Source organism: Moraxella sp. CTOTU47579, from assembly GCF_032004885.1.
GTDB classification, from domain to species: domain Bacteria; phylum Pseudomonadota; class Gammaproteobacteria; order Pseudomonadales; family Moraxellaceae; genus Faucicola; species Faucicola tetraodonis.
Window position 1 is genome coordinate 1 of sequence record NZ_DALZOJ010000007.1, and the last position, 56,200, is coordinate 56,200.

Below are 56,200 nucleotides of genomic sequence, written 5' to 3' on the forward strand. Positions count from 1 at the left end.
CTATTCTATCTTATTTGCTACGATTTTTTGGTCTAGTTTTCTGGGAGTATTATAATCCTTCCTTGTCCTTCATCATCCCTCATTGCACCCATTAAAATCTGGCAAAACCTTGCACAATGACTGATAAAAAATAGTTAAGGATATTCAAAAGATTTCAAATGTGAGTTTATAGTAATTTACTTTTCTGTGTTGTGACAATAGATTTACAAAAAATATTTTTTTCATCATCGACAATTTTTTTACCATTTTTTTGCTATTTTGTATTTTATCCCCATTTATAGCTCAATAAATTGATTAAAACTCACTTAACATAGGTTATTTATGACAACAGCGACTCAAGCACTTCACGATTTTGATATGCGCCAACGTTTTTATTTTGAGCAAAGCCCTGTACGCGGTGACGTGGTACGAATCAACGACAGCCTACAGACGATATTGCAGCAAAAAGATTACCCAGTTGCCCTGCAAAAACTACTTGGGGAAATGTTGGTCGCGGCAAGCTTGCTGATTGGCACCTTAAAAATTGAAGGTCGTCTATCCATTCAATTGCAAAATTCAGGCGCAGCCACTGACCCTGAACAGGACAGCTTAACTTGGGCGATGGCAGAGTGCGACCACCAAGGTCACATTCGCGGTCTTGCAGAGTGGACAGGCGAATGGCAATCCGCACAAACGGCAAATGATGCCTTTGCCAAACTTGGTAAAGTCGGTGAAGGGGTGTTATTTATTAATATCCAACCTGATGCCACGTATGGCACACAAGCAGAAGGTTATCAAGGCATTGTTGAGCGTGTGGCAGATAACTTGGCGGATTGTTTGGCACATTACCAACAGCAATCCGTGCAGATTCCTACCTTAATCAACTTGGCTTGTGATGGTGAGCAAGCGGGCGGTATCGTGCTACAGTTGCTACCACGTACCACAGAAGAAGAGCATGAGACGGTGGATAATGACTTGTTCCCGCGCTTAAAAATCTTAACCAAAACGCTAAAAGCTGAAGAATTAACCACCTTACCAGCCGATGAGATTTTATATCGATTGTATCATGAAGAAGACGTGGTGACGGCTGAGCCTATGCCGTTGACCTTTGCTTGTACTTGCTCACAGCAGAAAAGTGAATCGGCAATTTTTCAGTTGGGCAAACCAGCTGCATTAGAAATCGCTAATGAGCATGGGGGCGCGGTGGCGTTAGATTGTGGTTTCTGCGGACATGTTTACCGTTTTGATCACAAAGATATTGAAATGATTTTTGCTTAATTTAATGGATTGCATAGCTACTTTTACATCATTTAAAATAGCGCAATATTGGTTACGCTTCTAGTTGATGTGATAGCCAAAACTAATACTAAAGTTACAAGTTAACTTTGGTATTTTTTTGCATATTTGATAAGTTATAAGCATCAAGTTTGCGATAACTTAAGTTAAACTTGATAAGTTTTAGATTAAAAATTAATTAGGAAAATAATATAATAGAAAATAAGGATATCGTTATGTCAGTGGCAAAAAATATTGAAATTAGTAGCAGCTCAACGGTAAGTTTTGAAGATGCGATCAAAAAAGGCATTACACAAGTCAACAAAACGGTTAATAACGTGGAAGGTGCTTGGATTAAAGAGCAAAAAGTACGCATTAGTGATGGTAATATCACTAGCTATAACGTGATGATGATTGTTAGCTTTGTAATTGAAGATGACAGCACTGATTTAAAATAAAGATTTTATTTATCCATAAAAAACCCTAGCATAGGCTAGGGTTTTTTGTTGGTTGCCATTACTCTTCCACCCATTTGCCTTTTCGATAAACCAAGGCAAATTTAGTCGCTTTTCCATCTTTTTCTGAGCCGATATATTGCTCTGCATTTTTACGACTCCAACGCAAAATCGTAGGATTGCCCTCATTGTCGGTATCTGGCGCGGTAAATAAATACTGGAATTTATCTTCCAACTGATCTTGTATCGCGCGTAATTCTGACAGTTTTGGTGGGCGCGTCTCTCGCACTTTGGGAAATTTTGAGGCTGCCAAGAATAATCCTGCTGCTCCTTCACGCAAAATATAATGGTCATCAAATTTTTGCGACTTGAGTTCTGGCATAGGGATTGCGGTCATGCGTGGTGGCGCTGCATCGCCATTTTTTAGCACTTTACGGGTATTATCACACTGCTGACAGGCAAAATAGGCGCCGAAACGTCCAGTTTTGAGCACCATTTGCCCATCGCATTTATCACAAGGTATGGTAGGCACATCATCATTGCCTGCGGTTTCAAAGACGCCTTTTTCTAATAGATAGCCATCACAGTCAGGATTGTTACCACAGACATGGAGTTTTAACCCGCCATCGACGATATACCCATCCATCGCGGTATGGCATTTCGGGCAGCGTTTTTTCTCAAGTAGCGCTTGTATCTCGTCGTTGTTGTCCGCGTCGTCCTCACCGAGATTTTGGCTCTCTTTACTGGTTTGGCTATGAAAGGCTTCCACAGGCATCAAATTTTTGGTGCCTTTACAACGCTCTTTGGGGGGTAAATTATAGCCGGTACAACCCAAAAACACCCCTGTAGAGCCTGTACGGATCTGCATTGGGCGCTGACATAAGTCACAATGAATATCTGGGACATCGGTTGGGTCATTAGGCTTCATGCCGTCTTCGTCTTTGGCACGCTCTAACTTGCCTTTAAAATCGCCATAAAAATCATCCAGCACTTTTTTCCAGTTTTGCTGACCTTCAGCGACTTCATCTAGGTTTTCTTCAAGCCCAGCGGTAAAAGTATAGTCCATCAAATGCGGAAAGCTGTTAACCAATCTGTCAGTGACAATATCACCCATTTTTTCGGCGAATAAACGTTTGTTTTCTACCTTGACATAACCACGTTCTTGAATGGTTGAGATGATAGCGGCATACGTGGACGGACGACCAATCCCACGTTTTTCCAGTTCTTTGACTAGGCTTGCTTCAGTATAGCGTGCCGGTGGCTTGGTAAAATGTTGGGTAGGCTCGATACTATCGACCACCAATTTTTCCCCAATTTTTACATCAGGTAATAGATTGTCTTCATTTTTGGCCGGGGGCTGTACTTTGGTGTACCCATCAAAGGTCATCACCCGACCTTTGGCTCTAAGCTCAACCTCACCAGCATTGACAATCAACGTCATGGATTGGTACTGCGCAGGTGGCATCTGACACGCCACAAACTGGCGCCAAATCAGCTCATATAAACGCTGGGCATCGCGCTCCATGTCTTTTAGCGAGGCAGATTGTACAAGTACGTCTGAGGGGCGAATCGCTTCGTGCGCTTCTTGGGCGTTTTGCTTGTTGCCATACACATTGGGCGATTTTGGGACATATTTTGTGCCGTATTGTTTGTCGATAAAGCCGCGCACACTGGTGAGTGCATCCGCTGACAAAAAAGTACTGTCGGTTCGCATATAGGTGATATGACCTGCTTCATACAGGCGCTGAGCTAGCATCATGGTTTTTTTGACAGGGAAACCAAGGCGGGTACTGGCGGCTTGTTGCAGTGTCGAGGTGATAAAGGGTGCAGACGGTTTTGATTGGGTGGGTTTTTCTTCCCGATCCGCCACGATAAAATCGGATGTTTCAAGCAATGCAACAACGGCATGGGTCTGTGCTTCGTTTTCTAGCGACAGGGGTTTGCCTGCTTTTTTTACCGCTTCTAGGCGAATGGTCTCATGTTTGGCTTGCTGGCTGTGAGTATTGCTGTGGATTTCCCAATATTCCACTGGAGTAAAAGCGCGAATTTCACGTTCACGCTCCACCACTAGACGCGTGGCGACAGATTGTACTCGCCCTGCCGACAGTCCGCGCGCTACTTTTTGCCATAGCAATGGCGATACCATGAAACCAACGACACGGTCTAAAAATCGTCTAGCTTGCTGCGCGTTGACACGGTCATAGTTTAGCTTGGTGGGGCTTTTAAAGGCATTTTGAATCGCGTTTTTGGTGATTTCGTTAAATACCACACGGCTGTATTTGTCATCACTGCCACCGATAACTTCTTTAAGATGCCAGGCAATCGCTTCCCCTTCTCTATCCAAGTCGGTTGCAAGATAAATTTCTTTGGCATCTTTGGCAAGGGATTTTAATTCTTTAATCACTTTAACTTTGCTGGGTAGAATTTCATAATGTGCCACCCAGTCGTGCTCGGGGTCAATCCCCATGCGCCGTACCAAGGCTTGCTGCGCTTTTTGCTCTTTGGTGAGCTTGGTATCCGACTTCTCATCGGTTTTTGCTGCGCCAGAACCCGACACAGGTAAATCACGCACGTGCCCCACACTAGAGCGGACGATAAAATCATCTCCCAGATACTTATTGATGGTTTTGGCTTTGGCAGGGGATTCAACAATCACCAAGGCTTTGCCTTGCCCCGACGTTTTAGGCGTTGTTTTTGATGCTTTTGATACGGCTGTTGATTTGGGCGCGGCGGCTTTGGTTGCGGCTTTTTGGGCGGCTTTCGTGTCTGCTTTTGTATCAGCCGTATCCGTGGTTTTGGTTGATTTTCTCGCTGTCGGTGTTTTACTCATGTTGGGTTCACAAAATCATTAAAAAGGGTAAGTTAAAATACGAAAAGTTAGTTATTCTGCACCAATTTGGCATAATCATGCAATTTACTTTTTAACATGATTAGGTCTTTTTCGGTGGTTTCAAGTTCTGATTTCATGCCCAGTTGGCTATTTTCTTGCCAATAAATACACACAAAATTGGCTTTACAGCTTAAACCTTTAACAGTTGTTGCGATGGATGCCGGTAAATCCACCTCCCGATTATCAAGCGCAAAATTAGCGGGATAATGCCCGGTAAAGGGTCGCCATTTGCCCTCAATCACCTGATAATCACAGGGGCGCATCTTCGCGTCCTCAATCACCACGCCGTACTGCGCCATCATGCCTTTACCGCGTTCGCCTGTATCGCCGATAATCCAATCGGGGCATGCGACCAGTTTTGGCTGCACGCCTACGCGTCTGGCTGCCATGCGTAGATTATCACGCATGGTCTCGCGAGCAGAGGGTTTTAACCCCATGATACTACCGACAATAAACACCCCGATGGCGATGGCTATCCATATTCCCATTGATTATATTACTCGTACCAGCTGCTATTTTTGGATTTTTTAGATGACGTTTTTGCTTCAGTTTTGGTGTCAGCTTTGTTTTCGGCTTTGGCATCAACTTTGTCAGTCGACTGCGGCTCGGAAGCTAGCATATCCATAATCGGCTGCCACTGGGCTTGAATGTCGCGATACGGTTTTTGGCTTTTATCAAAAATCGTCAAGCCACGCTCTGCCAAGGCTTGATAAATACTACGCTCAGATAGCCAAGCCAGTGGCTGCTGCCCAATATCAGCAAAATACGCCATCAGTTTTTCGGTCGGTTCATTGTCCTGCATCAATTGACTACGCACGCGATTGGCAACCAGATAAATATCGACTTTGCCTTTGCGGATACGTTTGATGTCTTCTAGGCTTTTTAAAAAGCGTTTGGTACTGTCAATATCAAAAAAAGCGGGTAAAACAGGAATTAAAATCGCCTTGCATTCGGCAATCAGCTGCTCGGCTTTAGTGCCTGATAATGCACCTGGGGCATCAATAATCAGCCAGTCGTTTTTACCCAGGGTTTTTGGGATATCACCGATATCATTGCTATCGCGCCAGTCAATACCGATAATGGCAGGTACGTCCGCTGGGCGCATTTTTAGCCACTGTAGGCTTGATTTTTGGGGGTCTGCATCTGCCAATGCCACTGTTTTGCCTTGGTTTGCCAATGCCGCCGCTAGACTTACCGCAATGGAGGTTTTACCACATCCCCCTTTTTGATTGGCGATTAAAATTTTTTGCATGACCCTCACCCTGTTGATAAAAAATTAATGCAATATCACCACATTAACTCAAAAATTTGACCCTGTTAATTTGACGCTATTCATTTGGTTGTATTAAGTAGCCTAACAAAATTTTAACCATTGATAAATGCTTTTATATAAATAATCTGCTAAATTAAAAAATATCAATTCATTAACGGTTTGATCGGTTTAGCCAGTTTTTGACTGACTAATGGCGACCGTAAACCTCAAAGGTGCCACCATGACGATGCTTTCATTCATAGAGACCTATCACCCAGCAACCACCTCAAAAAAAATACTTGGACTGTTTGCTATCACTGCCTCGATGACAGGTTGTGCTACCTTAGGTGGCGGATTAACACCTACTCAATGCCAACAAAGCAATTGGCAAACCATTGGTTATCAAGATGGTTTACTGGGTCGCAGTCAAGATTATATTCAAAAGCATATCAAGCAATGTGCTAAAGCTAATACTGTGCCTGATCAGCAACAGTGGCAACAAGGTCGTGAAGCAGGGTTAAAACGTTATTGCACGCCGCTACGCGCTTATCAGTTGGGACGTGAGGGCTACGATTACAATGATGTATGCCCACAATCGATGACGCTTGATTTGTTAAAAGCCCATGACGAAGGTTATCTCAACTACCAACGTGAGCAAAGGTTAAATCAACTGTGGTACAACACCGATCCATTTTGGGACTCGCCCTTCTACGGTAGTCGTTTTGGTGGTTGGGGCGGTTTAGATAGAGGGTCACGTCCGTATTATCCGCGGAGTGTACCTAACAACCGCTACCCAAAATACAGCGATACCCATCAGCCTACATCAAGCCAACCTGTTGCGCCTCGCCCCGTTACGACTAGCAATGATGCAACCATAGGTTCAAAAAAATAATCGCGGATAAGATAAAAACAACGCGATAAACTTATCGTGAAATTTTGTTTTGAAATCTCGTTGCGCAATCTCGTTTAGCGATACGACTCGCTGCGTGATGACAATAATTTACAGGTTAAAACTAAAAAAGAAGTTCGGGTGTATTTAACCGAACTTTCTTATTAAACCAATAGCTTATTAAATCAACCGCTTATCACCTCAATAGCCTAACCCATTACAGCAGCCAAAATATCCGTGTGCTTGACCCGCTTGGTTGTCAAATCAAAGGATTGATTGTCGGTATTTTTTGGCTCTCAGCGTTTTGGCTGGCGTTGGATTTTTGAGGCGCTTTGGGTTTTTGAGACGCTTTGTTTTTCTGAGATTTGGTGGGGTCAAAGGTTTGCACATCAGGTGCGGTTGGCACCCCTTTTTGCTGAAGCTGCTCATCAATCTGCCCCGCTTGGATGTTTTCCCCTTCAAATACACGGATATGCTCATCACGCTTTAACTGCAAATTTTCAAAGTCAAACAACTCACGGTCAGCGAGCTGTGACGGTGCGACATTTTGCATCGCGCCGAAGATCGAATCCAAGCGATTCGGGTATTGCTGATCCCATGTGCGTAGCATGTCATTAATCATCGCCCGTTGCAGGTTTTCTTGGCTGCCGCACAGGTTACAAGGAATAATTGGAAACTGCTTGTAATTGGCATATTTGATAATGTCTTTTTCTTCCACATACGCAAGCGGACGAATCAAAATATTTTGCCCATCATCCGATAGCAGTTTTGGTGGCATGGCTTTAAGACTACCGCCATGAAATAAATTTAAGAAAAATGTCGCCATGATATCATCACGGTGATGACCCAGTGCCACTTTGGTTGCGCCGATTTGTTTGGCAAAACCATATAACGAACCACGGCGCAGCCGTGAACACGCAGAACAGTAAGTTTTACCTTCTGGTACGATTTGCTTGACCACGCTATAGGTGTCTTTTTCTAAAATATAATACGGAATGCCATGCTTGGTCAGATAGTTGGGCAAAATATCTTCAGGATAGTCAGGTTGCTTTTGGTCAAGATTGACGGCAATCACATCAAACTGAATCGGTGCTATTTTCTTTAAGAACAATAAAATATCCAGTAAGGTAAAACTGTCTTTACCGCCTGAAATACACACCATGACCACATCACCATCTTCAATCATGTTGTAGTCACGAATCGCCCAAGAGACCAGCTTACGTAATTTTTTTTGTAGCTTACGAAAACGCGCGGATTTGATGTCATCACCTTTGCTGTCAGCATTGGCATCGCCCAAGGTTTGCTGCACCTCATTGTTTAACGCTTCGTTTAAAGCTTCATTGTCTAAAGTATCATTGTTTGACGCCTCATCATCCCAATCATTATCATCAAGCACGTCTACGTCACTCTCTAATAGTTGGGGATTTAATTCAGCGGCAGACATGGTTGCTGCTGGGCTTACAGAATTGTTTGATTGCATAAGATACCTAACTGATGATAAACCAATAAATAAACCTATGATGACGCTATCGGCTATCAACGACGCGTTATTTATTGGAAAAATTGCAAATAAAAAAAAGCATTTAACGTAAGGCAGACCAACTCCTCACAATAAATGCTTGATTGAGCGTATCTATAACCGCCTATCAGATAGAAAACAGAAAACGCCTATCACATAGTCGGCTATTATACGGCAAAATTGCGCGCTTGTAGTCATTTGAATGACATCTTGCTGTTTTAGAAGATATTTTTTATCCGCGCCATCCAACTGGTATTTTCTTTTTTCATTTGCGCCTCGATTTGTTTTTGCTGCTCCTCAAGCTTGATATCCATCAGATTTTTTTCTTTAAATAAACCATATTGGGCATCGCCTTTATAAAACTCAGTTTCACGGTAACTGTCATACGCATGTTTGAATAGCACATTGAGCACAGCGGCGAGCGGCAAAGCAATCAGCATACCTGCAATGCCTGCCAGTGCCGCCCCGGCAAGTACCGCAAATATCACCCACAATGGTGATAAACCAATTTTATCACCCAACAATAACGGCTGCAAAACATAACCTTCCACCGCCTGCCCTACCATAAAGGCACCGACAATTAGCACTAAATGTACCCAGTCCACGCCAAATTGAAATAGCCCTGCAATAATCGCCGCAATAAAGCCAAGGGTAAAGCCAAGATACGGCACAAAACTTGCGATACCCGCCATCATACCGATGATAAGACCGACTTTAAGTCCAATGAGTTGCAATTGCACCGCGTACACCATACCGAGCAACACCATCACTAGTAGCTGACCTTTGATAAATGACATCAACGCTTCATCACTTTCTTTGGCGATACGATAGACCGATGGAATATAACGGTTGGGAATCATATGACGAATTTTTACCAAGCGCTCATCCCAATTATATAAAAAATAAAACATCAAAATCGGCACCAGTACCACAATGCCCGCCACGTTGATTACATTCATGCCTGATAACATTAAATTGGTAAAAAATGAGCGTGCATCGGTGATATTGTAGTGTTCTTTGAGAAAATCGACCAAGCCTTTGGACATATCACGTACTTGCATGGCAGGTAAACGTATGGGTGTGTGAGAACGCACCCAGCCTCGAAGCGTATTGTTATAATAGTCAATTGCCGTCGGTACATACTTCCATGCCGATTGTAACTGCTCCCACACCAGTGGAATGAGCCACCAGAGTATCAATCCAATCATCAGCGCAGTGGACAAATATACCAGCAAAATCGCCACCCAGCGGCGAATGTGTGCCTTGTCCTGTAATTTTTGCACCAGCGGATTAATCGCATACGATAAAATAAATGCTACCAAAAATGGCAAAATTACCGATTGTAATTGATAAATGATATAGCCTATTGCAACCAAAAACAGCGATATAAATACCCGTTTGAAAAATACATCTTTCGTAAATCGATAAGGGGATGGGTTGTACATAGGTTCCTCAAAAAAGCCAAATACGCCAAAAATATAAGGGTAAAGTTAAATAAAAGACGGTCACTGCCATCGTTGTATTTTCGACTAATTTTAGGTAATTTGACAAAAATAGATAGCGCAAACTGCACAACTCATACAAATATTCAAAGCTATGTTATAACGCCCTATCACATTTGTGAGGCTAGAAGGCGTCATCAATGATAAACAGCCTAATATTGCCAGGTAGCAAAGCGATGGATTATTTTTCTTTTTGATGGGAATTTGGGTATAATGCGCGTATTACTTTTCCCAATGATTCTGGCGATAGGAAGACCATGACTACACAACCCACTTCATTAAGTTATAAAGATGCTGGCGTCGATATCGATGCTGGCGAAGCGTTAGTTCAGCGCATTAAATCAGTTGCCAAAGCAACTAGCCGCTCTGAAGTAGTCGGTGGTTTGGGTGGATTTGGTGCCTTGTGCCGTATTCCGCAAGGCTATAAATCCCCTTTATTGGTCTCAGGGACTGATGGTGTCGGTACCAAACTTAAACTGGCTTTACAACTGCAGCAGCACGACACCATTGGTCAAGACTTGGTGGCGATGTGTGTCAATGACCTGCTAGTCTGTGGCGCTGAGCCGTTATTTTTCTTGGACTATTATGCCACAGGAAAACTGGACGTCGATACCGCAGCAACAGTTATCACCGGTATCGGGGACGGCTGTAAATTGGCAAATTGTGCGCTCATCGGTGGCGAGACGGCTGAAATGCCGGGTATGTACCAAGATGACGACTATGATTTGGCAGGTTTTTGTGTGGGCGTCGTCGAAGAGTCGGAAGTGATCACGGGTAAAAACGTTGCCAACAGTGATGTGTTAATCGGTATCGCCTCTAGTGGCGTGCATTCAAATGGTTACTCACTGGTGCGTAAAGTGATTGAAGTCAGTGGTGCCGATGTTGCCACTGAACAATTAGACGGCAAAGCATTAAAAGACGTGTTGATGGCACCGACAAAAATCTATGTCAAAGCCATTGGACACCTGCAAAAAACCTTGGGCAACGCAAGCTTGCATGCGATGGCACATATCACCGGCGGCGGCTTGACGGAGAACCTACCACGCGTATTGCCCGACCATTTGGCGGCGCAAATTGATGTGAGTTCTTGGACATTCCCGCCTGTGTTCCAATGGCTTCAGCAAAAAGGTCATATCGAGCAGATGGAAATGTACCGCACTTTTAACTGCGGCGTGGGTTTTGTCGTCGTGGTACCGGCAGATAAAGCAGACCAAGCCATTGAATTACTCAATGAACAAGGCGAAACTGCATGGAAATTGGGTGAAATCGTTGAAAGAAAGGGCGATGCGGTAACCTATCGCTAATTTTATCAGCGACTCAATCGGTTACTTTACTATTGGGCTATTTTACCCTTAAGCTAATTTACCCTTTAGTTAATTTACCATTGAGCTAGTTTAAAAGGTGCGTTTTTACGCACCTTAGTTTTTCCAACCTATTGCTTTGCTATCCTTATGAATTTGAACATGACAAACCCTACCCCGTTAAAAATTGCCGTCCTCGTCTCTGGTAGTGGCAGTAACCTGCAAGTATTAATTGATAAGCAGCTACAGCAACTATTGAACATTCAAATCGTGGGCGTGATTAGTAATAAAGCCGATGCCTATGCGCTTGAGCGCATCCGCCTTGCCAATGAGCAACAAGTCAATATTGCAACCGCGGTGATTGAGCGTGACGATAATGGCAAAAAATATACCCGTGTCGGTTTTGAACAACAGGCACTGCAAGAATTACGCGCTTGGCAACCTGATTTGGTGGTATTGGCAGGATTTATGCGGATTTTAACGCCACTGTTTATTGATGGTGTCACCAGCAGCACGGGATTAAACGTGCCGATGATAAATCTGCACCCGTCACTGCTACCCAATTATAAAGGCTTGGACACCCATACCCGCGTGTTACAATCTGGCGAGCGCTATCATGGTTGCAGCGTGCATCTGGTAACCAGCGAACTCGATGCAGGGGAAGTCATCGCACAAGCGGTGACCTGCGTCAACGCGGCTGAAAATGCTAGCCAATTACAGCAGCGCGTCCATGCGATGGAACACCAACTGCTGCCTATGGTGGTGGGGTTATTTGCTGAGCGGATTGTTTCGCTTAACAATAACCAACTCACCAACCGCCTTGGACTCAATTTGCCTATCAAGTTATGGCTATAGTTAAATTATGGCTATTATCAAAAAAAACGCCTACAATCAAATTTAGGCGTTTTTTATGTTTATCACAGTTTATCCTCGAAGTGCCCATACACTCAATATCACGATTAGCAAAAATACATAGCGCCCTACCCACACGTTATCTAAAAATGCGTTAAAGCAAAGCTTACGGTCATAGGTGAGACATTGTTTATTTTGTCGATAAAACATGGCAACAATAGGTAGCAGCGCCAATACTGAAAGCGCGCCAAAATAATGCCAAAACACGCCCGCCAAACTGAGCAAAAACACCCCTTGAAGTAGGCTAATTATCAACACATCGTGTTTACCAAATAAAATCGCAGTGGATTTGACCCCAATTTTTAAATCATCCTCACGATCTGCCATTGCATATTGGGTATCATACGCCACCGTCCAGCACATATAGCCGAAAAACAGCAGCCAACACCAAATATCAACCTCGGTCTGCCCCGTTAATACTTGCGATACCGCAACATACGCCATCGGAATCGCCCAGCCGAAAGCCGCCGCCAAAAACAGTTGCGGCAAATGGGTAAAGCGTTTCATAAACGGATAGATAAACGCTAGCGCCACCGCACCAAATGACCAAATAAAAACCTGCACGGGCAAAAATACTAATAGCGCTGCGCTCACCCAAGATAAAACTAAAAACGTCCAAACTGCTTCTTTACCCGTCAAGCGACCGTCCGCCAGCGGCCTACCTTGGGTTCGCGATACATGACCATCGACTTTTCTATCAGCAAAGTCATTGATGGCACAGCCTGCCGCTCGCATCAACACCGCACCCGTCGCAAAGATTGCCACCACATGCCAAGGGGGGAATTGCTCAAAGCCTTTTGCCGCCAAAAATACCGCCCATAAAGTCGACCAAAAAACCAACTCAATGCCCACAGGCTTATCAAAGCGGGTCAGGTGAATATAGGCTTGTAGCTTATCTTTAAAAGACAGAGTGTGTGTAGTCATAGCATCTTTAATTAAACTAATCAAAAAAGGGGGAGAAAGTTGATGCTAGCGTAGCGCTAGGCAATAGTGTAACGCTAAATGTTAGCCAAATCGTCGATAAATTTGTTACCCTTACAGCTGTAAGCCCATCATCAGCACTTGGTAATCCAGCCCAATCGGTGATTGGTCTTGCAGATAGCGTCTAAATGTCGCCGTATCGATACTGTCTTTGCCAGAGACGGCGCCGCCCATTTGCTTGAGATTTTTTAACAGACTTTTTAAATTGTCATAAGAAAAATTAAACGATTGCTCGGTGTGATAAATTACCGTGCCTTTGCGCTGTTGCCGCAAGGTCTCTATCGCCGCTAGCCAAGCGTGACTGGGTAAAAAATCAAAAACAGGCAACTTGGGAAAGCGCTGACGGACTTCATAAAAAGAGCCTGCCACAGGAATCGCCAAATGCAGCTGACCTTTGGATTTGACAATGCGCCCAAGCTCTGCGATAACGCTTGGCGATGTCCAATGAAGGGCAAAACTACTCATCACCAAATCGGCTGATTGATTTGCCAATGCCATATCTGCCATATTGGCGCAAAGCGCTTGGCTGTGTAGCGTCATTGGGGACTTTGGTAGCGATGAGACTGGGGTAGATGACAGCGGCGTAGACAAAAGATGCTCGACTCGCTGTTGCCAAATTGCAAGCATACTGGCAGCAGTATCGATGCCATATAACTGAGCGGAAGCTAGCGCTGCGTTTTGTAAAAACGTTGACATCACCGCCTGAGTCAATTTTCCTGTGCCACAGCCCACATCAACCACGCACATATCGGTTACGCCGGTATGGTAACGCACAATGAGCTGCGCCAAATGCTCTGCCACCTGCGATTGAATCGGCGTGGCGGCATCGTATGAGTTGGCAAATTGTTCAAAAACAGGGGTAACAGTACAAGACATCATCGACTAAAACAACAAATCAGTCAACTTTAACACTATTAATCAGCCTTGCATAGTCATAATCGTCTTGTGTGAGCAAATCAACCCCACAAGGCAAATTGCCTATCCAATCCAAAAAGCGATTAATCATGGCTTTGCCAACAAAAGATTTGCCATGCTGCGGCACAATCATCTCGACATCTAACTGCCGAACCGCATCTGCCCAAAAACGGGTGACTTTATTACTGACCATGTAGCGCTGATGAAACCCTCGCATGGTCGGAATATGCGCGTCAAAATCTTCCACTGGCACATTCGCATCACCGAGCAACGAAGCCCCCATATCGCCTGAAAATAAAATTTTGCTGATGGGGTCATAAAACTGAAAATTACCTTCTGAATGCAAAAAGTGCGCAGGCAAAGCAAATAACTGGCTTTTCCCCAAAGGCAACACCGCGCCTTCATCTGGTAGCGCAATCAAGCGCTTAAGATACCCTTCTTGCAGACGGTCAGTGGTAAACGCGGAGTTAAGATGCGGTAAAAAACGCTCCCACAACCTTGAGATGACGATATTGGCTTGGGTATGCAGTAGCCAACGTGGCAATGACGCAATGATATCGGGGTCTTGGTGTGAGCCAATCACATAGCGGATATGCTTTATATCAGTATGTTTGAGCAGTGCTAGGGTTAGCGGCGTATAGGTCAAATCCCCACCTGGGTCAATAACCGCGCCGACAGTTTCTTCATCTGAGTGCAAAATTAAAAATTGATTGGACTGAATACCGTCACCTTTTACCAAATCACTAAACATAATGCACTGATGCTTGCCATTATCAAAAATTATTTTACCGCTCATAACCTATCTACCCATTTAACCGACAAATAAAACTTAGACCACTAATAAAACATGCTATAACATACGCTATAAAATTGTCCAGCAAAGTGACTTTGAATAACTCTGAGTGACTTTGCAAACCATTGTTAACCGTTAGCTATCAACTTTAACACATTGGCTTTAAATCCCTAAAAATAGTAAGGATTATAGCACTTTATTGACGGGGTTGAGGGCATTTTTACCTAAATCAATGTTAACTAAATTTTGCTCAAATTTGTTTTTAGTGGTATCATACCAAGCAATTTTTTAGGCAAAATTTGTGTGCTTTAAGCGCATGATTGCTACAAACGGTAAAGGCAATTTGTTATGATTTTGGCACTTGAAAGTGTGTTTGACCAATGCTCAGTGGCATTCGTGGATTTAGCGGGTAATGTGGTCGCTGAACAGACCCTGACGGGAAATCGTCTACAAACCCAGCAAATTTTGCCGATGATACACGCGCTGATGACAGCATCATCGATTGATTGGTCACAACTGACTGCGATTGCTTTTAATCGAGGTCCCGGTGCTTTTAGTGGCATACGCATTAATACGGCGGTAGCGCAAGCCATCGCCTTTGCCCATGATGTGCCTTGTTTGCCTGTATCAAGCCTGCAAGCTATCGCCCAAGCGGCATTTGAACTACATCAACGCCCCCACGTATTGGCGCTGACAGATGCGCGCATGAACCAAGTGTACGCCGCTGAATACGCCATGAGCGATGGTATCATGCACCTTGTGGCAGGTGCTACTGAGCATTTGCTTGATTATGACAGTGTGATAGACAAAGACTTAGCCTTAGTAGGTAACGGCGCAACCTTGGTCAATGCGCAGCTAGGTCAAGCCATCTTTGCCGATATTCGCCCCTCAGCCGTTATCATTGCCAAACTTGGGCTAGCCTTGTATCAGCAGCACCAATCCGTCCCAGCTGAGCTGGCGTTGCCAGTTTATTTAAGAAATAATGCGTGGAAAACTCTAGCCGAACAACAAAAGGCTTAATTTATCGGCTGATTACTCATGTTGTCTTAAGTTTGACTCGCTACCCTTTATCTTGTTATAAGCGCAAAAATTGTTAGCTTTGACTGTTAATAACTAACATTGTTGGATACGTTATGGATCTTATTTTGATTTTTAAAGCCATCATCATGGGCATGGTTGAGGGCATTACCGAATTTTTACCGATTTCAAGTACCGGGCATTTAATTCTTGCCGACTCCCTATTAAATTTTTGGACCAAAGATAAAGCCGACTTGTTTATCGTTGTCATTCAACTGGGAGCGATTTCAGCGGTAATTTATTTGTACTGGGAACGGCTATGGCGTGCCTTGATGGGACTTATTACAGGTAAAGACCCTGAACGTAAAAACCCGCGTCAATTGGGCATCTCGCTGATTATTTCCACCATCCCGATTATGCTGATAGGTTTGCTGTTTGATAAAGCGTTAAAAGCGGCGTTGTTTAACCCAACTGTGGTGGCAATCTCATTGATTGTCGGTGGTTTGATTATCTTTTGGGCGGAGCGCCAACAACACAAACATACGGTCAAATATGCCGAAGCAGAAGATATCGATATTAAAACGGCGATTATCATCGGTTTGATTCAATGTCTTGCCTTGATTCCTGGTACTTCTCGCTCAGGTTCTACCATTATCGGTTCCCTATTTTTGGGGGTATCACGTAAGGCGTCTGCAGAGTATTCTTTCTTCTTAGGGATTCCTGTATTGGTGGGTGCTGGGTTATTAGATCTGGCCAAAAACCATCATATTTTGACCAGCGCTGAAGACTGGACCATCATGGCAGTGGGTGTGGTAGTCTCATTTATTTTTGCCATGATTTTCATCAAATGGTTGGTTAACTGGGTCAGTACCCGTGATTTTACGATTTTTGCTTGGTGGCGTATCGTGGTAGGCGTACTGGTACTCATCGCTGGTATGCTGGGCTATATTTAAATCCCTATGCTATCTCATCAATCAATCCAACTGTATTATGTTGACACTTTGCCAAGCGAGCAGCGTTTGGCAAATGTTGAAACGATACTCGCCCCTTTATCCGTCGATTTACAATTGCAAAAGATTACTAGCAAAGTAATTCAAAAATGGCTGAAATCAGTCGATGATAACAGTGTGCTGATTGATGAGGTAGGCGATGTTTTTGTCATCGCAGCGGGCATGAAAGTCAGCCCAAATTGGCAAAGCCTACAACAGCGGGTGGTCAAAGCGGGCAAAAAAACTGAACTGCTACTCAAAGCCATGCAGCTACAAGCTAACATGACTGTCATTGATGCCACCGCAGGATTTGGGCATGATAGCTTAATCTTGGCAAGTACCGGTGCCAGTGTGACTTTACTAGAACAGCAGCCACTCATGTTTTTGCTACTGCAACTAGAACAGCAAAAAATGGCGCAGCAGCGCAACTGGCAAAAATTGATGAGTCGATTAACGATTTATCATGGCGATGCGATAGAGTTGCTGGCTAGATTGCCAAAAGTCGACCGTGTCTATCTAGATCCGATGTTTCCCGCTGATAGCTACAAATCAGCGGTTAATAAACATATGCAGATGTTACATACTGTGACGACCCCACCGTCGATTGCGCAATCACAACAATTATTGTGGGCGGCGTTGGCACAAATAACCCCACACGGTATGGTGGTAGTTAAAAGACCTAAATCAGCGCCTTTTCTTGCAGACAAATCGCCCAACCTAAGCCTATCAAATGATATCGTGCGTTTTGATAATTATTTGAACCGCATTTAGTTTGAATAGCGTCTAGTTGCCATGTTAAAAAAAAGCTGATGGGTATCAGCTTTTTTTGTGGGTCTGGTTATTATTGACCAACCTTTTGGTTACCGACGGCAGGCGCTGCATCATCGCTGGCTTTTGGTGCATTGGGCGAGGCAGGGGCATTATCAATCACGGTATCATTTTCCGTAATCTTATCCATGTCTGAATTATCCGCGCCGCCGTCATCTGTGGCGTCTGCCTCGGTACTTGCTGGCATCGCATCAACAGGGGTCGCTGCCGTGCCACTGGCGCTGGTAGCGTCAGGACCGGCATCTACGGTGGCATTGGCTTCGGTCACAGCGGCGCTATTTTTTTCATCGGCAGGCGCAGCTGACATTGGTACGGCTTGTGATTCTGCCGCTGACGCTGCCGCGGCATTGTCTGTGCTGTCTGTCTTTTTATCACAAGCTGTCAACGTAAGCGCCGATACTAAACTCAGCATGGTGATTTTTGCTAGTGTGTTTTGCATGGGTATTCCTCTACTATCAATAAATCGCTCAATCCGACAACGTAATTGATAGCCTATATTGTAAAAATTGTTGAAGCCATGATGCGGCTAATTCAAAGATGATAATGATGTCACCTTAAATTTTACCATGGCATTGCTTGTATTTTAAACCCGAACCACATGGACAAGGGGCATTTCGGCTAATCGCTAAGTTGGCATACGGATTGTCACCATTTTCAGCCATCTCTGGACTCGCGGTTGCCGCAGCTGAGCCGCTTAGACCAAATGAATACGTGGCTCGCGTGCGTTGCTGGCTGTTACGCGCAATCATGTCTTCATCGTCACTCAGCTCACCGGTCACGCCATTCATTTCTTGGTGCTCAAAATGCAGACGCATCATCTCGGCTTGTTCGCGTTGCTGGCGCTCAAGCTCAGCGATTTCTTCTGGCGTTGGGATATGCACACGCGCTAAATCTTGCACGGTTTCAGACTTGATAGCACCGAGCATACTTTGGAACAATGAGAAGGCTTCAGATTTATATTCTTGCTCAGGATTTTTTTGCGCATAGCCTCGCAGATGGATACCTTTACGCAGTTGATCCATTTGGTTGAGATGTTCTTTCCAATGCTTATCTAGACTAGATAGCATAAAGTGACGCTCAAGTTGGGCGGCATTTTCCTCGCCCATTTGCTCACGTCGAGCGCGGTAGTTGAGTAACGCAGCCTCGATGATTTTTTGGCGTAAACCTTCTTCATCCAAACGACGATCGGCATCTAGCCAGTCATTGATTGGCATATAAATACGAAACTCATTTTCAAGCTCGTCTTCAAGCCCATCAATGTCCCATTGGTCATCAATCGAGCCGGGTGGCACGAACTGGTCAATCAAGGCATTGTATACATCGTAGTGCATCGCTTCGATAGCTGCTTGTAGATTACTTTCGGCGAGCAGTTCATCGCGCTGCTTATAGATAACCTTACGTTGTTCGTTGGCAACGTCATCGTATTTGAGTAGGCTCTTACGGGCATCAAAGTCGCGGTTTTCCACTTTGCTTTGGGCGTTTTCAATCGAGCGTGACACCATTTTGTGCTCAATGGCTTCGTCTTCTTTTAGCCCCATGGCGCGCATCATATTCACCACGCGATCGCCAGCGAAAATCCGCATCAAGTCATCTTCAAGCGACAAGAAAAAGCGTGACTCCCCCGGGTCACCTTGACGGCCCGCACGACCGCGCAATTGGTTATCGATGCGGCGCGATTCGTGACGCTCAGAACCGATGATATGTAAGCCACCCGCCTCTAGCACTTGTTGGTTTCGCACTTGCCATTCGGCATGGGCTTGTTGTTTCATTTCAGGGGTGACATTATCGATTTTGGCGAGCTCTGCTTGCCAGTTACCCCCCAAGATAATATCGGTACCGCGACCTGCCATGTTGGTGGCAATAGTGACCGCATTGGGGCTACCCGCTTGCGCGATAATATCGGCTTCACGCTCGTGCTGTTTGGCATTAAGGACGTTATGTTGAATGCCTTCTTGCGTCAGTAACTCTGAAAGCACTTCACTGGCTTCAATGGTTGCCGTCCCCACCAAAATCGGCGCCTGTTTCTCTTGAATGCGTTTGATTTCGCGGATGATGCCTTGATATTTGCCCATTTTACTTAGGAAAATTTGGTCATCAAGGTCGATACGCTGAATTGGTTTGTGGGTGGGGATAATCACCACATCTAAATCGTAAGTTTGTTTAAACTCCGCAGCTTCGGTATCGGCTGTACCTGTCATGCCTGAGAGTTTGTCATACAGACGGAAATAATTTTGGAAAGTAGTAGTTGCAAGGGTTTGGTTTTCGGCTTGGATTTCGACCTGTTCTTTGGCTTCAACCGCTTGGTGCAACCCTTCTGACCAGCGGCGACCGGGCATGGTACGCCCTGTGTTTTCATCGACAATGATGACTTCGCCTTCATGCACGATATAGTGAATGTTTTTAACAAATAAATGGTGCGCACGAATCGCGGCTTGAACGTGGGCTAGTAGTGGCAAGCGCGTTGGGCTATATAGACTCTCGTTTTCGCCAAGCTCGCCTTTTTCCACCAAGAATTTTTCGATTTTCTCGTAGCCTTTTTCACTGATTTCGATTTGACGATTTTTTTCATCAATCCAAAAATCCTGCTCACGGTTTTCGCGGTTGCCTTCTTCGGTTTCTGAGCGTTTGAGGCGCGGGATGATGGTGTCAATCAGCCTGTACATAGCCGATGAGTCTTCGGCTTGACCCGAGATAATCAGCGGCGTACGCGCTTCATCAATCAAAATCGAGTCAATCTCATCGATGATACAATAGTTGAGTCCGCGCTGTTTTTTCTCATCTAGGCGAAATACCATATTGTCACGTAGGTAGTCAAAGCCGTATTCGTTGTTGGTACCGTAGGTAATATCTGCGGCATAGGCCTCAAATTTTTCCATCGGGTCTTGCTGTGAGTAAATCACGCCGACAGTCAAGCCCAAAAAGTCAAACAACGGGCGGTTTAATTCGGCATCGCGGCTTGCCAAGTAGTCATTGACGGTGACGACATGCACGCCTTTACCGCTAATCGCGTTGAGATATATCGCAAGCGTTGCCATCAAGGTTTTACCTTCACCCGTGCGCATCTCGGCGATTTTACCTTCGTGCAAGGTGATACCGCCGATGAGCTGTACATCGTAGTGACGCATGCCAAGGACACGGCTTGAGGCTTCACGACAGACCGCAAAGGCTTCAGGTAAAATGGTATCTAGGCTAGTACCCTGCTCAAACTGGGTTTTAAATTCCGCAGTTTTCTGTTTTAATGCTTCGTCAGAGAGGGGCTGGATTTTGGGTTCTAAGGCGTTGATTTTGTCGACCAACTTACGCATTCGCTTAAGCTCACGGTCGTTTTTGGTGCCGATAACCTTGCCTATCATTTTGCCTAACATACGAGGGTTTTCCTAAAGTGCTCAAATCAATAAGTGCAATGACTTTTAATACAATGACGGTTAATAAAGGTGTTCAAAATAAATTTTGCTATTATATATGGGTTTGCTTTTTTTAGATACAAGGTTATGACAGCCTGTGAGTTTGAACCGCTTGCCTCTATTACCTTTATCTTTATCAATCCATCCCCATAATTGAGCTTTATTTTCGAAATTTTCATTGTTGAAATTTTCTTGAAAGATTTTAACGCCATCTTTGCCATTATGCTATTGAGTTTGCTATGACTGCCACATTGACGCCACAACAACTGATTCATCAATTACCCAAAGCCGAACTACACGTGCATATCGAAGGCACGTTTGAGCCGGAGCTGATGTTTGCCATCGCTAAACGCAACCAAATCGATATACCCTACCAAACCATTGAAGATGTCAAAAATGCCTACAATTTTCATAATTTACAATCGTTTTTGGATATCTACTATGCCGGCGCAAACGTTTTGGTCAAACAGCAGGATTTTTATGATTTAGCGTGGGCGTATTTTGAAAAATGCCAGGCTGATAATGTGGTGCATACGGAGATTTTCTTTGACCCACAGACCCATACAGAGCGGGGGGTGGATTTTGCTACCTGTTTTCAAGGGCTTTATCAAGCAAGCTTAGATGCCAAAGCAAAAATGGGCATCACCTCGCATTGGATTTTGTGTTTTTTGCGTCATTTGAGCGAAGACAGCGCATTTGTCACCCTTGAGCAGGCCTTGCCATTTAAAGATAATATCATTGGCGTGGGGCTTGACTCTAGCGAAGTGGGAAATCCACCCGCTAAGTTTGAACGGGTATTTGCCAAAGCTCGAGCGCTTGGGTTTTTGACGGTTGCGCATGCTGGCGAAGAAGGCGATCCCGCGTATGTTTGGCAAGCGTTGGATTTGTTAAAGGTCAATCGTATCGATCACGGTGTGCGCTCGGCTGAAGATGATAAACTCATGCAACGCTTGATAGCGGAGCAAATGCCGTTGACGGTGTGTCCATTAAGTAATCTTAAACTAAAAGTGGTGCAAGACATGGGCGAGCACAATATCAAAACCATGCTGCACCAAGGTGTGTGCGTGACGGTGAACTCAGATGACCCGGCGTACTTTGGTGGCTATATGAATGACAACTTTGTCGCTATTGAGCAAGCGTTAGCGCTATCAAATGACGATATCAAACAATTGGCGATAAACAGCTTTAATGCGTCTTTTATAGGGGATGCTGAAAAACAGCATTGGATCTCAAAAATCGAATCGCTTTAAGCTTTTAGATAAGCTGGAAGAAACAAACTCGAAAAAATAGGCTGGAAGAAGCAAGAAGCAACCTGCATCCCAGCCTTAACCCACCTCACACACCCAACATGGTGCGACAAACGCACCTGTTGCTTAATTTCATAACGTTTAACCATTATGACCCAGACCATGCCTCACAATCTTGACCATCACACCCCCATGATGCAGCAATATCTCACCCTAAAAGCGGATTATCCGCATGCCTTGGTGCTGTACCGGATGGGCGATTTCTATGAGCTGTTTTTCGATGATGCCAAGCTTGCTGCCGATATTTTGGGCATCACCTTGACCCGACGTGGCAAAGATAAACAGGGCAATACCATCCCGATGGCAGGTGTGCCATTTCATTCGGCAGACGGCTATATTGCTCGGCTGATTAATGCCGGGCAAACCGTGGTGGTCTGTGAACAAGTCGAAGAAGAAAAGCCTAAAGACGGCTCAGAAGACAATCCAGAACACAGCCTTGAAGAAAACACTGCCGCAAAAGACTCTGCAGCCGATAGCACAGCCAAAAGCATAACAAAAAAAACCAGCAAAACAAAAGCCAATGCCGCTAAGATTATGGAACGTAAAGTCGTCCGTACCTTAACCGCAGGGACGCTGACCGATGATAACCTCATCACCCAAGGGCAGACGCCAACGGTCGTCGCTATCAGCTTTGCTAAACAGCAAATGTCGGTGGGATTGGCACAGCTGGATTTGGCACAAGGGCAAATCCGTGTGACTGAGCTTAACTGCGACAGTCATACGGCGCTACAAAGCGAGCTTGCTAACGCGCTCGCCCGCTTTGATCCCAGTGAAGTGCTGATAGATGAGCAGCTGTCTGAGGCGTGGCAACATTTTTTGCAGGACTGTTTGAGCGCAAATAGCCCAACAGCCACCCTACCGCCGATTTTGTCACAGCCGCACAGTTATTTTCTGCCAAATAACGCACTTGAACATCTGACCCAGCATCTAAGTGTCACCACGCTGGCAGGGTTTGGCATTGAGCAAAAACCGCTTGCCATCTCATCGGCATCGGTTGTGCTGCATTACGGCAAACAGACCCAGCAAGCTGATTTACGCCATATTCGCAGCCTGCAGCTCGAGCATAACGGCGATTTTTTGCAGCTTGATACCATCAGTCAGCAAAATTTGGAAATTTTTAAACCCGTGTTGGCATCGGGTATTTCGCTGTTATCGGTGATTGACCATTGCCAAACGCCGATGGGTAAACGCGCTTTAGTGCATCATTTGCACCGACCGCTACGCAATGTCACCCTGATTAACCGCAGACTTGATGCGGTTGAACAACTGATGACATTACCGATAGCAGCGTTTGAATTACTTAAACAAACCTTAAGCGAAATCAGCGATATCGAACGCATTGGGGGACGCATTGGCTTGGGTTCAGCAAAACCGACCGATTTGCTCAAATTGCGTCTGAGCTTGGCGCAAGCGTTAGCGTTGTCAAAGCAGTTGCAGCAACATTTTGATTTTACCAACATAACGACGCTAACTGCCGAGACCCCTTTGCTTGCCATGCTTAGCAAACAGCTACCTGACTTAGCCTTAACTGATAGCTTTGCCAATATCCATGCCTTGCTAGAGCAAGCGATTGTCGATGAGCCGCCCGCCCACATCCGTGATGGCGGCATGATAAAAAAGGGCTATGACCGACAGCTTGATGAATGGCAAAATTTGCATGGCAATATCGAGCAAACTTTGGAAGCTTTGGCGGTGCAAGAGCGGCAAAAAAACAACCTGCCCATGCTCAAAGTGGGCTTTAATAAAGTGAGCGGATTTTATTTTGAACTTAGCGCCCTGCAAGCCAAGAACGCGCCTGAATATTTTACCCGCCGTCAAACGCTCAAAAATGCTGAACGCTTTATCACGCCAGCGCTCAAAACCATTGAAGAATCCTATTTATCGGCACAAGGGCAAGCGTTGATCCTTGAAAAACGTATCTATGAAAACCTGCTGGGTCAGCTGAAGTCGCAGCTTGGCGATGTGCAGCGCCTTGCCAAAGCGATTGGGTATTTGGACGTGCTTGCCAACTGGGTCAGCCTAACGCGTTTGCAGAATCGCTCTCATCATAGTAAAAACTGGTGCCGCCCGTTGTTTAATACCACGGATGATACCGCAAGCCTCAATATCCAAGGCGGACGGCATATCGTGGTTGAAGCAGGTCAACAGCGCCAAGCTCACCATCAGAGGCCATCGCTTGACCCATTTGTCGCCAATGACTGTGTCATGGGAACAGCCAATCAACTTGAACGCTTGATGCTCATCACCGGGCCCAATATGGGCGGTAAATCGACCTACATGCGTCAAACCGCGCTTATCGTACTACTTGCTTGTTGTGGTGCATATGTCCCTGCGCAGTCGGTAACACTCGGTCGTATTGAACGGATTTTTACCCGCATTGGCTCGGCAGATGACTTGGCAAGTGGTAAATCTACCTTTATGGTCGAGATGATTGAAACCGCCAATATCATGAACCAAGCCAATGCCAACTCGTTGGTACTCATGGATGAAGTCGGTCGTGGCACCAGCACCCAAGATGGTCTAGCGATTGCGCATGCGTGCGTGAATTATTTAGCAGAAAAAATTGGCTGTTTGACCCTATTTGCCACCCATTATTTTGAGCTCACGGAACTGGCTGAGCGCCACCCCAAAATGTTTAATCAGCACCTTGTCACCCAAGAAATCAACGGGCAGTTACTACTACTGCATAAAATCGCACCCGGGGCGACGCATCGCAGTTTTGGATTGCATGTCGCCAAAATGGCAGGTTTGCCGCAAGCCTTATTAGTTCAAGCGCAATATTATTTGGATAACCAAAGCGAGCAAAAAAGCTTGCCCAACAATCCTTTACCCTATCCATCAGAAGACGAGAAACAAATGGGTCTGGATTTGCAGAGTGCAGCGGCTGATTATCAAACGTTGAAAACTGATGAATATAAACTTAACCAACAACTACAAGCCCTAAACCCTGATGAGCTGACGCCGAAACAGGCGTTAGAATTTATTTATTCATTAAAGGAATTGTTAAAAAAAGCGTAACGCGCTAAAATAATACGATTGTATTTTTTATGCTTTTAACATTTGTGCAACTAAAAAAAGGTAGCCACCGCCATGACTTTCGTCGTTACTGATAACTGTGTTCGTTGTAAATATACTGACTGCGTTGAAGTCTGTCCTGTGGACTGTTTCTATGAAGGTCCGAATTTTTTGGTCATCCATCCTGATGAATGTATTGACTGTGCGCTGTGTGAGCCAGAATGCCCTGCCAATGCGATTTTCTCAGAAGATGAAGTGCCAAAAGGTCAAGAAATATACATCGAACTGAATGCAGAACTTGCCGAAAAATGGCCAAACATCTCAGCCATGCATGACCCACTACCCGATGCCAAAGAATGGGATGGCGTACCCAATAAATTACAGTATATTGAAAGATAGCCTTTCTAACATACGCCATTTAGGTGAATTTTAGCAAGATGCTATAAACAAGATGCTATAAAACAGCATATAGAACGAGGACGGCAATCTGTGAATATAGATTGCCGTTTTTATATTGTCATCTCTTATTATGTCAACGTTGTTGTCTATCTGCTTAACTTAACCTCTTTAGCTTAGCCTATTTTTTTACGAATTGATTATGAAATAAAAAAACGCGCTATGGATTAGCGCGTTTTTAGTGTCACAACAACATCAGCCTTTAACGGCACTGCCCCAAACTGGCACCACAGTTTGCATCAATGGTTTTAACAGTTTGATATTTGCCGCAAAGATAGAACCTGTTTGCATCGCATTGTGCGCGCCTGTATGGTCAACCACAGTACCACGCGCTTCAGTGACAATCAATTCACCGGCACAGATATCCCAAGGTTTGATAGACATTTCAAAATAACCATCAAACCGTCCCGCTGCTACATATGCCAAATCCAACGCAGCTGAACCCACACGGCGCACTTGACCGCCTTGTTCGCAGATTTTTTGTAAGCTTTCAAAATGCTCTTTGGCATACGATACTTTACCTTCCGCGCGGTTACGCTCAAGCGGATGACCTGTGGTAAAAAAGCCGCCATCAATGGTTTTATGCTCACTGACGCTGATACGGCGTTGGTTGAGACGCGCGCCTTTACCACGACTGGCTGAAAACATCTCATCACGCACTGGGTCATAGATGATGCCATGCTCGGTGACGCCATTTTTTTGCACCCCGATTGAGACACAAAAATGCGGCAAACCATGAATAAAGTTGTGGGTACCATCTAATGGATCAATGACCCAGCACCAGTCTTTATCATTGCCCTTGCCTTCTTGTAGCCCAAATTCTTCACCCAAAAACGAGTGGGTTGGGTAGCTTTCTTTGAGCATCGCGATCAATAATTCTTCGCTGTAACGGTCGATTTGGGTCACCAAACCATCTAAGCCTTTGCTTTCAATCGTGAACTCTAGCTTGTGGCGATTGTTGTGTGCATTTAAAATCTCTTGACCTACTTTTTGTGCAGCGCGGGCTGCCATGACGACCATCGGTTCCATAATTGACCTTTTGTTGAAGGATAAAAATCTAAAATTTATGACAAAATCGTTTGCATCTGTTTGACCACACCCGTGACATCTAGCTCACAATCGGCTAATTGCTGCTCAGGGCTGCCATGCGCGATATATTTATCGGGGATACCGATGTTGATTAGCGTTGGCAAGGCTTGGCTTGTTTTTGCTGCTTGGGCAACTAGGTATTCATTGACCGCACTACCGGCACCGCCCATGACTTGGTGTTCTTCAAGGGTAACAATGGAGCAGTTTTGCGCCAATAGAGTATCCAGTAATTCGCTGTCTAACGGTTTAACAAACCGCATATTATAAACAAAAAACGTCGTCATTGGGTAAGTTTCGGCTAAGTTTTGACACGCCGTGACCGCTGTCTTTACCATGGTACCAAAAGCAAGCACCGCAACTTTTTTCGCCACGTTGCTCGTACCTGCAGCAGTGGCATCAATAGTCTGCTCAAGCGCTGCCTTACCGATTGGATAAATCGCTTGGTTTTTATCAATCTCTGCCCCAATGCCATTACCACGTGGATAACGCACCGCAGAGGGTCCAATATGCTCATAACAGGTATTGAGTAAGTTATAGCACTCATTCTCATCTTTTGGACAAGCAATCACCATATTAGGCACAGTTCGCATAAAGGCGATATCAAACACCCCCGCATGGGTCGCACCGTCTTCACCGACCAGACCCGCACGGTCAATGGCGAACATCACGTTGAGATTTTGCAAAGCCACGTCGTGAATCAGTTGGTCATAGCCACGTTGTAAAAATGTGGAGTAAATCGCGACAATCGGTTTGACGCCTTGGGTTGCCATACCACCCGCTAGGGTCACTGCATGTTGCTCGGCAATCGCCACATCAAAGAACTGGCTGGCAAAGCGCTTGGCAAATTCGGTCATGCCTGAGCCTTCAGCCATCGCAGGGGTAATCGCCATCAGTTGTTTGTCTGTGGCGGCTTTATCGCAGATAAACTCACCAAACACTTGCGAGTATTTTTTGGCGGGAGTAGCTACAGTAGCTACGGGCTTTTGGCTGGCAACTGGCACAGATTTTTCTTGCGCTGGGTTGATTTTTTTAAGTTTGGTAATGGCATGATACGTAATCGGGTCGCATTCTGCAGGTAAAAAGCCTTTACCTTTGACCGTGTGCACATGGACAAGTACCGCACCTTTCAACTGCTTGACCCGTTCAAACACTTGAGTCAATTTGGCAACATCATGCCCGTCAAACGGTCCAAAATAATGAAAACCGATGGCTTTAAATAAGTTTTCGGGGAACACTTCATCAATGAGTTTATTGGCGATTTTCTCAGGTAATGTCTCTAACTGAGAGGGTTTAGGAATACCTTTTTCTGCCAATTTTTCGACAATTTTATTGGGCAGGCGCGAGGTCCAATCATCTAAAGCTTCATTTGCCATGTGCAAATAATGACGAATACGGCGGTCTTCACTGGAAATGACGCGCTTGGTAAAAATCGCATCACCATTTTTATCGATATCGACTGCCAAACCACGCTGCCAAAGGGTGGCTAAATGTTTAGAAAATCCGCCCGTTGCCTGTGAGATTGACATGTCATTATCGTTGAGCACCACAATCAAATCGGCATTTTGTTGCACCGCGTCATTCATCGCTTCAAACGCCATGCCACCTGTCATAGCACCATCACCGACGATGCTAACCACTTTGTCATGTTTGCCTAAATAGCGCATAGCAAGCGACATGCCTAGCCCTGCAGAAATCGCCGTCGATGAATGCCCAACGCCAAAGGTATCATACTCAGACTCATGACGCTCAGGGAAAGCAGTCAGCCCATGTTGGCTACGAATGGTGGTAAGCTTGTCACGGCGACCCGTTAAAATTTTGTGGGGATACGCTTGGTGCCCTACGTCCCAGACAATTTGGTCTTTGGGTGAGTTAAAGACATAATGCAGTGCAATGGTGAGCTCAACGACGCCAAGGTTAGAACCAAAATGCCCACCGCTGACGCCCGTTGTATACAGCAAAAACTCGCGCAGTTCATCGGCTAATTGCTGCAATTGCGCGGTACTGAATTTTTTTAGGTCATCAGGACTGTCCACCTCATCGAGCAGCGGCGTATGCGGCTTTAGCATAGGGATGGTATCAAAGGTTTTTAATGAGTAGTTTTGGTTAGCTATTTTAGTTTTTGACATATCTTGGCTGACACTTTTCATTGCTTACAGGGACTCGATGAGCCCTGTTGACACAGGTGAAAAAAATATATAGTTAAAACGCACAATGACTATCGACACCTTATTGCTGGCACAAAATTGGCACAAAGTTGACAGACTGCCAAAGCGTTGAGCGCTTGAAAATCGAGGTGGCTAAGCTGGCATTACCAGCTTTGAATTGCCAATGTGGCGCATGAATGTGGCATAATAGCATTTTTTTGTTGATTAAACATCAAACCTCGCTATTTTAGATTGTATCTTATAGCTTCTATAAAGTTTAGCTTAGCGCCTTGAATTTTTGATAAATTTTGACAAAAAAGTTGCCTCAGATAGCATGTGAGCCTAGCTTGCGGCTTATTGATAAGATGCGTAATGACGCTATCCTTCTTGATATTTTAATCAATGCCTTCATGTAAAGGGCAATTTTATTTTTGGGTTTACCGACTTGGTTCAGTTGTTTGGGTCAGTTGGTCATTTTTTTGGACATTTTTTTGGAGTAGTGGGTGTCGTATCAATTTATCACGCAAGCAACCTTACCAACAGCGCATGGGCTATTTGATATTCATGTGTTTGAAGATACGGACGACACGGCACGCGATGCTCTGGGCAATCGCAAACATGAACACGTCATGCTGACGGTTGGTTTGCCCACGGCCGATAAATCCAAAATCCCATTGGTACGCATTCATAGCGAATGTTTGACAGGGGATGCCTTTAGCTCGCTTAAATGCGACTGTGGCCCCCAGCTCAATGCCACCATGCAGATGATTCAAGCTTATGCTAAAGATGGCGGCTGCGGGGCGATTTTATATTTGCGCCAAGAAGGGCGCGGGATTGGACTGACCAACAAAATCCGAGCTTACGCATTGCAAGACCAAGGACATGATACGCTTGATGCCAATTTGCTGCTCGATTTACCTGCCGATGCTCGCACCTATGAAATGTGCAAGCCGATGCTTGAGCATGTCGGTGTGGATAAGGTAAAGCTGATAACCAACAACCCCAACAAAATTGACTATCTCAATGAGATTGGTATTGAGGTGATAGCGCGCGTACCGCTGTTGGTGGGTGTCAACCCGCACAATGAGGCCTATCTCAACACCAAAAAAGAGCGCATGGGGCATATGATTGAGAATGAGTTATAAAATTCACGCTCATGACATAACACAAAACCCATTGTTTATTTTTACCATAAATTAATCCCAAGCGCGCCTAGCATCATTTTTGCCCCCACAATCAGCAGCAGACCACCAAACATGCGCTTTAAGGTGTTGGCAGGCAATTGGTGCGCCAATTTTGCCCCCACTTTGGCAAATAAATAACTCATCACTGAAATACACAAAAACGCAGTGATATGCACAAAGCCAATCGCCTCAGCCGGCAAGCCCTGTACATCTTTGCCAAAAAACATAAACCCGAGCGCCCCTGCAATGGCAATCGGTAAGCCACAGGCTGCTGACGTACCCACCGCTTGTTGCATGGTCAAACCAAAACGGCTCAAAAACGGCACGGTAAAACTGCCACCGCCAATACCAAAAATCGCCGATGCTGCGCCAATCAAGCCCCCGACCCCTGTTTGCACAGGCGCAGATGGCAAGTGAGTGGTCGCGACAACTTCCGATTTTTTAGCCAGAAGCATTTTTAGCCCCATAAACAGCGCCATGCCAGCAATCAAAAATGCCAAGACCTTACCATGCAATAAATCTGCGATATAAGCACCAACAAAACTACCAACCACCAAGCCAATCGACATATTGCGCCATACATCCCAGCGCACGCCACCTCGCTTATTGTGCGATTGCATGGAGCTTATGGAGGTCACCACAATCGTGGCAAGCGATGTCCCTACCGCCAAATGGGTAATGACATCGCTTGGATAGCCATACGCTTTAAAAATCGCCATCAGCACGGGTACGATAATCAATCCGCCACCGACACCAAATAGCCCAGCACAAATACCAGCAAATGCCCCCGCCAGCAAAAACCACAGATACATCATTTTTTGCATTTCCTTTGATTAAAAATAGCGTTAGTATAGCAAACTTATCTTTTTGTCGTTTGTAACATTGTGCCTAAGCTTATGAACCCAACCCTATGTAACCATCCCCATGAGAATTGATTCGCTTTGCCATACCCATTTATCGTCAACCCACTCAACCAACAGCCAGCTGATTGAGTGGATGGTGCTCAGCTATCAAGACCAGTCGCCCACCGACCATAACCGACCGCATTTTAGTCGCCCCCATTTACTCACTGCTGATACCCAATCAGGCGGACGTGGTCAACATGGCAGAACATGGCAATCACCGCTAGGCAATGTTTATTTATCGCTGTATGTGCCGACACAAGCCTATGCTTGGCAGCAAAATCTTTGCTTATCTTATCGATTAGATGGTCGCTTGTCACTGTGCGTGGGTTATCAGCTCAGTCAAATACCTATCATAGAACACATCAATCAAACAAGACTGGCAAAGCATTTGCCAACCATTGGCGTCAAGTGGGTGAACGATGTGGGTTTTTATCAACCACAAGACAACCTACCTGACCAATTTCAAAAACTCTCGGGTATTTTGATAGAGCCTGTCAATGTCGCAGGTCACATGCTAGGGGTTGTCATCGGTGTGGGAGTCAATATTGCCCATGCCCCTGTGCTGACCGAGCAAACCCAAGAAGGCTTAAACTACCAAGCGATAAGCCTGCAAGATTTGACAGCGCAGCGCTTACAGCCCAGTGAGTTTTATCAGCCTGTTACCGATGCCATAGCTAGTGCGATTGGGCAATTTAATCAGCTGCAAGCGGCTGAAGCAAGTCAACAATTTATCCATGATTTTTCCCAAAAAGACGTATTAAACAACAAGCATTTGCAAATTTATAACGCCTTATCTGAGCAATCAATAACAGGCATTGCAGTAGGTATCGATGCGCAAGGCTGTCTATTGATTGAGCAAGCAGATGGCAGCACACAAACGATTTGGACAGGCACCATTCAAGTTTTGGATTCAGCCGTTTCATCGTTGCAGGCAAATAAACACAAATAAAGCATCCCTCTCAAAGGTTCTCACTTATGACAAAACTTTGGCTAGACTTGGGTAATACCCGCTTAAAATATTGGCTCACGGACGATAGCGGTCAAGTGCTGGATCATGCGGCTGAGCAGCATTTGCAAGCCCCTGCCGAATTGCTCAAAGGGTTGACCTTTCGGCTTGAACGACTCAATCCTGAATTTATCGGGGTGTCATCCGTGCTTGGACAAGCCGTCAATAATCACGTCGCAGAAAGCCTAGAGCGATTGCAAAAACCGTTTGAATTTGCCCAAGTCCATGCCAAGCACGCGCTGATGTCGAGCGATTACAACCCCGCCCAACTTGGCGTTGACCGCTGGCTACAAATGCTCGGTATCATCGAGCCTAGCAAAAAACAATGCGTGATTGGCTGCGGCACTGCCGTTACCATTGATTTGGTCGATCAGGGTCATCACTTGGGGGGCTATATTTTCCCCAGTATCTATTTGCAGCGCGAGTCGCTATTCTCAGGAACGCGCCAGATTAGTATTATTGATGGCACTTTTGATAGTATAGATTCAGGCACCAATACCCAAGACGCGGTGCATCATGGTATTATGTTATCCATTGTCGGGGCCATCAATGAAACCATTCATCGCTACCCACAATTTGAAATCACCATGACAGGCGGTGACGCCCATACTTTTGAGCCGCACCTATCAGCCAGCGTGGAAATTCGGCAAGACTTAGTATTGGCAGGGCTACAGCGTTTTTTTGCCGCTAAAAATAACACTAAAAATCAAAACTAAAAACTAAAAACTAAAAATCAGAAATAAAATTAACCGTTAAGAAAAAAAAGGAAATCACCGATGAAAAAAATCATTCAAACCACAAGCCTTGTTTTACTTACTACGAGCCTATTAACCGCCTGTATGACTGCGCCTACGTTGCCCGCCAAGCCAACGCCTTCAACAGTCAACCAGCCAACCAATGCCACTCGCACGGTCACGCTTGCGCTGGGTCAAAACATCTTTGTTAAAGAACACCAGCTAAATCTGACTTTTGATAAAGTGCTCAATGATAGCCGCTGTGCCACAGGCGTACAGTGTATTTGGGCAGGCAATGCCACGGTAGCGGTCACGGCTATGACAACCACCTCTCGCCCACAAACTCTCAATCTATCGATTGGGGCTTTGCGTGGTGACTTGCGTCAAACACAACGTTTTGCCAATATGGATATTACCCTGACTTCGCTATCATCCACGCCTGTGTCCAGTCAATCTACTGCCACGTCAAAGAGCAATCTGCCTACTATCACCTTGACGATTCAGCAAATTCCTTAATTGTTATATCCCTAAAAAAGTCATAAAAAAAGGGGTTAATGACCCCTTTTTTTATACCCAAGCATTGGTTTACACCGTTGCCACCATTGGGGTTTTACGTTCAACTTTTAATTTCAGAATGCGCGATTTTGAAGTTTCTAGAATGGTAAACTTATAGGCACCGATATCAATGGTTTGATTGACTTCTGGGGCATCGGTCAACTGCGAAATCAAATACCCGCCAATGGTGAACTGATCGGCATCGAGTAGAAAATCTGGATCGTCAAGCTCCAAACGTAGTTGGTGCAAGCTTGCGGTACCTTCCACTATCCAATAATCGTCATACGGGATAATTTCTAAAGTTTCATCTTCATCAGGGAACTCACCTGCAATCGCCTCTAGCACATCAAGCGGTGTCACTAGCCCTGCGACTTGACCATATTCATCAATCACCATCGCCAAATTACCTTTGGCTTTTTTAAGCATATTGAGCAGTTTTAGATTGTCAATGCTTTCTGACACAAACACAGGCTGCTGCTTGTTAAGTAAGGGTTTAATGGCGGTTTCAATATCTGCGACGTTCTTATAGAGCAAATCCAAAAAGTCTTTGGCGCGTACTACCCCGAGCACTTTATCGATGGTATCTCGGCACACAGGGAACAAGCTATGCGGCGTATCAAGCAATTGCGCGCGCATTTCTTCGCGGCTACCGTTGATATTGACCCAAGAGATATCATTGCGCGGCGTCATGATGGTATGCACATCGCGCTCATTAAGCGCTAGTACGCCACTAATCATATAACGCTCTTCTTGTGCAAATGGCATACTATCAAAATCAAAATGTTCTGAATTATTCTCTGGGGTAACCGCTTCTTCGGTTTTACCACCCATTAAGCGTAAAATTGCATCCGCAGTACGGTCACGAATCGGAATTTGATTTTCATATTTGGTTTTATTGCGTTTGGCTACTTGGTTAAACACTTCAATCAAAATTGAGAACGCAATCGCCGCGTACAAGTAACCTTTTGGCATATGAAAGCCTAGTCCTTCGACAATCAAGCTAAAGCCAATCATCAGTAGGAAACTTAAGCATAAAATCACCACGGTCGGGTGACGACCGACAAACTCCGTCAAGGCTTTGGACGCAGCCACCATCAATACCATGGCAATGATCACTGCCGCCATCATGATTTCAAGGTGTTTTGCCATGCCTACGGCAGTAATCACCGCGTCAAACGAGAACACTGCATCTAAAATCACAATCTGTGCGACAACCGCCATAAACCCAGCTTGCACTTTGCTTTGGTTGGTATGTTCAGGTTTTCCTTCCAGCCGCTCATGCAGCTCTGTCGTTGCTTTAAACAGCAAGAAAACCCCGCCTACCAATAAAATAATATCGCGAACCGATAAATCAAAACTTCCCAAGGTGAGCACAGGATCGGTTAAGGTAATGAGCCATGAAATCATGGATAAGAGCACCAATCGCATGAGTAGTGCTAGACCTAGACCTAGATTACGGGCTTTAGCGCGCTGATGCGGCGGGAGTTTATTGGCTAAGATGGCAATAAAGACAAGATTATCAATACCTAAAACAATCTCAAGAATGACAAGCGTCGCAAGGCTTAGCCACGCTGACGGGTCAGATAGTAGTTCTAACATAGTGGGTCAGTTATTCTCTTGTAATGAGGGGCAAAAAATCAATAAACAGCAAAAACGAAAAATCAGCCGTTACCTTAGCAAATCTTAGCAGAAAATCAATGACAATTTGTGTCTGCTTTTGTAGATGGCACGCCAATTGTGCCAATACATCACTTGATCTTTAACCCTATCTACATACTGAATCAACTGACTTTGCCAAAAAATATACTGACCAGTCATTTCATTTGATTCACAAATTCTTGATTTAGGTTAAATTAATCCATAGGACAGCGAAACTTCATTATGACTTTACAAGGATCAGTATATGTCAAATCATCGCTTTATGCGCCGTGCCGCCAAAGGATTGCTTTTTTCTTCCATCGCATTTTCTGCGTCTTCTTATGCCTCAAGTTATTACAACTGTGCCAATGCCACTGGCTGTGTCGCAGTCACCACCCTTAACGCCACCTCAGATTATGCAAAAACCAAATACCCTATCGTGCTTGCTCATGGGCTTGGTGGCTGGAGCAAAATGTTTGGTTTGGTCGATTATTTTAATGGCATCCCTCAAGATCTCACCAAAAATGGCGCCAGTGTGTATGTGACCAAGACATCAAGTGTCAATGACACCGAAGTGCGCGGTGAGCAGCTACTCCAACAAATCAAAACCATCATTGCCATCACCGGCAGCCCGAAGGTTAACTTAATCGGTCATAGCCAAGGTGGGATTGATATTCGCTATGTGGCGGGGGTTGCGCCATCGCTAGTCTCATCTGTGACGGCGATTTCCAGCCCTGAGCAAGGCTCAAAAATGGCGGATTGGACGGTCAAAATGGTGACTGAAGGCAGCGCGGCTGATGGCTTACCGGCTGGCGAATTTAATACCGCCTCTTTAATGGCAATCAAGTTTTTTGAATTGGTGGGCGGTGTGATGGACATCGGATCTGGCGTGCCACTCAATCAACTACAGCAGCAAGATGGTTGGGCAGCCGTCAATGCACTCACCACCAATTATGCGGCTAAATTTAACCAAAAATTCCCTGCAGCCATGCCGACCAGTTATTGTGGATACCCAAAAAACACGGTGGTCAATAATGTACGTTACTACTCACTTAGTGGCGCCCAAACTATGACCATGCTTGTCGATCCGTCTGATACGGTGCTGGGGTTGACGGGTTTATCATTCAATGGCGAAGCCAATGATGGTCTTGTTTCACCCTGTTCAAGTCGTCTGGGTGCAGTGATTCGTGATAACTATAAAATGAATCATATGGATTCAGTCAATCAGGTATTTGGCATTGTCAGTTTGCTAGACACCAATCCATTGACTGTCTATCGCAACCAAGTCAATCGCTTAAAAGGTCAATCGTTGTAAGCTTATGCCTATGGTTCCTTCAAACAACCCTGACACAAACCAACGACCGATAAACTGGCTAATAATCGTATTAGCCAGTAGCATCATCGCATTATTGATAGCCTGCATCCTGTGGTTAAAACCTAAGGACGCTGTCAAAACAGCCAATCCTTTGCCGCAGGATGCTGCCAGTACCAGTCCATCTAGTGGATTGCCGTCCCATCAAACCGCAACGCTCGCCAATGCGTCCTCCATCACCGCGAACGCTAACCCCCTGCCCATATCACTGGCCACATCGCTGCCCAAATCACTACAAGGCACCCAAGTCGATGGCGAAATTATTATCGATGAAAACAAGCAATTGGTGGTGACCGCGGGTTTGCGCCGACTGTTTGATTATTTTTTGTCCGCACAAGGGGAAGAGCCCTTAACCCAGATTGAACAACGGGTGATTGCCTATATTCGTGAACATACGCCTGAGCCTGCCGCAAGCCAAGCGGTTAACATTTTTCAAAATTATCTCACCTATTTGACTGCTGTCAGCCAGCTAGATAAGCCTAAAGCACAGCAAAACCCCAATGTCAGCGCATTAGATTTATCTGCGATTAAGAACCAATTACGCGCAGTACAACAGCTGCAAGCCCGCTATTTTGACGCCAAAACCCGTGAAGCCTTTTTTGGGGATGAACAAGCCCTCAATGACTACAACATGACGGTCGTCGAAGCCAACCAAAACGCGCAACTGAGCAATGACCAGCGCCAAGCTATCATTGATAAGGCGCAAACCGCCTATATCGCCAGTGTTAAAGACCCAAATCTACAGACAAAGCTAACCGAGCAGCGCAATATTGACAAGTTATTAGCGCAAACGCAGCAAATGCAGCAGCAAGGGGCAACGCAAAGCCAAATCAATGCCATGCGTAGTCAATACGTCTCCCCTGAAGCGGTCAAACGGCTTGAGCAGCTTGACCAATCTGAAGCGCAATTTGCGCAGCGTGTGGCAACTTATCAGACACAGTCTAACCAAATACTGAGCAAATTGGGTAATGTGCCGCAAGCACAACAACAAATTGTGGCGTTACAGCAGACGATGTTTACGCCTGAAGAACGGCTACGCCTAGATGTATTGACAAAGCAGCGTTAACTTCCCCGTTAAAATGAGTTAAAGGAGTTAAACGCCCTGTTCAATTGCCATAATAAGCTGTTGAATTGCCACAGGCGCGTTTGAACCTATTTCACACGGTAACGGGCTGAACGCGCGTGGGCATCCAAATTCTCTTCCACCGCCAGTATATCGGCGGTTTTTGCCAGCATTTGGCTACCTTGCTCGCTACAATAAATAATCGAAGATTTCTTTTGAAAATCATACACGCCAAGCGGTGAACTAAAGCGTGCGGTACCTGACGTTGGCAACACGTGATTAGGGCCAGCGCAATAATCGCCAATCGCTTCAGGGGTATAGCGACCCATAAAGATAGCGCCCGCATGGCGGACATCTTTGAGCATCGCTTCTGGGTCATCTACCGATAACTCCAAATGCTCAGGCGCAATGCGGTTAATCACCTCAATACCTTCTGCGCGGTCTTTCACCAAAATCAGCGCGCCACGGTTGGCAATCGCCGCTTTAGCGATGTCAGCTTTTGGCAAATCTGCTAAGGCTTTTTCGATTTCCTGCGCAACTTTTTTGAGTAATGGCTTAGATGGGGTGACAAAAATCGCTTGCGCAACGGTGTCATGCTCAGCTTGCGACAATAAATCCATGGCTAACCAATCCGCTTTATCATTTGCTACGCCTTCGGCATATACCAGTACTTCCGAGGGGCCTGCAATCATGTCAATGCCCACTTGCCCAAATACGGCGCGTTTGGCGGCTGCCACGTATTTGTTACCAGGTCCTGTGATTTTATCGACTTGTGGGATGGTGTTAGTACCATAAGCCAACGCTGCCACCGCTTGCGCGCCCCCAATGGTAAAGACTTTATCCACACCCGCCAAATAAGCGGCCGCCAATACCAAGGGATTTAGTTCACCATGAGGGGCAGGCACCACCATGATAATTTGCCCGACCCCTGCCACTTTTGCGGGTAACGCATTCATCAAGACGCTGGATGGATAACTTGCCAGCCCACCTGGCACATAGATACCCACTTTATCGAGTGGCGTAACTTGTTGTCCAAGCGTATTGCCTAGCGCATCTTGATACGTCCAGCTTTCTTGCCGTTGGCGCTCGTGAAAAGATGTGACGCGCTGTGCCGCCAGTTCAAGCGCGTGCTTGATTGTAGGGTTTAACCCATCAAATGCTTGTTTGAGCTTTTCTTGTGAAATCTCTAGCTGGGCAAAAGTTTTGGCAGGATGCTTGTCAAATTGTTGGGTCAACTTTAACACCACCTCATCCCCACCCTGACGCACTTGCGCGATAATATCATCGACCGTAGCCAGTAGCGCTGGATCATTTACCGTTTCAAAAGCAAGCAGCTCTGTCAATTCCTGCGCAAAACTGGCTTGTTGGCTATTTAACAATCGCATGGTATTCCCCTAAGAAAAAAATGACTAACCCATAGCATAACAAATTTCTTCATGGATGAAAGCGGCTTTTTAGCCTGCCCAGCAATTTGCCAACCCATCAAAATTAGTGCATCAAAGCTAGCGCATCAAAATCGACGCATCAAAATCGGCTAAACTGAGCCAATCCGTCACCACTTTTAGTTTTCGCCCAATTAAAATTCACCAAGCTAAAAAAAGACGTCTTAATAACGTCTTTTTTTAATCTTCAATGTTTTAGTTTTCCATGTTTTCATCTTCCATGTTTTAATCGGCATAGCCAGCTTTAATAATGCTGTAGATTGTCGAGTGCATACACAAAGGTTTGGATTTTCGCACCATTGTCAAGCGTGGCGGTTACTTCAATGCGCTGATAGGCTTCACCTTCAAACTCATCTAGCCGCGTCCAATGATTGGCCAAATCATCCGACGAAAACACCAAGCCCGCTACCATGTCGCCTTGTTCATCGGGGATGACTGCAGGAAATCCGAGCGCTGAGCCCCAGCCGCCATTTGGCATCAAATGCCCACGAATAGTCGCAGGTTGCCAAATGCCGTTGTTGATGGGTGTCATAATACTGTGGTTATCGCGATTGGGCGCTAGCGTGCCATAGACAAAAAGATGCTGCATCATGGTGATTTTTGAACCGTTACTGGGTGTTATCAGCGACGCTTTGCTTAAAGCTTTCGATGATGGGCTCAAGCAGCGCAAATTTGCGTTTATAACTGACCTGATTGACAATCAAACGCGAAGAGACTTGGCAAATCTCTTGTCGCGGCTCTAGACCATTGGCTTTTAAGGTATTACCGGTATCGACCACATCCACAATCAAATCACCCAAGCCCACCAAGGGCGCAAGTTCCATGGAACCATATAGTTTAATCACATCGACTTGTTCACCGCGACTGGCAAAAAACGCGCGCGTCACATTGACATATTTGGTGGCAATTCGAAGACGACGACTGGGTAATTGTAGCCCCACTTTACCTGCCGTCATCAAACGGCATTTGGCAATTTGTAGGTCGAGCAATTCATATAAATTGCTTGAGCCATGCTCCATCAGTACATCTTTACCCGCCACACCAAAATCTGCCGCCCCATGCTCCACATAGGTGGGCACGTCACTGGCGCGTAAAATCAAAATCCGCACATCAGCATGCGTGGTCGGGAAAATCAGTTTACGTGATTCTTCTGGGTCTTCAAGTAGTTCGATACTTGCCTTTTTTAGCAGGGGCAAGGTATCTTTTAAGATTCGCCCTTTGGATAACGCTAAGGTAAGACCGTTATAATTGGCATCATTTGCTTGTGTCATTGTCTTATACCTGTTATTCGCCTTTTACCCGCTCAATGGTGATGCCCAAGCCGCGCAGTTTATCTTCCACATACTCATAACCACGGTCAATGTGGTAAATGCGCTCGATACAGGTCTCGCCTTGGGCTGCCACCGCTGCCATTACCAGTGACATAGAGGCGCGTAAATCGGTTGCAATGACAGGCGCGGCATTGAGCTTATCGACGCCTTGAACAACGGCAGTATGGCCATCGACTTTGATATTTGCCCCCATACGTTGCAGCTCAGGCACATGCATGTAACGATTTTCAAAAATATTTTCAATAATGGTACTGGTGCCTTCTGCAATACAGCAAACTGTCATGAGCTGCGCTTGCATATCGGTTGGAAACGCCGGGTGTGGTAATGTGCGGATATCAACCGCTTTTGGACGACCTGCCATTTTGACATTAATCCAGTCGCTGCCAACAGTGACTTGGGCGCCCATTTCTTCAAATTTTTTAAGCACCGATTGCATCAAGCTTGCTTCGGTTTTTTTGGCAGTCACTTCCCCGCCTGTCATCATGGCAAGCGCAAGATATGAGCCGGTTTCGATACGGTCTGGTACGACTGAGTACTCACAGCCATTTAATTTGTCAACGCCTTCAATGGTCATATAAGCGGTGCCAATGCCTTCAATTTTTGCGCCCATTTTGACAAGCATATTAGCCAGATCAACCACTTCTGGTTCACGCGCACAGTTTTCTAAGTGCGTGGTTCCTTCTGCCAATGCCGCTGCCATGATGGTGTTTTCAGTACCGCCAACCGTGACCACATCAAAGGTAAAATGACAACCTTTTAGCCGACCGCTAGCGGGTGCTTTGGCTTTGACATAGCCATTTTCAACGGTAATGGTCGCTCCCATCGCTTCCAAGGCTTTTAGATGTTGGTCGACAGGGCGTGAGCCAATTGCGCAGCCACCGGGCAGCGACACTTCAGCCTGCCCAAAGCGCGCAAGCAGCGGTCCCAATACCAAAATCGATGCACGCATGGTTTTGACTAGCTCATACGGGGCATAGTAGCTATTGATGGTACTGGTATCGCAGGTCACCGTATCGCCGTTCTTTTCAATGGTAATACCCGTGCCCGCAATCAATTTGACCAAGGTATTGACGTCTTTGAGTGTCGGTACATTGTGCAGGGTGACTGGGGTTTCTGCCAAAATCATTGCCGCAAGCAAGGGCAATGCCGCATTTTTAGCACCAGAGATGACCACTTCCCCTTTAACTTGAGTGCCACCCGTGATTAAAAATTTATCCATGTGTTTCTCCTAAAAATGGCTTATTGCGCAGCTTGTTTGGCTTGCATCTCATGCCACTGGGCATAGGTCAACGCTTGGATATTGAGTGCATGGATTTCACCTGACGCAAATTTATCAGACACCAACCCCAACACGGCTTGTTGACGCGCGACAGCACGTTTACCCTCAAAGCTGTCATCCACCACGCGCACATCAAATTTGTTGCCTTGATTGGCGGCTTCGATTTTGCCACTCGGAAAATGGGGTTGTAGTAAAGTAATTAAATCCTGTGCGTTCATGGGAAATACCTAATAAAAGAGGGGTAAAATTATACTATTTTGCTGCGTAGCATAGCATAATTTTTGCTAAGTTTATACGTTATACAAAATGCTTAATTTACGCTAAAAGCGTCCTTAATCCACGTAGGCGTTGGCATGACAGCCTGTCCTGCAGCTTGAGCGCCTTCATAACTTACCACATCAAAGCGAATGTCAAAGCTATCAAATTGCGGATGCGCTTGTAAAAAAGCTGCGGTGGTTTTAATGATTTTACGTTGTTTGGCGGGGGTGATACTGTCTAAACTTGTGCCAAATTGGCTGACTTTTCGTTGACGCACTTCGACAATGACTAGGCAAGGAGTTTTTTGTGTCGGCTCGAGCATCACCAAATCAAGCTCGCCCAAGTTTTTGTAGTGCCAGTTTTTGGCAAAAAACGTTAAACCTTGCGCTTCAAGATAGTGCTTAGCGAGGATTTCATAATAGTCGCCTTGGCGTTGTTTTGGGGCAGTGAGTTTCATTTTGAAGGATGATTGACTATGTTAAAATGAAATTTATTATACTTTGAGAATTAAACAATGCAAAATCCAAAATGCCAAGTTTATCCTAACCTTCCCTTTGAAAATCTCATTCCCGCCATTGATGCGATTCATTATGACGGCCGTACATTGCGAGTAACATTGCTATTTAAACCACAAGATTATGAGTTAGTATATTTAGACTTTGAATATGTCATGGGTTTTAGAATGCTTAGAGAAGGAGATTTACTAGACTTTCCAAATGATGAATACCCTAAAAATTGGTTATTATCTGTTTCAGAAAATGGCTGGTATGAACAGGAAAAATTACGAAAAGGCTTTACTTCACAATATGTCTTTGACATGAAGGGTAACCGCCCAAATGAATTCTTTATTCTGGGTGAAAGTGATTGTATTAGTGTTTTAACGAGTCTCACAGATGTTCCAAAAATAACTTTCATTGAACGATAATTTTATAAAGAAAACGAGAAAAATATGACTTCAAATCAAGGCACACTCTATATCGTCGCCACCCCGATTGGTAATTTATCCGATATCACCGCCCACGCCATCGACTGCCTAAAAACCGTGGCTATCATCGCCTGCGAGGACACCCGCACCTCTGGAAAACTACTCAATCACTTTAACATACCCACCAAAACTTGGGCTTATCACGACCACAATGCCGAAGTACAGACCCCTAAATTGATTGAAGTTTTACAGTCAGGTCAAAGTATCGCGCTTATCAGTGATGCCGGCACCCCACTCATTAGCGACCCTGGTTTTCGACTGGTGCGCGCCTGTCACCAAGCAGGTATCAAAGTCTCACCGGTTGTCGGCGCCAGTGCTGCCATAGCTGCCCTATCGGTCGCAGGATTACCTTCAGACAAGTTTTATTTTTATGGCTTTTTGCCTGCCAAAACTGCAGGACGACAAAGCGAATTGACTAAAATCAAGGATTTAACCGCCACGCTGATTTTTTATGAAGCGCCCCATCGTATTGTTGAATGTATCGATGACATGATTACGGTGCTTGGCGACAATCGACAAGTGACGTTTTGCCGTGAGATAACTAAAACGTTTGAAACCATTTATCCATCAACGCTCGGCGAACTAAAGCAGTTTGTTGCAAGCGATGCCAATCAGCAAAAAGGGGAAATGGTACTGGTGGTCGCTGGGGCAAGTGAATTACAGAATCATGATAATCAACACGATGAATTGCTAAAACGACTGTTGCAAGATTTGTCGGTGAAAAAAGCCGCACAGCTTGCCAGCGATATCACAGGGGCTAAGAAAAATGCCTTGTATGAACGAGCGTTGATGTTAAAAGACGATAATGATTAACTACTAAAAGCTTTGAATAAGGCGTTAACACCTAACAGTAATAAAATCACCAACGTCATATTTTTGAACATTTTTTGTGAGATTTTATGACGAAAATAAAACCCGATATACAAACACAGCAACGACAACAGCGTCGCCACGCCAATCACGCCCAATTCTGTCGTTGGTAGGCTCACAAACCCTTGCCACAGCACGATGAGCTGAGCGATTTTGCCGACCACATAGCACAGATTACTGGCTTTAATCAGCTCGGTTTTGGGGTCTAGGCTGTCTTCGGTAGCCGATAGCAAGTACATCACCAGTAGCGGCGACATGGCATTGGTCGCACCGCCGAGCACGCCTGCCACCAGCCCACTGAAGATTAAACTTGGTTGATTATTGGGCAGTCGAATATTTTTGCCCGTTTGACTTGCCAAAAACTGGGTCAGCACATATCCGACAATCAATAGCCCAAGCGCGATCAGCAAATAATGCCGTGCGATGAGAAACACCAACTTTGTGCCGATCAGACTGCCCACAAAACTAGTAAACACCAATAGCCAATATTTTTTGAGGTAGTAGCCAATATTGCCACCCTCCAAAAACACCACCAAGTTAATCACCAAACACGGCACGACCGTCAGCAGCAGCACATGCGACATCGGATAAAAACTTGCCAATGCTGTGGTCGCAATCAGCGTCACGCCAATCCCTGTCAGCCCATGAAACATACTGACGATGGCAAATATCGCGGGGATCATGAGCATCGAAAGCATAACGCTTTGCTGAACGGAAAAAATCGCCATCAGCGACTATCTTACCAAGGTAAACTTACCCGCTAATTGCTTACCGATTAAGCTGACCAGCTGATTGGCAATGATATCCTTGCTGGCTTTTTCGAGACTGACTGCGGCATCTTTGCCCTTAAAAAACACCGTCATGGCATTGTCATCACTGCCAAAACCGATATCGGTGCGGGATACATCATTACAGGCAATCATATCTAAGTTTTTGGCGTCAAGCTTGCCACGGGCGTATTTTTCGATATCTTGGGTTTCTGCCGCAAATCCTACCACAAAAACCTCAGGGAATTCTTTGGCAATGGTCGCCAAAATATCAGGGTTTTTCACCAAATCCAGTGCCATCTGATCTTGCGTTTTTTTAATCTTTTGCGGCACGACATCACGCGTGCGATAATCGGCAACCGCAGCCGTGGCAATAAAAATATCGGTCGCTTTGCTGACAGGTTCGACCTCAATATCATTGCCAAATTCATCATGGTCATGATGGTAGTGATGATCATGGTCATGATGATGGTGGTCATGGTCGTGATCGTCATGGCATTCACATATATCGTCACTAGCGCATTGGCGAGCGGTCATTAGCATTTCTTCAGCCGATAACACATCGATACGATTGACCAGTAGTGGCGTTGGTATGGGCACTTTACCCCCAACGATCAAGGTTACCCTCGCGCCTGCATTACGGCACGCTTTTGCCAGCGCAAATCCCATTTTGCCCGTGGAATGATTGGATAGATAGCGCACAGGGTCTATGGCTTCAATCGTTGGACCTGCGGTGATTGTCACATTTTTACCCGCCAATACTTGTGGTGTGATTTGTCTAGCGATGAAATATTGCACGTATTCAAGCAACTGCTCTGGCTCTGGCAATCTTCCCTCACCGATATCACCACAGGCTTGTTCACCGCTGGCTGGTTGGATGATTTCATAATCATAATCGGTTAACGTCTGCAAATTAAGTTTGACCGATGGATGTTGCCACATTTGCTGATTCATAGCAGGTGCCACCAAAATCGGTGCCGTGGTGGCAAGGCAAACGGTAGTGAGTAAATCATCCGCTATTCCCATGGCCAGTTTAGCAATCGTATTTGCGGTAGCAGGTGCGATAATCAGTAAATCCGCCCATTTTGCCAGTTCAATATGCCCCATTCCTAGCTCAGCACTCTCATCCAACAAGTCGATATGCACTTGGTTGCCCGTCAAGGCCTGCAGCGTTAACGGTGTAATAAAGGCTTGCGCGCTTGCCGTCATAATAACACGGACGTCATAGCCATTTTTAATCAATAGTCGGGCAAACGAGGCAGATTTGTAGGCAGCAATACCGCCTGTGATACCAAGAAGGATGTTTTTCATAAGATAATAGCACTAAAAAATTTCGCCTATAGTAACAATTTTCTGCCATTTTAGGTATGATTAATCATCATTTATTAGGAAATGCCTATGGCAATCAAAGACTGGCACCAAGACGAGCGCCCCCGAGAGAAGCTACTGCAAAAAGGCGCTGAGAGTCTATCCGATAGCGAGATTTTGGCAATATTCTTACGCACAGGTACCAAAGACCAATCCGCCATCGAACTGGCTCGTGGCTTGATTGAAAAATTTGGCAGTCTGGCTCAGTTACTATCTGCCCCTAGTGAAGCAGTTATGGCGTGTCATGGTATCGGCATGGCAAAATACGCGCAGATTTTGGCAAGCCTTGAAATGGGCAAACGCTACCTTGCCAGCCAAGTCAAACAAGCCCCTACCCTTAACGCCAGTCAGTTAGTCAAAGACTATCTGACTACGCAGCTGCGACCGCTCAATCGCGAAGTGTTTGCGGTGCTGTTTTTGACCAATCAACTCACCTTAATCCAGTATGAGGTATTATTCACAGGTGGTATTTCATCGTGCTCGGTGTGTGTGCGGGAAGTGTTGCGCTGTGCGTTAAAATACGGGGCAAGTCAGCTTATTATTGCCCATAATCATCCAAGCACCTCTGCCACAGCGTCACAGGCAGATCTGGAAATTACTCGCAGTTTGGCAAAAGCGTGTCAGCTTGTCGATATGACTTTGATTGACCATATTATCGTGGGTCAAGATGGCACGCTTTCTTTACAAGAAACAGGCAAGATGCCTTAGCGTTTGACGCGGTTTTTAACCATTATTACCACCCAAATCATCATCAGTAAACCAATGATTAACGCAATCATCGCAAACATGGGTGAAAAAATCGACAAAGCCGACAGCCCTATCGCTGTCCCAGTCTCTGCCACTGAAACAGCGGGATTTGCCAAACCGCCCGTCGTGGCAGTCGAAGCCACGCGCGTGGTGGCAGCTGTACCTTTTATCGTAGCCGCGGCGCCGCCGCCAGCAATGATCGCTAGCGCCCAAGTCATGGCAGGACTCATATCGGTCAATGTCGAAGCCATGACCAATGTTCCTGCAATCCCTGCGAGCGGTACAGCAACCGTATCTAACAGATGATCAACCAACGGGATTAAATAACTGATCGACTCTGCAATACTGGCTACACCCAAAATAATTAACGCAGGCGTAGATGCCACCCACTGCCAGCTATCATTAAGGGGAATGATATGAAAATACGCAGCACAACTGAGCGCAAACAGCGGTACAAACACACGAAACCCGCTACTTGCCGCTAAGCCAATCCCAAGAAAGATACTTAAAATCATTTCAGTTGTCATATTCTCGATACTCAAAGTATGAATAATGCTACCGCTATCATAAATAAAAATTATTAAGAAAAAAACACATATTTAATTAGCATCGCAAAACACATCACCACAATCACTGGTCGAATAAACTTGGTACCGCCTTTGACCACCATCTGCGCGCCCAATGAAGCACCGATAAATTGCCCCACCATCATAGCAAGCCCCACTGACCAAAGCACTTTTCCACCCAATATAAAAAACATCAACGATGCTGCATTGCTGGTAAAGTTGAGTAACTTGGCATTGGCAGTCGCGGTAATCATATCCAGGCCCCGCATGGTGATACCGCCTAGTGCAAAAAACATCCCTGTACCAGGGCCCAAATAGCCATCATAAAAGCCAATCAAGGGTGACATCCCATATTGCCATTTTTTTTTGCTGATTCGTGGTGCAGATTTGACCTCACCAATAGCGGGTGCAAACAGATAATAAATACCAATAAGCGCGATTAAAAAAGGAATGCCTTTGGCTAATAACACTGGCGGAGAAAGTTGTACAGCCATGGCGCCTAGCACGGCTCCCACAAAACAGGCGATAATCGAACGCCAAATTTGCTTGGGGTGAATTTTGCCTTTGCGTATCATGGTAATAGAGGCAGAGAGCGAACCTGCCGTTGCTTGCAGCTTGTTGGTGCCCAAGGTATAAAGCGTAGGAACATTTGCCATTAACAGGGCAGGAATGGTCAATAAGCCGCCACCCCCTGCCATGGCATCTAAAAATCCCGCAATCCCTGCGACCAACGTTAACATCACTAGCACATCAAAACTCAATTGCATCATTTTTCCAAAGGTTAATTGAGGATTTATCACTATAAACAAAAAACCCCATAAGCGCGAACCTATGGGGTTTTTTTAATCAGTATGATTAGTCACGGTCTACTAATTCAACGTATGCCATCGGTGCAGCATCGCCATCGCGATAACCACATTTGATGATACGTAAATAACCACCTGGACGCGCTTTGTAGCGTGGGCCTAGTGTCGTGAATAATTTACCTACAGTCGCTTTATTACGTAAGCGGTTAAACGCTAGACGACGGTTAGCAACTGAATCTTCTTTTGCCAAAGTAATTAGTGGCTCTGCCACACGGCGAAGCTCTTTAGCTTTAGGAAGAGTAGTTTTGATGAGTTCATGTTCAAATAGTGAGTTGGTCATATTTTGGAACATGGCCTTACGATGGCTGCTGGTACGACCCAACTTAACTCCACTGTTACGATGTCGCATGGTCAAACTTCCTTTAAATTTTAACGGCTACGGTAAGAGAAGCGGTCATCAACACGTAAATCAGCAGGTGGCCAATTTTCAAGGCGCATACCAAGCTCTAAGTCTTTAGAAGCAAGGACGTCTTTGATTTCAGTTAATGATTTCTTACCGAGATTTGGGGTTTTTAACAACTCAGTTTCGGTGCGTTGTACCAAATCGCCAATGTAATAGATATTTTCCGCCTTCAAGCAATTTGCTGAGCGAACCGTTAATTCCAAGTCATCCACTGGGCGAAGTAGCACAGGGTCAACTTCTTCTTTTTCCTTAACAGGTTCTGGGGTAGCTTCCGCTTCAAGGTCAACAAATACGGCAATTTGCTGCTGCAAAATCGTTGCTGCTTTGCGAATCGCTTCTTCTGGATCGATGGTGCCATTGGTTTCAAGTTCGATAACCAAACGGTCTAAGTCAGTGCGCTGTTCGACACGGGCATTTTCAACTTGGTATGCCACGCGTAAAATTGGGCTATAGCTAGCGTCCAATTTTAAACGACCAATAACTTTGTTATCACCAGAATCTTTACGTACATTGGCAGGCTCATAACCACGACCTACTGCTACACGTAAACGCATTTTTAAATGACCACGATCACTTAAAGTACCTAAAACTAAATCAGGATTGATAATCTCTACATTGTGAGGTAACTCAATATCTGATGCTAGTACAGTGCCAGGACCTTGTTTGTCAAGGGTCAAGAATACTTCATTTTGATCATGCAATTGGATCGCTAAACCTTTTAAATTTAATAATAGATCTAACACATCTTCTTGCAACCCTTCAAGGGTTGAATACTCATGATCAACGCCTTCGATTTCAGCTTCGATTACAGCTGCACCAGGCAATGAAGATAATAGAATACGACGTAGGGCATTACCTAATGTATGCCCAAAACCTCGTTCCAACGGTTCGAGCGTGACTTTGGCGTGTGTTTCATTGACCGTATCCACATGAATGGCATTCGGTGTAAGAAACTCAGTAGCATTTAGCATCATTTGTCACCTCGACTTTATAGTAAAATTAATTATTTAGAGTACAACTCAACGATTAAGCTTTCGTTGATTTCGGTTGGTAAATCAGCACGCTCTGGCGCTTGTTTAAAAGTACCTTGCAATTTGCTGTGATCAACTTCCAACCACACAGGTGTACCACGTTGACCTGCCAATTCAATTGCGTTTTTAATACGTAATTGTTCTTTGGCTTTTTCGTGTACAGCAATCACATCACCATCTTGCAATTGGATTGAAGGAATGTTCACACGAACAAACTCATCACGACCCGCTTTTTTTACTAGAATAGCACGGTGGCTAACTAATTGGCGAGCTTCTGCGCGAGTTGCACCAAAACCCATACGATAAACAACGTTATCGAGGCGACGTTCTAACATTTGAAGCAAGTTTTCGCCAGTTGCGCCTTTCATACGCGCAGCTTCTTTATAGTAATTTGAGAATTGACGCTCTAACACACCATAAATGCGTTTTACTTTTTGTTTTTCACGAAGCTGTGCAGAATACTCTGACGTTTTGCTACGTGGATTACCATGTTGACCAGGGGCACGGTCAGCTTTTTTGGTTTTTTCTTCGTACGCTTTTACGCCTGATTTTAATTGTAAATCAGTACCTTCACGACGAGAAAGTTTTAATTTTGGACCTAGATAACGGGCCATGAAAGTCTCCTTATACGCGACGTTTTTTCGGTGGACGAGTTCCGTTATGAGGAATCGGGGTTATATCGCTAATGCTGTTTATTTTATAACCCAATGCACCTAAGGCTCTTACCGCAGACTCACGACCAGGTCCTGGACCTTTAACCAAGACATCAACATTCTTGACACCATATTCTTGTGCTGCTTTACCAGCAACTTCAGCCGCAACCTGTGCAGCAAATGGTGTAGATTTACGTGAACCACGGAAGCCTTGTCCACCAGCGGTGGCCCAAGCCAAAGCGTTACCTTGACGATCGGTAATCGTTACAATGGTGTTATTAAAAGACGCATGGATGTGCGCTACGCCCTCAGCTACCGAGCGGCGAGTCACTTTTTTGCGACTACGAGTGTCTTTTGCCATCTTTTAGCTTCCTAAGTTAATTATTTTCTGATTGCTTTACGTGGACCCTTACGAGTACGCGCATTTGTTTTTGTGCGTTGACCATTTACTGGTAAACCGCGACGATGACGCAAGCCACGATAGCAACCTAAGTCTACTAAACGTTTAATATTCATCGAGATTTCACGACGCAAGTCACCTTCAGTCGCATATTCTGCAACTTGGGTACGGACAGCATCAAGCTGAGTATCATTTAGTTCACTGATTTTAGTAGTTGGTGCAATGTTTACCGCTTCTAAAATTTTAGCAGCAGTGGTACGACCAATACCAAAAATATAAGTGAGTGAAATGATAGCGTGCTTGTTGTCCGGAATGTTTACACCGGCAATACGAGCCATTGACATTTCTCCAATTATAAGGAAAAGATGAGTTAATCATCTACTGATGTAGAATTTTGACACATTTGGTTATCTACAAATGTGACAAAATAACGACAAGTAGCGGATAATACAGTATCCGCCACCTGATTTCAAGTCCAATCTAACAATTTAGATTAACCTTGACGTTGTTTATGACGCGGTTCTGCACTACAAATAACGCGAACAACGCCTTTGCGGCGTACAATTTTGCAGCTACCGCAGATTCTTTTTACAGATGCTTGAACTTTCATTTTCAGCTCCTAGTAGTAGTTATGAATGCTTGACTTCCATGGTTTGAATGAGCGAATAATCACGGTACTGGTGCGTCATTAAGTGCGCTTTAACTTGGGCAATAAAGTCCATAATCACGACCACACTAATCAGTACTGAGGTACCACCTAGATGAAACGGAATACCAAACGCAGATTGCAATATCATCGGCATCAAACAAATAATTGTCATATAAATCGCACCAATAAAGGTTAAGCGATTTAATACATGATCTAAATAACGTTGAGTTTGTAAACCTGGACGAATGCCTGGAATATACGCCCCACTTCGTTTCAAATTCTCTGATACTTCTTTTGGACTAAATACCAACGCGGTATAAAAATAACAAAAGAAAATAATCAGGGCTGCAAAAATTACCAAATACAATGGCTGACCCGGTGATAACACTAATGCCATATTCTGCAAGAAGCTTTGAAAAATATTAGGATTGGGAGATTGACCTACCCATTGTCCCAAACTCGCTGGGAATAACAACAATGAACTGGCAAAAATCGCTGGAATAACCCCTGCCATATTAATTTTTAATGGCAAATGCGATTGCTGCTGTGCATATATTTTTCGTTCTTGCGATTGCTTTTGGGCATAGTTAACTGGTATACGGCGCTGTGCACGCTCAATAAAAACAATCCCTGCCACCACTGCTAACGCCAATAAACTAAATATCAACAAGGCAATCATGTTCATTTGACCTTGTTGCACAGAGTTAATTGACTGCGTGACCACTTGTGGAAAAGTCGCTATGATACCCGCTAAAATTAGCATTGAAATACCATTACCAATACCACGTTCAGTAATCTGTTCACCTAACCACATCAAAAACATTGACCCTGCAACCAACGAAGTTACCGCAGGAATATAAAAACCAAGACCACTTGTCAATGTAAGATTCTGACTAATCAACCCTGTGCACATACCAATTGATTGAATCAAGGCTAATGCAAGGGTTAATTGGCGTGTATACTTGTTGATTTGGCGTTGACCGGCTTGGCCTTCTTTTTTTAATGCATCCAACGATGGTATAACCGCCGTCATCATCTGGACAATGATTGAAGCAGAAATATAAGGCATAATCCCGAGTGCCATGACTGACATCCGCTCTAATGCCCCACCAGAAAACATATTAAACAAACCTAAAATAGTATTTTCATTGGTTTGAAAAAATTTCGATAAGCTTTCTGGATCCATGCCAGGAATAGGTACGTGTGAACCGAAACGATAGACGACTAAAGCACCCAACAAAAACAGTAAACGATTAAATAATTCATCGTACTTACGAATAAATGCTAGAGGATTCATCGATGTTGAATGCTTAGTCATGTAGGATTACTCCTCAACAGTACCACCAGCTGCTTCAATAGCCGCTTTAGCACCTTTAGTCACTTTAACACCTTTAAAAGTATATGCTTTGGTTACGTCACCTGAAAGGATGATACGAACACGTTGCATATCGTGGCGAATAATATTCGCTGCTTTTAAAGACTCAACGCTTACCACGTCACCATCAACTTGATTTAATTCTGATAAACGCACTTCTGCCGTTACCATTGCAAGTTTACTGGTGAAACCAAATTTTGGCAAACGACGGTATAAAGGCATCTGACCGCCTTCAAAACCTGAGCGAATACCAGAACCTGTACGTGAGGTTTGACCTTTGACACCACGACCACCGGTTTTACCGATACCAGAACCGATACCACGACCACGGCGAAGTTTATTTTTTCTTGAACCTTCAGCTGGGCTCAATTCATTTAAACGTAGACCCATTATACTTCCTCCACTTTAACTAAGTAGTTAACGCGGTTTACCATACCACGGGTCGAAGGGGTATCTTCAACTTCGACAGTATGTCCAATACGACGTAACCCTAAACCTTTCAAACAAGCTTTATGGCTTGCTAGGCGATGGGCACTCGATTTTACTTGAGTAACTTTCATTTTTTTCATGTTAGCTCACCTTAGCTTAGCCCAAGATTTCTTCAACTGATTTGCCGCGTTTTGCCGCAACTTTTTCAGGAGAAGACATTTCTTTTAACCCGTTGAAAGTTGCACGTACAACGTTAGCGGCATTGGTTGAACCATAGCATTTTGCTAATACGTTTTCTACGCCTGCAACTTCTAATACTGCACGCATTGCACCACCCGCGATAACACCGGTACCTTCAGAGGCTGGTTGCATATACACGCGGCTTGCACCGTGGCTAGCAGTAATAGGATGTTGAAGGGTTGTACCTGCTAAATCAACGGTAATCATATTACGTTTGGCAGCTTCTAGTGCTTTTTGAATCGCTGCAGGCACTTCACGCGCTTTACCACGACCAAAACCAACACGACCATTACCATCACCTACCACTGTGAGTGCGGTGAAAGAAAAGATACGACCACCTTTTACAACTTTAGATACACGGCCAACTGTGACTAAGCGCTCTACTAAACCGTCTGTTTGTTCAACTTTTGCCATGATTAGAACTCCAATCCATTTTCACGAGCGGCTTCAGCTAATGCTTTAACACGACCATGATATTTAAAACCGCTACGATCAAACGCAACTTTAGTAATACCGGCAGCTTTAGCGCGTTCTGCAATTAATTTACCAACGGCAGTTGCAGCTTCGATGTTGCTAGTTTGACCAGCACGTAAAGTAGTATCTAACGTTGAAGCTTGGGCTAATACTTCACCACCCGTTGGTGAGATAACTTGTGCATAGATGTGGGTGTTAGTACGATTAACAGATAGACGATTTACGCCTAAACCACGGATATGTGCACGGGTTTTTTTCGCTCTGCGAAGGCGAGCAGCTTTTTTATCAAACATGTCATTTCACCTTATTTTTTCTTAGCTTCTTTACGAGCGACATACTCATCGCTATAACGAACGCCTTTACCTTTGTAAGGCTCAGGTGGGCGATAGCCACGAATGTTTGCTGCTGCTTGACCTAGCTTTTGTTTGTCGCTAGATTTTAACACGATTTCAGTCGCAGTTGGAGTTTCAGCAGTAACACCTTCAGGTAGTACATATTCGATTGGGTGTGAGTAACCTAAGTTTAGGTTAACTTTATTGCCAGCAACAGCGGCTTTATAACCAACACCAATCAATTGTAGACGACGTTCGAAGCCTTCAGTAACACCTTTAACCATGTTGCTTAATAATGCACGAACTGTACCAGTGTGCATCCAACCGTCTTTGGTGTCAGATTTTGGTGAAAGAATAATTTGATTATCTTCCTGTTTTAGCTCGACCAAATCATGCAGGCGTAAAGTTAGCGTACCTTTGCTACCTTTAACTTCAACCTGCTGACCGTTCAAAGTAACACTTGTACCATTTGGTAGTGCTACAGGGGCTTTAGCCACACGAGACATACGGGTAATTCCTATAAAAGTGATAAAAAAACGAACAGGCACAACAAACTATGCCTGTCCCTCTTAATGTTGATTAAGCTACGAACGCAATAACTTCGCCGCCTAATCCAGCTGCACGAGCTTCACGGTCGCTCATGATGCCTTTACTGGTAGAGATGATTGCTACACCTAGACCTTTTTGGACACTTGGTAGTGCATCTTTACCACGGTATTGACGTAAACCTGGACGACTATAACGTTTAATCGTTTCAATAACTGGTTTACCTTCAAAATATTTTAACTCGATAGTTAATTCAGTTTTACCTGTACCAACTTCTTGAGTTTCTGCGGTTGCAACATAACCTTCTTTCACTAGCAAATCAGCAATTGATTTACGTAGTTTTGAGTTTGGCATAGTCACAGACGCTTTTTGAGCCATTTGTGCATTACGGATACGAGTCAACATATCAGCAACGGTATCTTGCATACTCATATTGTTTCCCCTTACCAGCTTGCTTTATGAACGCCAGGTACATCACCTTGCATTACTTTTTCACGAATCATGTTACGTGAAAGACCAAATTTACGGAAATACCCATGTGGACGACCTGTCAATGCACAACGGTTACGTAAACGTACTGGTGAAGCGTCACGTGGCAGTGCTTGTAATGCCAGCATGGCGTCCATACGTTCTTCATCAGTTGCGTTAATGTCGCTGATAATTGCCTTAAGCTTTGCACGCTTCTCAGCATATTTAGCAACAGTCGCTTCGCGTTTAAATTCGCGATTAATCATACTTTTCTTTGCCATATTGCCTTATCCTTGCTGTTAGCCCTTGAATGGGAAGCCGAATGCTTTAAGCAATGCACGACCTTGATCATCAGTTTTTGCGGTAGTCGTAATGGTAATATCTAAACCACGAATACGGTCGATTTTGTCAAAGTCAACTTCAGGGAAAACGATTTGCTCTTTGATACCTAGTGAATAGTTACCACGGCCATCAAATGCTTTATCTGTAAACCCGCGGAAGTCACGAATACGTGGAATAGCGATTGAGATTAAACGATCTAAAAATTCGTACATCTGTTCGCCACGTAACGTTACTTTACAGCCGATTGGCCATTCTTCACGGATTTTAAAGCCTGCAACTGATTTGCGAGCTTTGGTTACTACAGGTTTTTGACCGGCAATTGCCGTCATATCCGCTAATGCGCCCTCAAGAACTTTTTTGTCTTGCGCTGCATCACCCACACCCATGTTTAGGGTGATTTTGGTGATTTTAGGGATTTCCATAACGTTGGCTAAACCAAGCTCTTGCTGAATTTTTTGCTTAAGCTGTTCGTTATATTGTGTTTTAAGTCTTGCCATTACTGATACCCTTAGATAGTTATGCAGTCGCCACAACTTCACCAGATGAACGATAAACGCGTTGTTTTTTGCCTTCGTCATTCAATTGGTAAGAAATACGATCTGCCTTTTGGGTTGCTGCATTATAAATTGCAACATTTGAAATGTGTAAAAATGCTTCTTTCTCGATAATACCACCTTCAACGCCAGTCTGTTGGTTTGGCTTTTGGTGTTTTTTAACGATGTTGATGCCTTCAACTTTTACACGGTCTTCTTTTACTGCTAGTACTGTACCTTGCTTGCCTTTATCTTTGCCAGCAATTACAATCACTTGGTCGCCTTTACGTAATTTTGCCATGTTTTCCTCACAATACTTCTGGGGCTAATGAAACAATTTTCATAAATTGTTCGCCACGTAGTTCGCGGGTTACTGGTCCAAAAATACGTGTTGCAATTGGTGCTTTATTGTTGTTCAACAACACAGCTGCATTATCATCAAAACGTAGTACTGAACCGTCAGGACGGCGTACACCA

The 56,200-nt window shown here is 44.8% G+C and carries 61 protein-coding genes (1 of these 61 cut by a window edge); 20 read left to right on the forward strand and 41 right to left on the reverse strand.

Features of this window, described 5'->3' with window-relative positions:
- The first annotated feature begins 321 nt into the window (after window positions 1-321).
- A complete protein-coding gene (hslO, locus tag RTP55_RS06465; RefSeq protein WP_201665837.1) occupies window positions 322-1,257 on the forward strand; it encodes an Hsp33 family molecular chaperone HslO in 936 nt (311 codons plus the stop codon).
- 233 nt (window positions 1,258-1,490) lie between these two features.
- On the forward strand, window positions 1,491-1,712 hold the full coding sequence (locus RTP55_RS06470; RefSeq protein ID WP_065253328.1) for a dodecin family protein: 222 nt from the start codon (window positions 1,491-1,493) through the stop codon (window positions 1,710-1,712).
- Window positions 1,713-1,770: 58 nt separating this feature from the next.
- On the opposite strand, the gene topA is transcribed toward RTP55_RS06470, so the two are convergent.
- The 3 genes from topA to RTP55_RS06485 are packed head-to-tail and all read right to left on the reverse strand — an operon-like array spanning window position 1,771 to window position 5,851.
- Window positions 1,771-4,539: a type I DNA topoisomerase gene (gene topA / locus RTP55_RS06475; RefSeq protein ID WP_312385051.1), complete on the reverse strand. Its 2,769-nt coding sequence runs from the start codon at window positions 4,537-4,539 to the stop codon at window positions 1,771-1,773.
- A gap of 47 nt (window positions 4,540-4,586) precedes the next feature.
- Entirely contained in the window at window positions 4,587-5,087 is a 501-nt protein-coding gene (locus RTP55_RS06480; protein WP_095355881.1) for a hypothetical protein, read from the reverse strand.
- An 8-nt stretch (window positions 5,088-5,095) separates the two neighbouring features.
- Window positions 5,096-5,851, reverse strand: coding sequence for a ParA family protein (locus RTP55_RS06485; protein ID WP_312385053.1), 756 nt, complete (start codon window positions 5,849-5,851; stop codon window positions 5,096-5,098).
- 241 nt (window positions 5,852-6,092) lie between these two features.
- Here RTP55_RS06485 and RTP55_RS06490 point away from each other — a divergent pair, with 241 nt between their 5' ends.
- Window positions 6,093-6,743, forward strand: a complete 651-nt coding sequence (locus RTP55_RS06490; protein WP_312385055.1) for a DUF2799 domain-containing protein — start codon at window positions 6,093-6,095, stop codon at window positions 6,741-6,743.
- A 256-nt stretch (window positions 6,744-6,999) separates the two neighbouring features.
- Here RTP55_RS06490 and ttcA read toward each other — a convergent pair whose 3' ends face one another.
- Together ttcA and RTP55_RS06500 are read right to left on the reverse strand one after the other, a co-directional pair.
- Window positions 7,000-8,220 carry a tRNA 2-thiocytidine(32) synthetase TtcA gene (gene ttcA / locus RTP55_RS06495; RefSeq protein WP_409418422.1) on the reverse strand — a complete coding sequence of 407 codons (1,221 nt, stop codon included), beginning with the start codon at window positions 8,218-8,220 and terminating at the stop codon, window positions 7,000-7,002.
- 257 nt (window positions 8,221-8,477) lie between these two features.
- A complete protein-coding gene (locus tag RTP55_RS06500; protein ID WP_312385056.1) occupies window positions 8,478-9,704 on the reverse strand; it encodes an AI-2E family transporter in 1,227 nt (408 codons plus the stop codon).
- A 314-nt stretch (window positions 9,705-10,018) separates the two neighbouring features.
- On the opposite strand from RTP55_RS06500, the gene purM reads away from it, so the two are divergent.
- Together purM and purN are read left to right on the forward strand one after the other, a co-directional pair.
- A complete protein-coding gene (gene purM, locus RTP55_RS06505) occupies window positions 10,019-11,065 on the forward strand; it encodes a phosphoribosylformylglycinamidine cyclo-ligase (protein WP_312385058.1) in 1,047 nt (348 codons plus the stop codon).
- A gap of 159 nt (window positions 11,066-11,224) precedes the next feature.
- Entirely contained in the window at window positions 11,225-11,917 is a 693-nt protein-coding gene (gene purN, locus RTP55_RS06510) for a phosphoribosylglycinamide formyltransferase (protein WP_143351111.1), read from the forward strand.
- Between the two features lie 69 nt (window positions 11,918-11,986).
- Here the strand turns inward: purN and ubiA are convergent, their stop codons facing one another.
- The 3 genes from ubiA to RTP55_RS06525 form a co-directional block, all read right to left on the reverse strand.
- Window positions 11,987-12,898, reverse strand: a complete 912-nt coding sequence (gene ubiA / locus RTP55_RS06515; protein WP_312385062.1) for a 4-hydroxybenzoate octaprenyltransferase — start codon at window positions 12,896-12,898, stop codon at window positions 11,987-11,989.
- A gap of 111 nt (window positions 12,899-13,009) precedes the next feature.
- Window positions 13,010-13,834, reverse strand: coding sequence for a methyltransferase domain-containing protein (locus tag RTP55_RS06520; protein WP_312385065.1), 825 nt, complete (start codon window positions 13,832-13,834; stop codon window positions 13,010-13,012).
- A 16-nt stretch (window positions 13,835-13,850) separates the two neighbouring features.
- Window positions 13,851-14,666 carry an oxygen-binding di-iron domain-containing protein gene (locus RTP55_RS06525; RefSeq protein ID WP_312385067.1) on the reverse strand — a complete coding sequence of 272 codons (816 nt, stop codon included), beginning with the start codon at window positions 14,664-14,666 and terminating at the stop codon, window positions 13,851-13,853.
- 345 nt (window positions 14,667-15,011) lie between these two features.
- On the opposite strand from RTP55_RS06525, the gene tsaB reads away from it, so the two are divergent.
- The 3 genes from tsaB to RTP55_RS06540 all read left to right on the forward strand — a co-directional run bounded on the left by tsaB (window position 15,012) and on the right by RTP55_RS06540 (window position 17,440).
- A complete protein-coding gene (gene tsaB / locus RTP55_RS06530) occupies window positions 15,012-15,683 on the forward strand; it encodes a tRNA (adenosine(37)-N6)-threonylcarbamoyltransferase complex dimerization subunit type 1 TsaB (RefSeq protein ID WP_312385069.1) in 672 nt (223 codons plus the stop codon).
- A gap of 113 nt (window positions 15,684-15,796) precedes the next feature.
- Entirely contained in the window at window positions 15,797-16,633 is an 837-nt protein-coding gene (locus RTP55_RS06535; protein ID WP_284034697.1) for an undecaprenyl-diphosphate phosphatase, read from the forward strand.
- 6 nt (window positions 16,634-16,639) lie between these two features.
- Window positions 16,640-17,440, forward strand: coding sequence for a class I SAM-dependent methyltransferase (locus tag RTP55_RS06540; protein WP_312385071.1), 801 nt, complete (start codon window positions 16,640-16,642; stop codon window positions 17,438-17,440).
- A 70-nt stretch (window positions 17,441-17,510) separates the two neighbouring features.
- Here RTP55_RS06540 and RTP55_RS06545 read toward each other — a convergent pair whose 3' ends face one another.
- The gene (locus RTP55_RS06545; RefSeq protein WP_284034699.1) at window positions 17,511-17,936 is read right to left on the reverse strand and encodes a hypothetical protein; all 426 of its coding nucleotides are present in this window, start codon (window positions 17,934-17,936) and stop codon (window positions 17,511-17,513) included.
- Between the two features lie 115 nt (window positions 17,937-18,051).
- A complete protein-coding gene (secA, locus tag RTP55_RS06550) occupies window positions 18,052-20,862 on the reverse strand; it encodes a preprotein translocase subunit SecA (RefSeq protein WP_312385073.1) in 2,811 nt (936 codons plus the stop codon).
- A 278-nt stretch (window positions 20,863-21,140) separates the two neighbouring features.
- Between secA and RTP55_RS06555 the strand changes: the two genes are divergently transcribed.
- From RTP55_RS06555 to fdxA, 3 genes are all read left to right on the forward strand, one after another.
- A complete protein-coding gene (locus tag RTP55_RS06555; protein WP_409418423.1) occupies window positions 21,141-22,151 on the forward strand; it encodes an adenosine deaminase in 1,011 nt (336 codons plus the stop codon).
- A gap of 147 nt (window positions 22,152-22,298) precedes the next feature.
- A complete protein-coding gene (mutS, locus tag RTP55_RS06560; RefSeq protein WP_312385075.1) occupies window positions 22,299-25,226 on the forward strand; it encodes a DNA mismatch repair protein MutS in 2,928 nt (975 codons plus the stop codon).
- 72 nt (window positions 25,227-25,298) lie between these two features.
- Complete coding sequence (gene fdxA / locus RTP55_RS06565) at window positions 25,299-25,622, forward strand: ferredoxin FdxA (protein WP_007115596.1); 324 nt, start codon at window positions 25,299-25,301, stop codon at window positions 25,620-25,622.
- Window positions 25,623-25,874: 252 nt separating this feature from the next.
- On the opposite strand, the gene RTP55_RS06570 is transcribed toward fdxA, so the two are convergent.
- Both RTP55_RS06570 and RTP55_RS06575 read right to left on the reverse strand, forming a co-directional pair.
- Entirely contained in the window at window positions 25,875-26,708 is an 834-nt protein-coding gene (locus tag RTP55_RS06570; protein ID WP_007115595.1) for an inositol monophosphatase family protein, read from the reverse strand.
- A 35-nt stretch (window positions 26,709-26,743) separates the two neighbouring features.
- Window positions 26,744-28,894, reverse strand: coding sequence for a 1-deoxy-D-xylulose-5-phosphate synthase (locus RTP55_RS06575; protein WP_312385078.1), 2,151 nt, complete (start codon window positions 28,892-28,894; stop codon window positions 26,744-26,746).
- Between the two features lie 521 nt (window positions 28,895-29,415).
- Between RTP55_RS06575 and ribA the strand changes: the two genes are divergently transcribed.
- Window positions 29,416-30,057 carry a GTP cyclohydrolase II gene (gene ribA, locus RTP55_RS06580; RefSeq protein WP_312385079.1) on the forward strand — a complete coding sequence of 214 codons (642 nt, stop codon included), beginning with the start codon at window positions 29,416-29,418 and terminating at the stop codon, window positions 30,055-30,057.
- Between the two features lie 41 nt (window positions 30,058-30,098).
- On the opposite strand, the gene RTP55_RS06585 is transcribed toward ribA, so the two are convergent.
- Window positions 30,099-30,911, reverse strand: coding sequence for a sulfite exporter TauE/SafE family protein (locus RTP55_RS06585; RefSeq protein ID WP_248107168.1), 813 nt, complete (start codon window positions 30,909-30,911; stop codon window positions 30,099-30,101).
- A 109-nt stretch (window positions 30,912-31,020) separates the two neighbouring features.
- Here RTP55_RS06585 and RTP55_RS06590 point away from each other — a divergent pair, with 109 nt between their 5' ends.
- Genes RTP55_RS06590 through RTP55_RS06600 form a run of 3 tightly spaced genes read left to right on the forward strand, consistent with a single transcriptional unit; the run spans window position 31,021 to window position 33,257 of the window.
- Window positions 31,021-31,950 (forward strand): biotin--[acetyl-CoA-carboxylase] ligase, encoded by a 930-nt coding sequence (locus RTP55_RS06590; protein WP_312385082.1) that lies wholly within the window; start codon window positions 31,021-31,023, stop codon window positions 31,948-31,950.
- A 26-nt stretch (window positions 31,951-31,976) separates the two neighbouring features.
- Window positions 31,977-32,723: a pantothenate kinase gene (locus tag RTP55_RS06595; protein WP_312385083.1), complete on the forward strand. Its 747-nt coding sequence runs from the start codon at window positions 31,977-31,979 to the stop codon at window positions 32,721-32,723.
- 60 nt (window positions 32,724-32,783) lie between these two features.
- On the forward strand, window positions 32,784-33,257 hold the full coding sequence (locus tag RTP55_RS06600) for a hypothetical protein (RefSeq protein WP_312385085.1): 474 nt from the start codon (window positions 32,784-32,786) through the stop codon (window positions 33,255-33,257).
- A 69-nt stretch (window positions 33,258-33,326) separates the two neighbouring features.
- On the opposite strand, the gene RTP55_RS06605 is transcribed toward RTP55_RS06600, so the two are convergent.
- Window positions 33,327-34,895, reverse strand: coding sequence for a TerC family protein (locus RTP55_RS06605; RefSeq protein WP_312385086.1), 1,569 nt, complete (start codon window positions 34,893-34,895; stop codon window positions 33,327-33,329).
- Between the two features lie 304 nt (window positions 34,896-35,199).
- Between RTP55_RS06605 and RTP55_RS06610 the strand changes: the two genes are divergently transcribed.
- Together RTP55_RS06610 and RTP55_RS06615 are read left to right on the forward strand one after the other, a co-directional pair.
- Window positions 35,200-36,249, forward strand: coding sequence for an esterase/lipase family protein (locus RTP55_RS06610; RefSeq protein WP_312385088.1), 1,050 nt, complete (start codon window positions 35,200-35,202; stop codon window positions 36,247-36,249).
- 10 nt (window positions 36,250-36,259) lie between these two features.
- Window positions 36,260-37,372: a lipase secretion chaperone gene (locus tag RTP55_RS06615; RefSeq protein ID WP_312385090.1), complete on the forward strand. Its 1,113-nt coding sequence runs from the start codon at window positions 36,260-36,262 to the stop codon at window positions 37,370-37,372.
- An 86-nt stretch (window positions 37,373-37,458) separates the two neighbouring features.
- On the opposite strand, the gene hisD is transcribed toward RTP55_RS06615, so the two are convergent.
- From hisD to RTP55_RS06645, 6 genes are all read right to left on the reverse strand, one after another.
- A complete protein-coding gene (gene hisD, locus RTP55_RS06620) occupies window positions 37,459-38,754 on the reverse strand; it encodes a histidinol dehydrogenase (RefSeq protein WP_312385091.1) in 1,296 nt (431 codons plus the stop codon).
- Between the two features lie 301 nt (window positions 38,755-39,055).
- Window positions 39,056-39,403: a gamma-glutamylcyclotransferase family protein gene (locus RTP55_RS06625; protein ID WP_312385092.1), complete on the reverse strand. Its 348-nt coding sequence runs from the start codon at window positions 39,401-39,403 to the stop codon at window positions 39,056-39,058.
- Window positions 39,404-39,419: 16 nt separating this feature from the next.
- Window positions 39,420-40,082: an ATP phosphoribosyltransferase gene (gene hisG, locus RTP55_RS06630; RefSeq protein WP_101963873.1), complete on the reverse strand. Its 663-nt coding sequence runs from the start codon at window positions 40,080-40,082 to the stop codon at window positions 39,420-39,422.
- A gap of 13 nt (window positions 40,083-40,095) precedes the next feature.
- Window positions 40,096-41,361: a UDP-N-acetylglucosamine 1-carboxyvinyltransferase gene (gene murA, locus RTP55_RS06635; RefSeq protein ID WP_239743073.1), complete on the reverse strand. Its 1,266-nt coding sequence runs from the start codon at window positions 41,359-41,361 to the stop codon at window positions 40,096-40,098.
- Between the two features lie 20 nt (window positions 41,362-41,381).
- Window positions 41,382-41,639 (reverse strand): BolA/IbaG family iron-sulfur metabolism protein, encoded by a 258-nt coding sequence (locus RTP55_RS06640; protein WP_036594190.1) that lies wholly within the window; start codon window positions 41,637-41,639, stop codon window positions 41,382-41,384.
- A gap of 92 nt (window positions 41,640-41,731) precedes the next feature.
- On the reverse strand, window positions 41,732-42,136 hold the full coding sequence (locus tag RTP55_RS06645; protein ID WP_312385097.1) for a YraN family protein: 405 nt from the start codon (window positions 42,134-42,136) through the stop codon (window positions 41,732-41,734).
- Between the two features lie 57 nt (window positions 42,137-42,193).
- On the opposite strand from RTP55_RS06645, the gene RTP55_RS06650 reads away from it, so the two are divergent.
- Both RTP55_RS06650 and rsmI read left to right on the forward strand, forming a co-directional pair.
- The gene (locus tag RTP55_RS06650; protein ID WP_007115576.1) at window positions 42,194-42,604 is read left to right on the forward strand and encodes a hypothetical protein; all 411 of its coding nucleotides are present in this window, start codon (window positions 42,194-42,196) and stop codon (window positions 42,602-42,604) included.
- A gap of 24 nt (window positions 42,605-42,628) precedes the next feature.
- On the forward strand, window positions 42,629-43,477 hold the full coding sequence (rsmI, locus tag RTP55_RS06655; protein WP_312385099.1) for a 16S rRNA (cytidine(1402)-2'-O)-methyltransferase: 849 nt from the start codon (window positions 42,629-42,631) through the stop codon (window positions 43,475-43,477).
- Here rsmI and RTP55_RS06660 read toward each other — a convergent pair.
- Window positions 43,474-44,223, reverse strand: a complete 750-nt coding sequence (locus RTP55_RS06660) for a sulfite exporter TauE/SafE family protein (protein WP_312385101.1) — start codon at window positions 44,221-44,223, stop codon at window positions 43,474-43,476. The genes rsmI and RTP55_RS06660 overlap by 4 nt on opposite strands.
- Before the next feature lie 45 nt (window positions 44,224-44,268).
- Window positions 44,269-45,612 (reverse strand): bifunctional phosphopantothenoylcysteine decarboxylase/phosphopantothenate--cysteine ligase CoaBC, encoded by a 1,344-nt coding sequence (gene coaBC / locus RTP55_RS06665; protein ID WP_219331646.1) that lies wholly within the window; start codon window positions 45,610-45,612, stop codon window positions 44,269-44,271.
- A gap of 87 nt (window positions 45,613-45,699) precedes the next feature.
- Here coaBC and radC point away from each other — a divergent pair, with 87 nt between their 5' ends.
- A complete protein-coding gene (radC, locus tag RTP55_RS06670) occupies window positions 45,700-46,377 on the forward strand; it encodes a RadC family protein (RefSeq protein ID WP_065253360.1) in 678 nt (225 codons plus the stop codon).
- On the opposite strand, the gene RTP55_RS06675 is transcribed toward radC, so the two are convergent.
- The 19 genes from RTP55_RS06675 to rplN form a co-directional block, all read right to left on the reverse strand.
- A complete protein-coding gene (locus tag RTP55_RS06675; RefSeq protein WP_007115572.1) occupies window positions 46,374-46,943 on the reverse strand; it encodes a DUF4126 domain-containing protein in 570 nt (189 codons plus the stop codon). The genes radC and RTP55_RS06675 overlap by 4 nt on opposite strands.
- A gap of 53 nt (window positions 46,944-46,996) precedes the next feature.
- Window positions 46,997-47,749, reverse strand: coding sequence for a TSUP family transporter (locus RTP55_RS06680; RefSeq protein ID WP_159771674.1), 753 nt, complete (start codon window positions 47,747-47,749; stop codon window positions 46,997-46,999).
- An 88-nt stretch (window positions 47,750-47,837) separates the two neighbouring features.
- Window positions 47,838-48,197, reverse strand: coding sequence for a 50S ribosomal protein L17 (gene rplQ, locus RTP55_RS06685; protein WP_036593417.1), 360 nt, complete (start codon window positions 48,195-48,197; stop codon window positions 47,838-47,840).
- A gap of 20 nt (window positions 48,198-48,217) precedes the next feature.
- Window positions 48,218-49,225: a DNA-directed RNA polymerase subunit alpha gene (locus RTP55_RS06690; RefSeq protein WP_007115569.1), complete on the reverse strand. Its 1,008-nt coding sequence runs from the start codon at window positions 49,223-49,225 to the stop codon at window positions 48,218-48,220.
- Window positions 49,226-49,254: 29 nt separating this feature from the next.
- Window positions 49,255-49,896, reverse strand: coding sequence for a 30S ribosomal protein S4 (gene rpsD / locus RTP55_RS06695; protein WP_007115568.1), 642 nt, complete (start codon window positions 49,894-49,896; stop codon window positions 49,255-49,257).
- A 10-nt stretch (window positions 49,897-49,906) separates the two neighbouring features.
- Window positions 49,907-50,296 (reverse strand): 30S ribosomal protein S11, encoded by a 390-nt coding sequence (rpsK, locus tag RTP55_RS06700; protein WP_007115567.1) that lies wholly within the window; start codon window positions 50,294-50,296, stop codon window positions 49,907-49,909.
- 20 nt (window positions 50,297-50,316) lie between these two features.
- A complete protein-coding gene (gene rpsM, locus RTP55_RS06705; RefSeq protein WP_007115566.1) occupies window positions 50,317-50,673 on the reverse strand; it encodes a 30S ribosomal protein S13 in 357 nt (118 codons plus the stop codon).
- Between the two features lie 155 nt (window positions 50,674-50,828).
- Window positions 50,829-50,945 (reverse strand): 50S ribosomal protein L36, encoded by a 117-nt coding sequence (gene rpmJ / locus RTP55_RS06710; RefSeq protein WP_040403280.1) that lies wholly within the window; start codon window positions 50,943-50,945, stop codon window positions 50,829-50,831.
- Between the two features lie 19 nt (window positions 50,946-50,964).
- On the reverse strand, window positions 50,965-52,302 hold the full coding sequence (gene secY / locus RTP55_RS06715; protein ID WP_312385107.1) for a preprotein translocase subunit SecY: 1,338 nt from the start codon (window positions 52,300-52,302) through the stop codon (window positions 50,965-50,967).
- 6 nt (window positions 52,303-52,308) lie between these two features.
- Window positions 52,309-52,749, reverse strand: a complete 441-nt coding sequence (gene rplO, locus RTP55_RS06720) for a 50S ribosomal protein L15 (RefSeq protein ID WP_007115564.1) — start codon at window positions 52,747-52,749, stop codon at window positions 52,309-52,311.
- Window positions 52,749-52,928, reverse strand: a complete 180-nt coding sequence (gene rpmD / locus RTP55_RS06725) for a 50S ribosomal protein L30 (RefSeq protein WP_007115563.1) — start codon at window positions 52,926-52,928, stop codon at window positions 52,749-52,751. Before rpmD ends, rplO begins: the two co-directional genes overlap by 1 nt.
- 16 nt (window positions 52,929-52,944) lie before the next feature.
- Window positions 52,945-53,442 (reverse strand): 30S ribosomal protein S5, encoded by a 498-nt coding sequence (rpsE, locus tag RTP55_RS06730; protein WP_007115562.1) that lies wholly within the window; start codon window positions 53,440-53,442, stop codon window positions 52,945-52,947.
- A 2-nt stretch (window positions 53,443-53,444) separates the two neighbouring features.
- On the reverse strand, window positions 53,445-53,795 hold the full coding sequence (gene rplR / locus RTP55_RS06735; protein ID WP_007115561.1) for a 50S ribosomal protein L18: 351 nt from the start codon (window positions 53,793-53,795) through the stop codon (window positions 53,445-53,447).
- 11 nt (window positions 53,796-53,806) lie between these two features.
- Window positions 53,807-54,340 carry a 50S ribosomal protein L6 gene (gene rplF / locus RTP55_RS06740; RefSeq protein ID WP_007115560.1) on the reverse strand — a complete coding sequence of 178 codons (534 nt, stop codon included), beginning with the start codon at window positions 54,338-54,340 and terminating at the stop codon, window positions 53,807-53,809.
- A gap of 73 nt (window positions 54,341-54,413) precedes the next feature.
- Window positions 54,414-54,812 carry a 30S ribosomal protein S8 gene (gene rpsH / locus RTP55_RS06745; RefSeq protein ID WP_065253364.1) on the reverse strand — a complete coding sequence of 133 codons (399 nt, stop codon included), beginning with the start codon at window positions 54,810-54,812 and terminating at the stop codon, window positions 54,414-54,416.
- Window positions 54,813-54,823: 11 nt separating this feature from the next.
- On the reverse strand, window positions 54,824-55,129 hold the full coding sequence (gene rpsN, locus RTP55_RS06750; protein WP_007115558.1) for a 30S ribosomal protein S14: 306 nt from the start codon (window positions 55,127-55,129) through the stop codon (window positions 54,824-54,826).
- A gap of 18 nt (window positions 55,130-55,147) precedes the next feature.
- On the reverse strand, window positions 55,148-55,687 hold the full coding sequence (gene rplE, locus RTP55_RS06755) for a 50S ribosomal protein L5 (protein ID WP_007115557.1): 540 nt from the start codon (window positions 55,685-55,687) through the stop codon (window positions 55,148-55,150).
- A gap of 19 nt (window positions 55,688-55,706) precedes the next feature.
- Window positions 55,707-56,024 carry a 50S ribosomal protein L24 gene (rplX, locus tag RTP55_RS06760; RefSeq protein WP_036593426.1) on the reverse strand — a complete coding sequence of 106 codons (318 nt, stop codon included), beginning with the start codon at window positions 56,022-56,024 and terminating at the stop codon, window positions 55,707-55,709.
- A 7-nt stretch (window positions 56,025-56,031) separates the two neighbouring features.
- A protein-coding gene (gene rplN, locus RTP55_RS06765; RefSeq protein WP_007115555.1) for a 50S ribosomal protein L14 crosses the window boundary here: on the reverse strand, window positions 56,032-56,200 show its end. Its footprint extends 200 nt past the window's final position; the window shows 169 of its 369 coding nt (coding positions 201-369); its start codon lies off the right edge, out of view; the stop codon is at window positions 56,032-56,034.

What these genes read in the sequence shown, in the direction of transcription:
- hslO (WP_201665837.1), top strand. Translation starts at nt 322, where the DNA reads ATGACAACAGCGACTCAAGCACTTCACGATTTTGATATGCGCCAACGT.
- RTP55_RS06470 (WP_065253328.1), top strand. Translation starts at nt 1,491, where the DNA reads ATGTCAGTGGCAAAAAATATTGAAATTAGTAGCAGCTCAACGGTAAGT.
- topA (WP_312385051.1), bottom strand. Translation starts at nt 4,539, where the DNA reads ATGAGTAAAACACCGACAGCGAGAAAATCAACCAAAACCACGGATACG.
- RTP55_RS06480 (WP_095355881.1), bottom strand. Translation starts at nt 5,087, where the DNA reads ATGGGAATATGGATAGCCATCGCCATCGGGGTGTTTATTGTCGGTAGT.
- RTP55_RS06485 (WP_312385053.1), bottom strand. Translation starts at nt 5,851, where the DNA reads ATGCAAAAAATTTTAATCGCCAATCAAAAAGGGGGATGTGGTAAAACC.
- RTP55_RS06490 (WP_312385055.1), top strand. Translation starts at nt 6,093, where the DNA reads ATGACGATGCTTTCATTCATAGAGACCTATCACCCAGCAACCACCTCA.
- ttcA (WP_409418422.1), bottom strand. Translation starts at nt 8,220, where the DNA reads ATGCAATCAAACAATTCTGTAAGCCCAGCAGCAACCATGTCTGCCGCT.
- RTP55_RS06500 (WP_312385056.1), bottom strand. Translation starts at nt 9,704, where the DNA reads ATGTACAACCCATCCCCTTATCGATTTACGAAAGATGTATTTTTCAAA.
- purM (WP_312385058.1), top strand. Translation starts at nt 10,019, where the DNA reads ATGACTACACAACCCACTTCATTAAGTTATAAAGATGCTGGCGTCGAT.
- purN (WP_143351111.1), top strand. Translation starts at nt 11,225, where the DNA reads ATGACAAACCCTACCCCGTTAAAAATTGCCGTCCTCGTCTCTGGTAGT.
- ubiA (WP_312385062.1), bottom strand. Translation starts at nt 12,898, where the DNA reads ATGACTACACACACTCTGTCTTTTAAAGATAAGCTACAAGCCTATATT.
- RTP55_RS06520 (WP_312385065.1), bottom strand. Translation starts at nt 13,834, where the DNA reads ATGATGTCTTGTACTGTTACCCCTGTTTTTGAACAATTTGCCAACTCA.
- RTP55_RS06525 (WP_312385067.1), bottom strand. Translation starts at nt 14,666, where the DNA reads ATGAGCGGTAAAATAATTTTTGATAATGGCAAGCATCAGTGCATTATG.
- tsaB (WP_312385069.1), top strand. Translation starts at nt 15,012, where the DNA reads ATGATTTTGGCACTTGAAAGTGTGTTTGACCAATGCTCAGTGGCATTC.
- RTP55_RS06535 (WP_284034697.1), top strand. Translation starts at nt 15,797, where the DNA reads ATGGATCTTATTTTGATTTTTAAAGCCATCATCATGGGCATGGTTGAG.
- RTP55_RS06540 (WP_312385071.1), top strand. Translation starts at nt 16,640, where the DNA reads ATGCTATCTCATCAATCAATCCAACTGTATTATGTTGACACTTTGCCA.
- RTP55_RS06545 (WP_284034699.1), bottom strand. Translation starts at nt 17,936, where the DNA reads ATGCAAAACACACTAGCAAAAATCACCATGCTGAGTTTAGTATCGGCG.
- secA (WP_312385073.1), bottom strand. Translation starts at nt 20,862, where the DNA reads ATGTTAGGCAAAATGATAGGCAAGGTTATCGGCACCAAAAACGACCGT.
- RTP55_RS06555 (WP_409418423.1), top strand. Translation starts at nt 21,141, where the DNA reads ATGACTGCCACATTGACGCCACAACAACTGATTCATCAATTACCCAAA.
- mutS (WP_312385075.1), top strand. Translation starts at nt 22,299, where the DNA reads ATGACCCAGACCATGCCTCACAATCTTGACCATCACACCCCCATGATG.
- fdxA (WP_007115596.1), top strand. Translation starts at nt 25,299, where the DNA reads ATGACTTTCGTCGTTACTGATAACTGTGTTCGTTGTAAATATACTGAC.
- RTP55_RS06570 (WP_007115595.1), bottom strand. Translation starts at nt 26,708, where the DNA reads ATGGAACCGATGGTCGTCATGGCAGCCCGCGCTGCACAAAAAGTAGGT.
- RTP55_RS06575 (WP_312385078.1), bottom strand. Translation starts at nt 28,894, where the DNA reads ATGTCAAAAACTAAAATAGCTAACCAAAACTACTCATTAAAAACCTTT.
- RTP55_RS06585 (WP_248107168.1), bottom strand. Translation starts at nt 30,911, where the DNA reads ATGATGTATCTGTGGTTTTTGCTGGCGGGGGCATTTGCTGGTATTTGT.
- RTP55_RS06590 (WP_312385082.1), top strand. Translation starts at nt 31,021, where the DNA reads ATGAGAATTGATTCGCTTTGCCATACCCATTTATCGTCAACCCACTCA.
- RTP55_RS06595 (WP_312385083.1), top strand. Translation starts at nt 31,977, where the DNA reads ATGACAAAACTTTGGCTAGACTTGGGTAATACCCGCTTAAAATATTGG.
- RTP55_RS06600 (WP_312385085.1), top strand. Translation starts at nt 32,784, where the DNA reads ATGAAAAAAATCATTCAAACCACAAGCCTTGTTTTACTTACTACGAGC.
- RTP55_RS06605 (WP_312385086.1), bottom strand. Translation starts at nt 34,895, where the DNA reads ATGTTAGAACTACTATCTGACCCGTCAGCGTGGCTAAGCCTTGCGACG.
- RTP55_RS06610 (WP_312385088.1), top strand. Translation starts at nt 35,200, where the DNA reads ATGTCAAATCATCGCTTTATGCGCCGTGCCGCCAAAGGATTGCTTTTT.
- RTP55_RS06615 (WP_312385090.1), top strand. Translation starts at nt 36,260, where the DNA reads ATGGTTCCTTCAAACAACCCTGACACAAACCAACGACCGATAAACTGG.
- hisD (WP_312385091.1), bottom strand. Translation starts at nt 38,754, where the DNA reads ATGCGATTGTTAAATAGCCAACAAGCCAGTTTTGCGCAGGAATTGACA.
- RTP55_RS06625 (WP_312385092.1), bottom strand. Translation starts at nt 39,403, where the DNA reads ATGATGCAGCATCTTTTTGTCTATGGCACGCTAGCGCCCAATCGCGAT.
- hisG (WP_101963873.1), bottom strand. Translation starts at nt 40,082, where the DNA reads ATGACACAAGCAAATGATGCCAATTATAACGGTCTTACCTTAGCGTTA.
- murA (WP_239743073.1), bottom strand. Translation starts at nt 41,361, where the DNA reads ATGGATAAATTTTTAATCACGGGTGGCACTCAAGTTAAAGGGGAAGTG.
- RTP55_RS06640 (WP_036594190.1), bottom strand. Translation starts at nt 41,639, where the DNA reads ATGAACGCACAGGATTTAATTACTTTACTACAACCCCATTTTCCGAGT.
- RTP55_RS06645 (WP_312385097.1), bottom strand. Translation starts at nt 42,136, where the DNA reads ATGAAACTCACTGCCCCAAAACAACGCCAAGGCGACTATTATGAAATC.
- RTP55_RS06650 (WP_007115576.1), top strand. Translation starts at nt 42,194, where the DNA reads ATGCAAAATCCAAAATGCCAAGTTTATCCTAACCTTCCCTTTGAAAAT.
- rsmI (WP_312385099.1), top strand. Translation starts at nt 42,629, where the DNA reads ATGACTTCAAATCAAGGCACACTCTATATCGTCGCCACCCCGATTGGT.
- RTP55_RS06660 (WP_312385101.1), bottom strand. Translation starts at nt 44,223, where the DNA reads ATGCTCATGATCCCCGCGATATTTGCCATCGTCAGTATGTTTCATGGG.
- coaBC (WP_219331646.1), bottom strand. Translation starts at nt 45,612, where the DNA reads ATGAAAAACATCCTTCTTGGTATCACAGGCGGTATTGCTGCCTACAAA.
- radC (WP_065253360.1), top strand. Translation starts at nt 45,700, where the DNA reads ATGGCAATCAAAGACTGGCACCAAGACGAGCGCCCCCGAGAGAAGCTA.
- RTP55_RS06675 (WP_007115572.1), bottom strand. Translation starts at nt 46,943, where the DNA reads ATGACAACTGAAATGATTTTAAGTATCTTTCTTGGGATTGGCTTAGCG.
- RTP55_RS06680 (WP_159771674.1), bottom strand. Translation starts at nt 47,749, where the DNA reads ATGCAATTGAGTTTTGATGTGCTAGTGATGTTAACGTTGGTCGCAGGG.
- rplQ (WP_036593417.1), bottom strand. Translation starts at nt 48,197, where the DNA reads ATGCGACATCGTAACAGTGGAGTTAAGTTGGGTCGTACCAGCAGCCAT.
- RTP55_RS06690 (WP_007115569.1), bottom strand. Translation starts at nt 49,225, where the DNA reads ATGATGCTAAATGCTACTGAGTTTCTTACACCGAATGCCATTCATGTG.
- rpsD (WP_007115568.1), bottom strand. Translation starts at nt 49,896, where the DNA reads ATGGCCCGTTATCTAGGTCCAAAATTAAAACTTTCTCGTCGTGAAGGT.
- rpsK (WP_007115567.1), bottom strand. Translation starts at nt 50,296, where the DNA reads ATGGCAAAAGACACTCGTAGTCGCAAAAAAGTGACTCGCCGCTCGGTA.
- rpsM (WP_007115566.1), bottom strand. Translation starts at nt 50,673, where the DNA reads ATGGCTCGTATTGCCGGTGTAAACATTCCGGACAACAAGCACGCTATC.
- rpmJ (WP_040403280.1), bottom strand. Translation starts at nt 50,945, where the DNA reads ATGAAAGTTCAAGCATCTGTAAAAAGAATCTGCGGTAGCTGCAAAATT.
- secY (WP_312385107.1), bottom strand. Translation starts at nt 52,302, where the DNA reads ATGACTAAGCATTCAACATCGATGAATCCTCTAGCATTTATTCGTAAG.
- rplO (WP_007115564.1), bottom strand. Translation starts at nt 52,749, where the DNA reads ATGGGTCTACGTTTAAATGAATTGAGCCCAGCTGAAGGTTCAAGAAAA.
- rpmD (WP_007115563.1), bottom strand. Translation starts at nt 52,928, where the DNA reads ATGAAAAAAATGAAAGTTACTCAAGTAAAATCGAGTGCCCATCGCCTA.
- rpsE (WP_007115562.1), bottom strand. Translation starts at nt 53,442, where the DNA reads ATGGCAAAAGTTGAACAAACAGACGGTTTAGTAGAGCGCTTAGTCACA.
- rplR (WP_007115561.1), bottom strand. Translation starts at nt 53,795, where the DNA reads ATGTTTGATAAAAAAGCTGCTCGCCTTCGCAGAGCGAAAAAAACCCGT.
- rplF (WP_007115560.1), bottom strand. Translation starts at nt 54,340, where the DNA reads ATGTCTCGTGTGGCTAAAGCCCCTGTAGCACTACCAAATGGTACAAGT.
- rpsH (WP_065253364.1), bottom strand. Translation starts at nt 54,812, where the DNA reads ATGAGTATGCAAGATACCGTTGCTGATATGTTGACTCGTATCCGTAAT.
- rpsN (WP_007115558.1), bottom strand. Translation starts at nt 55,129, where the DNA reads ATGGCAAAGAAAAGTATGATTAATCGCGAATTTAAACGCGAAGCGACT.
- rplE (WP_007115557.1), bottom strand. Translation starts at nt 55,687, where the DNA reads ATGGCAAGACTTAAAACACAATATAACGAACAGCTTAAGCAAAAAATT.
- rplX (WP_036593426.1), bottom strand. Translation starts at nt 56,024, where the DNA reads ATGGCAAAATTACGTAAAGGCGACCAAGTGATTGTAATTGCTGGCAAA.